Annotated in this window: 58 protein-coding genes and 1 other annotated feature (1 of these 59 running past the window's edge); of the genes, 4 read left to right on the top strand and 54 right to left on the bottom strand. The window is 41.3% G+C overall.

Annotated features, from left to right (window positions below; genetic code table 11):
* Positions 1–1,452 carry the 5' portion of a DNA polymerase III subunit alpha gene (locus HMPREF9184_RS05390; protein WP_000561565.1) on the bottom strand. 1,650 nt of this gene lie to the left of the window's left edge, so only the first 1,452 of its 3,102 coding nucleotides appear in the window; the start codon lies at positions 1,450–1,452; its stop codon lies beyond the left edge, outside the window.
* A 266-nt stretch (positions 1,453–1,718) separates the two neighbouring features.
* Between HMPREF9184_RS05390 and HMPREF9184_RS05385 the strand changes: the two genes are divergently transcribed.
* Positions 1,719–3,992, top strand: a complete 2,274-nt coding sequence (locus HMPREF9184_RS05385) for a Xaa-Pro dipeptidyl-peptidase (protein ID WP_001212005.1) — start codon at positions 1,719–1,721, stop codon at positions 3,990–3,992.
* A 16-nt stretch (positions 3,993–4,008) separates the two neighbouring features.
* Positions 4,009–4,479, top strand: coding sequence for an arginine repressor (locus tag HMPREF9184_RS05380; RefSeq protein WP_001043008.1), 471 nt, complete (start codon positions 4,009–4,011; stop codon positions 4,477–4,479).
* A gap of 55 nt (positions 4,480–4,534) precedes the next feature.
* Here HMPREF9184_RS05380 and HMPREF9184_RS09665 read toward each other — a convergent pair whose 3' ends face one another.
* The 30 genes from HMPREF9184_RS09665 to ybeY all read right to left on the bottom strand — a co-directional run bounded on the left by HMPREF9184_RS09665 (position 4,535) and on the right by ybeY (position 34,257).
* Positions 4,535–4,708, bottom strand: coding sequence for a hypothetical protein (locus HMPREF9184_RS09665; RefSeq protein ID WP_000502572.1), 174 nt, complete (start codon positions 4,706–4,708; stop codon positions 4,535–4,537).
* Between the two features lie 9 nt (positions 4,709–4,717).
* A complete protein-coding gene (gene obgE, locus HMPREF9184_RS05370; RefSeq protein ID WP_000061651.1) occupies positions 4,718–6,028 on the bottom strand; it encodes a GTPase ObgE in 1,311 nt (436 codons plus the stop codon).
* 71 nt (positions 6,029–6,099) lie between these two features.
* Positions 6,100–6,234 carry a DUF4044 domain-containing protein gene (locus tag HMPREF9184_RS05365; protein ID WP_000863854.1) on the bottom strand — a complete coding sequence of 45 codons (135 nt, stop codon included), beginning with the start codon at positions 6,232–6,234 and terminating at the stop codon, positions 6,100–6,102.
* A gap of 43 nt (positions 6,235–6,277) precedes the next feature.
* A complete protein-coding gene (locus HMPREF9184_RS05360; protein WP_001074502.1) occupies positions 6,278–6,469 on the bottom strand; it encodes a PspC domain-containing protein in 192 nt (63 codons plus the stop codon).
* 22 nt (positions 6,470–6,491) lie between these two features.
* Positions 6,492–7,808: a glycosyltransferase family 4 protein gene (locus tag HMPREF9184_RS05355; protein WP_001219453.1), complete on the bottom strand. Its 1,317-nt coding sequence runs from the start codon at positions 7,806–7,808 to the stop codon at positions 6,492–6,494.
* 8 nt (positions 7,809–7,816) lie between these two features.
* A complete protein-coding gene (locus HMPREF9184_RS05350) occupies positions 7,817–8,869 on the bottom strand; it encodes a glycosyltransferase family 4 protein (RefSeq protein ID WP_001013966.1) in 1,053 nt (350 codons plus the stop codon).
* A gap of 101 nt (positions 8,870–8,970) precedes the next feature.
* Positions 8,971–9,300: a metal-sulfur cluster assembly factor gene (locus HMPREF9184_RS05345; RefSeq protein ID WP_033585983.1), complete on the bottom strand. Its 330-nt coding sequence runs from the start codon at positions 9,298–9,300 to the stop codon at positions 8,971–8,973.
* Positions 9,301–9,313: 13 nt separating this feature from the next.
* Positions 9,314–10,423 (bottom strand): RNA polymerase sigma factor RpoD, encoded by a 1,110-nt coding sequence (gene rpoD / locus HMPREF9184_RS05340; protein ID WP_000201890.1) that lies wholly within the window; start codon positions 10,421–10,423, stop codon positions 9,314–9,316.
* A 2-nt stretch (positions 10,424–10,425) separates the two neighbouring features.
* The gene (gene dnaG / locus HMPREF9184_RS05335; RefSeq protein ID WP_000227912.1) at positions 10,426–12,186 is read right to left on the bottom strand and encodes a DNA primase; all 1,761 of its coding nucleotides are present in this window, start codon (positions 12,184–12,186) and stop codon (positions 10,426–10,428) included.
* Positions 12,187–12,381: 195 nt separating this feature from the next.
* A complete protein-coding gene (locus HMPREF9184_RS05330) occupies positions 12,382–13,140 on the bottom strand; it encodes an ABC transporter ATP-binding protein (RefSeq protein WP_000125422.1) in 759 nt (252 codons plus the stop codon).
* On the bottom strand, positions 13,137–14,003 hold the full coding sequence (locus HMPREF9184_RS05325; RefSeq protein ID WP_000637247.1) for an ABC transporter permease: 867 nt from the start codon (positions 14,001–14,003) through the stop codon (positions 13,137–13,139). Before HMPREF9184_RS05325 ends, HMPREF9184_RS05330 begins: the two co-directional genes overlap by 4 nt.
* Positions 14,004–14,068: 65 nt before the next feature.
* Positions 14,069–15,064, bottom strand: coding sequence for a tryptophan ABC transporter substrate-binding protein (gene trpX, locus HMPREF9184_RS05320; protein ID WP_000792175.1), 996 nt, complete (start codon positions 15,062–15,064; stop codon positions 14,069–14,071).
* Positions 15,065–15,178: 114 nt separating this feature from the next.
* Positions 15,179–15,395 (bottom strand) — a binding site (T-box leader).
* A gap of 96 nt (positions 15,396–15,491) precedes the next feature.
* Positions 15,492–18,188, bottom strand: a complete 2,697-nt coding sequence (gene ppc, locus HMPREF9184_RS05315) for a phosphoenolpyruvate carboxylase (RefSeq protein ID WP_000058158.1) — start codon at positions 18,186–18,188, stop codon at positions 15,492–15,494.
* Positions 18,189–18,211: 23 nt separating this feature from the next.
* Positions 18,212–19,435, bottom strand: a complete 1,224-nt coding sequence (ftsW, locus tag HMPREF9184_RS05310) for a cell division peptidoglycan polymerase FtsW (RefSeq protein WP_000703364.1) — start codon at positions 19,433–19,435, stop codon at positions 18,212–18,214.
* A gap of 188 nt (positions 19,436–19,623) precedes the next feature.
* Complete coding sequence (gene prsA, locus HMPREF9184_RS05305; protein WP_000727958.1) at positions 19,624–20,565, bottom strand: peptidylprolyl isomerase PrsA; 942 nt, start codon at positions 20,563–20,565, stop codon at positions 19,624–19,626.
* 65 nt (positions 20,566–20,630) lie between these two features.
* Positions 20,631–21,344, bottom strand: a complete 714-nt coding sequence (locus HMPREF9184_RS05300) for an O-methyltransferase (protein ID WP_083822910.1) — start codon at positions 21,342–21,344, stop codon at positions 20,631–20,633.
* Between the two features lies 1 nt (position 21,345).
* Positions 21,346–23,148 carry an oligoendopeptidase F gene (pepF, locus tag HMPREF9184_RS05295; protein WP_000244105.1) on the bottom strand — a complete coding sequence of 601 codons (1,803 nt, stop codon included), beginning with the start codon at positions 23,146–23,148 and terminating at the stop codon, positions 21,346–21,348.
* A gap of 18 nt (positions 23,149–23,166) precedes the next feature.
* Entirely contained in the window at positions 23,167–24,123 is a 957-nt protein-coding gene (locus HMPREF9184_RS05290; protein ID WP_000495870.1) for a competence protein CoiA, read from the bottom strand.
* A gap of 74 nt (positions 24,124–24,197) precedes the next feature.
* On the bottom strand, positions 24,198–25,346 hold the full coding sequence (locus HMPREF9184_RS05285) for a DUF1887 family protein (protein WP_000157675.1): 1,149 nt from the start codon (positions 25,344–25,346) through the stop codon (positions 24,198–24,200).
* 171 nt (positions 25,347–25,517) lie between these two features.
* Positions 25,518–26,378, bottom strand: a complete 861-nt coding sequence (gene tehB / locus HMPREF9184_RS05280; protein WP_000413072.1) for an SAM-dependent methyltransferase TehB — start codon at positions 26,376–26,378, stop codon at positions 25,518–25,520.
* A gap of 15 nt (positions 26,379–26,393) precedes the next feature.
* Positions 26,394–26,861 carry an SsrA-binding protein SmpB gene (gene smpB / locus HMPREF9184_RS05275; RefSeq protein WP_001051739.1) on the bottom strand — a complete coding sequence of 156 codons (468 nt, stop codon included), beginning with the start codon at positions 26,859–26,861 and terminating at the stop codon, positions 26,394–26,396.
* On the bottom strand, positions 26,824–29,178 hold the full coding sequence (gene rnr / locus HMPREF9184_RS05270) for a ribonuclease R (RefSeq protein WP_000654929.1): 2,355 nt from the start codon (positions 29,176–29,178) through the stop codon (positions 26,824–26,826). Before rnr ends, smpB begins: the two co-directional genes overlap by 38 nt.
* A 203-nt stretch (positions 29,179–29,381) precedes the next feature.
* Positions 29,382–29,615: a preprotein translocase subunit SecG gene (gene secG, locus HMPREF9184_RS05265; RefSeq protein WP_000282517.1), complete on the bottom strand. Its 234-nt coding sequence runs from the start codon at positions 29,613–29,615 to the stop codon at positions 29,382–29,384.
* 39 nt (positions 29,616–29,654) lie between these two features.
* Entirely contained in the window at positions 29,655–29,804 is a 150-nt protein-coding gene (gene rpmG / locus HMPREF9184_RS05260; RefSeq protein WP_007519517.1) for a 50S ribosomal protein L33, read from the bottom strand.
* Positions 29,804–31,003, bottom strand: coding sequence for a multidrug efflux MFS transporter (locus HMPREF9184_RS05255; protein ID WP_033585981.1), 1,200 nt, complete (start codon positions 31,001–31,003; stop codon positions 29,804–29,806). The genes rpmG and HMPREF9184_RS05255 overlap by 1 nt, the downstream gene beginning before the upstream one ends.
* Positions 30,990–31,595, bottom strand: a complete 606-nt coding sequence (coaE, locus tag HMPREF9184_RS05250; RefSeq protein ID WP_000516213.1) for a dephospho-CoA kinase — start codon at positions 31,593–31,595, stop codon at positions 30,990–30,992. The genes HMPREF9184_RS05255 and coaE overlap by 14 nt, the downstream gene beginning before the upstream one ends.
* Positions 31,595–32,419, bottom strand: a complete 825-nt coding sequence (mutM, locus tag HMPREF9184_RS05245) for a DNA-formamidopyrimidine glycosylase (RefSeq protein ID WP_001114623.1) — start codon at positions 32,417–32,419, stop codon at positions 31,595–31,597. The genes coaE and mutM overlap by 1 nt, the downstream gene beginning before the upstream one ends.
* Before the next feature lie 48 nt (positions 32,420–32,467).
* Positions 32,468–33,367: a GTPase Era gene (gene era, locus HMPREF9184_RS05240; RefSeq protein WP_000143276.1), complete on the bottom strand. Its 900-nt coding sequence runs from the start codon at positions 33,365–33,367 to the stop codon at positions 32,468–32,470.
* A gap of 16 nt (positions 33,368–33,383) precedes the next feature.
* Complete coding sequence (locus HMPREF9184_RS05235) at positions 33,384–33,779, bottom strand: diacylglycerol kinase family protein (protein WP_000378185.1); 396 nt, start codon at positions 33,777–33,779, stop codon at positions 33,384–33,386.
* On the bottom strand, positions 33,760–34,257 hold the full coding sequence (gene ybeY / locus HMPREF9184_RS05230) for an rRNA maturation RNase YbeY (protein WP_000275165.1): 498 nt from the start codon (positions 34,255–34,257) through the stop codon (positions 33,760–33,762). Before ybeY ends, HMPREF9184_RS05235 begins: the two co-directional genes overlap by 20 nt.
* A gap of 104 nt (positions 34,258–34,361) precedes the next feature.
* Between ybeY and pavA the strand changes: the two genes are divergently transcribed.
* The gene (gene pavA / locus HMPREF9184_RS05225; RefSeq protein WP_000006756.1) at positions 34,362–36,017 is read left to right on the top strand and encodes an Rqc2 family fibronectin-binding protein PavA; all 1,656 of its coding nucleotides are present in this window, start codon (positions 34,362–34,364) and stop codon (positions 36,015–36,017) included.
* 33 nt (positions 36,018–36,050) lie between these two features.
* On the opposite strand, the gene deoD is transcribed toward pavA, so the two are convergent.
* The 9 genes from deoD to HMPREF9184_RS05180 form a co-directional block, all read right to left on the bottom strand.
* On the bottom strand, positions 36,051–36,761 hold the full coding sequence (gene deoD / locus HMPREF9184_RS05220; RefSeq protein ID WP_000022079.1) for a purine-nucleoside phosphorylase: 711 nt from the start codon (positions 36,759–36,761) through the stop codon (positions 36,051–36,053).
* A gap of 288 nt (positions 36,762–37,049) precedes the next feature.
* Positions 37,050–38,333: a chloride channel protein gene (locus tag HMPREF9184_RS05215; protein WP_000910271.1), complete on the bottom strand. Its 1,284-nt coding sequence runs from the start codon at positions 38,331–38,333 to the stop codon at positions 37,050–37,052.
* A 2-nt stretch (positions 38,334–38,335) separates the two neighbouring features.
* Entirely contained in the window at positions 38,336–39,145 is an 810-nt protein-coding gene (locus HMPREF9184_RS05210; RefSeq protein ID WP_000143371.1) for a purine-nucleoside phosphorylase, read from the bottom strand.
* On the bottom strand, positions 39,142–39,702 hold the full coding sequence (locus HMPREF9184_RS05205; RefSeq protein WP_000199123.1) for a DUF1697 domain-containing protein: 561 nt from the start codon (positions 39,700–39,702) through the stop codon (positions 39,142–39,144). Before HMPREF9184_RS05205 ends, HMPREF9184_RS05210 begins: the two co-directional genes overlap by 4 nt.
* A 1-nt stretch (position 39,703) precedes the next feature.
* Positions 39,704–40,915 carry a phosphopentomutase gene (locus tag HMPREF9184_RS05200; RefSeq protein ID WP_000033128.1) on the bottom strand — a complete coding sequence of 404 codons (1,212 nt, stop codon included), beginning with the start codon at positions 40,913–40,915 and terminating at the stop codon, positions 39,704–39,706.
* A 14-nt stretch (positions 40,916–40,929) separates the two neighbouring features.
* Complete coding sequence (gene rpiA, locus HMPREF9184_RS05195) at positions 40,930–41,613, bottom strand: ribose-5-phosphate isomerase RpiA (protein WP_000429266.1); 684 nt, start codon at positions 41,611–41,613, stop codon at positions 40,930–40,932.
* A 104-nt stretch (positions 41,614–41,717) separates the two neighbouring features.
* A complete protein-coding gene (locus tag HMPREF9184_RS05190) occupies positions 41,718–42,647 on the bottom strand; it encodes a peptidase U32 family protein (protein WP_000411179.1) in 930 nt (309 codons plus the stop codon).
* 124 nt (positions 42,648–42,771) lie between these two features.
* Positions 42,772–43,452 carry an ABC transporter ATP-binding protein gene (locus tag HMPREF9184_RS05185; protein ID WP_000125737.1) on the bottom strand — a complete coding sequence of 227 codons (681 nt, stop codon included), beginning with the start codon at positions 43,450–43,452 and terminating at the stop codon, positions 42,772–42,774.
* Positions 43,453–43,465: 13 nt separating this feature from the next.
* A complete protein-coding gene (locus HMPREF9184_RS05180) occupies positions 43,466–44,521 on the bottom strand; it encodes an ABC transporter permease (RefSeq protein WP_000280282.1) in 1,056 nt (351 codons plus the stop codon).
* A 383-nt stretch (positions 44,522–44,904) separates the two neighbouring features.
* Between HMPREF9184_RS05180 and HMPREF9184_RS05175 the strand changes: the two genes are divergently transcribed.
* Positions 44,905–45,189 (top strand): DUF3270 domain-containing protein, encoded by a 285-nt coding sequence (locus HMPREF9184_RS05175; protein WP_001111508.1) that lies wholly within the window; start codon positions 44,905–44,907, stop codon positions 45,187–45,189.
* A 64-nt stretch (positions 45,190–45,253) separates the two neighbouring features.
* Here the strand turns inward: HMPREF9184_RS05175 and HMPREF9184_RS05170 are convergent, their stop codons facing one another.
* The 14 genes from HMPREF9184_RS05170 to HMPREF9184_RS09940 all read right to left on the bottom strand — a co-directional run.
* A complete protein-coding gene (locus HMPREF9184_RS05170; RefSeq protein WP_009444234.1) occupies positions 45,254–46,591 on the bottom strand; it encodes a sensor histidine kinase in 1,338 nt (445 codons plus the stop codon).
* On the bottom strand, positions 46,581–47,255 hold the full coding sequence (gene ciaR, locus HMPREF9184_RS05165; protein WP_000590630.1) for a two-component system response regulator CiaR: 675 nt from the start codon (positions 47,253–47,255) through the stop codon (positions 46,581–46,583). Before ciaR ends, HMPREF9184_RS05170 begins: the two co-directional genes overlap by 11 nt.
* Positions 47,256–47,365: 110 nt before the next feature.
* Positions 47,366–49,912: a M1 family metallopeptidase gene (locus HMPREF9184_RS05160; protein WP_001149136.1), complete on the bottom strand. Its 2,547-nt coding sequence runs from the start codon at positions 49,910–49,912 to the stop codon at positions 47,366–47,368.
* 122 nt (positions 49,913–50,034) lie between these two features.
* On the bottom strand, positions 50,035–50,475 hold the full coding sequence (locus HMPREF9184_RS05155) for an ASCH domain-containing protein (protein ID WP_000188839.1): 441 nt from the start codon (positions 50,473–50,475) through the stop codon (positions 50,035–50,037).
* Complete coding sequence (locus tag HMPREF9184_RS05150) at positions 50,472–51,320, bottom strand: putative PEP-binding protein (RefSeq protein ID WP_033585979.1); 849 nt, start codon at positions 51,318–51,320, stop codon at positions 50,472–50,474. The genes HMPREF9184_RS05155 and HMPREF9184_RS05150 overlap by 4 nt, the downstream gene beginning before the upstream one ends.
* 41 nt (positions 51,321–51,361) lie before the next feature.
* Positions 51,362–51,967, bottom strand: a complete 606-nt coding sequence (locus HMPREF9184_RS05145) for a DUF6707 family protein (RefSeq protein ID WP_000766553.1) — start codon at positions 51,965–51,967, stop codon at positions 51,362–51,364.
* A gap of 59 nt (positions 51,968–52,026) precedes the next feature.
* Entirely contained in the window at positions 52,027–52,362 is a 336-nt protein-coding gene (locus HMPREF9184_RS05140) for a DUF7716 domain-containing protein (RefSeq protein ID WP_001225544.1), read from the bottom strand.
* 17 nt (positions 52,363–52,379) lie between these two features.
* Complete coding sequence (locus HMPREF9184_RS05135) at positions 52,380–52,802, bottom strand: SMI1/KNR4 family protein (RefSeq protein WP_000942654.1); 423 nt, start codon at positions 52,800–52,802, stop codon at positions 52,380–52,382.
* 17 nt (positions 52,803–52,819) lie between these two features.
* On the bottom strand, positions 52,820–53,155 hold the full coding sequence (locus HMPREF9184_RS05130) for a hypothetical protein (protein WP_000434270.1): 336 nt from the start codon (positions 53,153–53,155) through the stop codon (positions 52,820–52,822).
* A 42-nt stretch (positions 53,156–53,197) separates the two neighbouring features.
* Positions 53,198–53,896, bottom strand: a complete 699-nt coding sequence (locus HMPREF9184_RS05125; protein WP_000198462.1) for a 3-oxoacyl-ACP reductase — start codon at positions 53,894–53,896, stop codon at positions 53,198–53,200.
* A complete protein-coding gene (locus HMPREF9184_RS05120) occupies positions 53,889–54,125 on the bottom strand; it encodes a DUF2829 domain-containing protein (protein ID WP_000141914.1) in 237 nt (78 codons plus the stop codon). The genes HMPREF9184_RS05125 and HMPREF9184_RS05120 overlap by 8 nt, the downstream gene beginning before the upstream one ends.
* 113 nt (positions 54,126–54,238) lie before the next feature.
* Positions 54,239–55,054: a hypothetical protein gene (locus HMPREF9184_RS05115; protein WP_009444232.1), complete on the bottom strand. Its 816-nt coding sequence runs from the start codon at positions 55,052–55,054 to the stop codon at positions 54,239–54,241.
* A 171-nt stretch (positions 55,055–55,225) separates the two neighbouring features.
* Positions 55,226–56,269 (bottom strand): DNA/RNA non-specific endonuclease, encoded by a 1,044-nt coding sequence (locus tag HMPREF9184_RS05110; protein WP_000735577.1) that lies wholly within the window; start codon positions 56,267–56,269, stop codon positions 55,226–55,228.
* Positions 56,270–56,436: 167 nt separating this feature from the next.
* The coding region (locus HMPREF9184_RS09940) for an N-acetylglucosaminidase (protein WP_009444231.1) at positions 56,437–57,671 on the bottom strand (1,235 nt) is incomplete at its 5' end.

Here is a 57,671-nt window from a genome sequence, read left to right as displayed (position 1 = left end):
ATTGGCTTCAACACCATGAGCATCATACTGGGTGATGAGCATATCCTCACCATATTTTAGCGGAATATAGTCCGTCAAATCTTGGTCACTCATAACTACTCCTGCCGCATGGATAGAGGTCTGACGAGGATAACCTTCAATCTTTCGAGCAATCTCAAAAGCTTTTTGGTATTCAATCTTGCTATTGATGTCCTGCCTAAATTGCAAATTCTTTTCATAGGCCGTCGTTAGCGTATCTCGGAAGCTGATTTTTTTCGTAATATTTGTTAATTCGTACTCTGGAACACCATAGCGTTTGAAAACATCACGAATTGCTTGTTTTGCTCCAAAGGTCGAATAAGTGACAATCTGTGCCACGTGTTGACTTCCATACCGATCACGAACATAACGAATGAACTTTGGTCTATAAAGGTCTGGAATGTCAATATCGATATCAGGCATGGTGTAACGCTCACGATTTAAAAAGCGCTCGAAAATCAAGTTCTTCTCAACTGGATCAATCCCTGTGATGTCAAGTGAGTAGGCGACCAAACTACCCACAGCAGACCCGCGCCCCATTCCCATGTAGTAGCCTTGAGAACGTCCAAAACGCAACAAATCCCAAACCACAAGGAAATAGTCGTCAAATCCCATATCATGAATCACAGCTAATTCTTCATTCAGTCGTTCACGATAGATAGCTGAGGTTAGCCCTTTGGTTATCAACCCTTGCTCAGCTCTCTCTCTAAGTTCTTCTACCGCTGGTCTTTCTGGGTTAAAGCGAGGGAGTTTTAAACTTGGATCAAGTTGGTAGCTAACATTCTCTATCAGTCCTTGAAGATTGGTAAGCGCCTGAGGGAAGCGATTTTCAAATCTTGCTTCTAAGTCTGAGGCAGGTAAAAAAATCCCTTGCTGTGAATGCACATCCACTTCTCTCAGACTGACATTATCCTTGACTGCTGATAAGATTTGCAGAACTTGTATATCTTCTTTTTCAAAAGAGTTGACTTGATACAGTGGAAGAATGGGTTTGGTAAAGACTTCTTGGTGAGTATCGGGACTAACACCGATAAAATATTCAAGTCCCAAATCCAGCTTTTCAATTCCATCAAAATAAGGAACAATAACAGCAATATCCTCAAGGTGACTGGTAAAGTCAGACCAATTTTTTCGACCAGTCATTTTTAGAGTGGATAACTTCATCAACTCTTGGTAACCTTTAGTAGATAGGGCTAGAAAACGGAAAGAAATCGCCTTCTCGTCTATAATCAAGGTCATTTCAAGACCAATTAAAGGTTGGATTCCATATTTTCGAGTCACTTCTAAAAAGTGATAAGCTCCATAGAGATTATCCACATCCATGATAGCAAGGTGAGAATAGCCATACTCTTTAGCTGTTTGTACATATTTTTCAATCGAGACCACACTTTCCATAAAACTGTAAACAGTCTTGGTGTCGAGCTGCGCAATCATTCCATCTCCTCCTTGCTTTAGATATAGTACTATTATACCATTTTAAAAACTAGAATGAAAAGGTAGAAGACCATTCCTTTCACTCTCACCTATAAAACTAAGTTATTCTCAAAATCTGAATGCTATTGTGCTGAAATCCCCACGTTTTAAGATAGTTTGATCTCTGTTTCGGCTTCCTTTTAAATTGACTTCATCATAGGTCAACAATATCTTTTTTACCTTATTTTTGATATACTAAATTTAGAATATTTCTAAAGGAGAGCGCCATGCGTTTTAATCAATTCAGCTACTTGCCGGTTTCTCATTCGCAAGTTTTGCGCGAGTTATCCCAACTTGGTTTGAAGCTGGTACCAGAACAATCATCAAAAAAACAACTTGAACAATTTGTCCGCTGGAGTTTTTTCACTTATACCAATACCGATTATGCTCTATCCACCCTAGCTGCAGATAGAGAAACGGATCTACTGGGCTTCTTTCAGTCTGATAAAGAGTTGACTGCTGATATTTTCTATACTGTAGTTTTTCAAATTCTAGGCTTCAACTTTCTTATTGACTTTGAAGATGCTGAACAATTCCGTAAAGAAACTGGATTTCCTATTATTTATGGAGATTTGATTGAAAATCTCTACCATTTGCTCAACACTCGAACCAAAAAGGGAAATACGCTCATCGACCAGCTTGTTAGTGATGGACTAATTGCAGAAGATAATCACTACCACTACTTTAACGGCAAGAGCTTGGCAACCTTCTCTAGTCACGATGTCATTCGTGAAGTTGTTTATGTAGAGAGTCGTGTGGATACTGATGAAGACGGTCTACCTGACTTAGTCAAGGTTAGTATTATTCGTCCTCGCTATGAGGGACAGATCCCTACGGTTATGACTGCAAGTCCGTATCACCAAGGCACCAACGACAAAGCCAGCGACAAGGCTCTCTACAAGATGGAAGGAGAGCTTGAGGTCAAACCGCCCCACACCATTGAACTTGAGGAACCTAAGCTGAATTTAGTCGAACCTCTTGGTCAAGCAAAAGTCGTTTCTGAGGCTGAAGAAAAGCTAACTCACATCAATAGCTCTTACACTCTCAACGATTACTTCCTCCCACGAGGATTTGCCAATCTCTATGTATCAGGTGTTGGAACCAAGGATTCCCAAGGTCTCATGACCAATGGGGACTACCTGCAGATTGAGGCATATAAAAATGTCATTGATTGGCTCAATGGTCGTTGCCGTGCCTTTACTGACCATACGCGCAAACGCGAGATCAAGGCTGACTGGTCTAATGGAAAGGTTGCCACAACAGGTATTTCTTATCTGGGCACCATGTCCAATGGTCTTGCGACAACCGGTGTTGATGGCTTGGAAGTGATCATCGCTGAAGCAGGAATTTCTTCTTGGTACAACTACTATCGTGAAAATGGTCTGGTAACCAGCCCTGGTGGTTATCCAGGTGAGGATTTTGACTCACTTGCTGAATTGACCTACTCCCGTAATCTCCTAGCTGGTGATTATATTCGTGGTAATGGAGCTCATCAGGCAGACTTAGAGAAGGTAAAAGAACAATTAGATCGCAAGACTGGTGACTACAATCAATTTTGGCATGACCGCAACTATCTACTCAATGCTCACAAGGTTAAAGCTGAGGTCGTCTTTACGCATGGTTCTCAGGATTGGAACGTCAAACCACTTCATGTTTATCAAATGTTTCATGCTCTTCCTGACAATATTCGCAAGCACCTTTTTTTCCATCATGGTGCCCATGTTTATATGAATAACTGGCAGTCCATAGACTTCCGCGAGTCCATGAATGCCTTGTTAAGTAAAAAATTGTTAGGACTTGACTCAGGCTATCAACTTCCTACTGTTATCTGGCAGGACAATACAGCACCGCAAACATGGCAGAGTCTTGATACCTTTGGCGAGCAAGATGAATCGCATACTTTCTCACTTGGAACTGAAGAAAAAGTGATTCAGAACCGGTATGATCAAAAAGATTTTGAGCGTTATGGCAAGACTTACCAAACCTTCAACACAGAACTTTACCAAGGAAAAACCAATCAGATCACCATTGACCTTCCAGTAAGTCAAGACATTCATTTAAATGGTCGAGTGGAGCTGAAACTTCGTGTCAAATCAAGTACAAACAAGGGCTTATTATCAGCCCAACTGCTAGAACTTGGACAAAAGAAATATCTACAGCCTTATCCAGCTGTTTTAAGTGCTAGAACCATGGACAACGGTCGCTATCACATGCTTGAAAATCTCTGCGAATTGCCATTTAATCCAAGTCCCCAACGTGTCATCTCCAAAGGCTACCTCAATCTTCAAAATCGAACTAATCTCTTGACGATTGAAGAAATCCAACCAAATGAATGGATGAACTTCAAGCTAGAGCTTCAACCAACTATCTACAAACTTAAAGAAGGAGATACTCTTCGTTTAGTCCTCTATACAACTGACTTTGAGATCACAATCCGAGATAATACAGACTATCACTTGACTGTTGATTTAGCACAGTCTACGATCACCATCCCCTCATAAAAGGAGTTCGTCTCATATGAATAAATCTGAACATAGACACCAACTCATCCGTGCACTTGTAGCTAAAAATAAGATTCATACACAAGCAGAGTTGCAAGCCTTACTAGCTGAAAATGATATTCAAGTCACACAGGCCACTCTCTCACGCGATATCAAAACCATGAACCTCTCAAAAGTGCGAGAAGAAGATAATTCTTACTATGTTTTAAATACCGGTTCCATCTCCAAATGGGAAAAACGCTTGGAAAACTATATGGAGGATGGCTTGGTCATGCTACGCCCTGTCCAGCATCAGGTTGTCCTCAAAACCTTGCCAGGTCTTGCCCAATCGTTTGGAGCTGTTCTTGATGCTCTCGATTTTAAACAAATCATTGCTACCGTATGTGGTGATGATGTCTGCCTTCTTATCTGTGAAAATGCTGAAGAAGCACAGACTTGCTTTGAAATTCTTAAAAAATTTGCGCCACCTTTTTTCTTCAATGACTAAAAAATCCCCCGTGATGAATCCAATCACGGGGTTCTGTTTTATCAATGTCGATAGGCTATTTTTCTTCTTTATCAGCCTTCTCATTGTCTTTTTTTTCTCGTGCCAATCTAAGGGCACGTTTGGGATTGAGACGATTAAACAATTCTTCTAGTTTCTTTTCATTCCATACGTCTGCTGCAGAGACAAAGTTTCCATCTGCATCTCGGAATGATATCGGTTTATCTCCCATATCAGTCTCCTAGTCTACAAATTCAAACTCAAATTTACCAATTCGGACCAAATCTCCATCTTTGGCACCACGCGCACGAAGGGCTTCGTCAACTCCCATACCACGTAACTGACGAGCAAACTTCATGACCGATTCGTCACGGTCAAAGTTGGTCATGTTAAAGAGTTTCATGAGTTTCTCACCAGAAAGAACCCATGTAGCATCATCGTCACGACTAATTTCAAAGGCTTTTTCTTCCTCATCAAAGCCATAGTAAGCTTCTTCTTCCATATCAGACTCGTCATAGAGCAAGAACTCAGGAGTTTTATCTAACAATTCAGCTGTCGCATCCAAAAGGGGAGCCAAGCCTTGCTTGGTCAATCCAGAAATTGGGAAGATTGCTGGAAGTTCCTCAAACTCGTCGTAATTTGCTGCCAACTTTTCCTTGAAAGTTTTAAGATTTTCCTGACTTTCAGGCATGTCCATCTTGTTAGCCACGATGATCTGCGGACGCTCCATCAGACGAAGGTTGTAGGATTCTAATTCCTTATTGATAGCAAGGTAATCTTCGTAAGGATCACGCCCTTCGCTAGCCGACATATCGATGATATGGAGGATAACTCGAGTGCGTTCGATATGACGGAGAAACTGGGTTCCAAGACCAACACCTTGACTAGCCCCTTCAATCAAACCTGGAAGGTCTGCTACTGCAAACGATTCACCTGACTGAGTACGAACCATACCCAAATTAGGGACAATAGTCGTAAAGTGGTAAGCACCGATTTTAGGTTTAGCTGAAGTGATGACACTAAGCAAAGTTGACTTTCCGACAGATGGGAAACCAACCAAGCCGACATCCGCCAAGATCTTTAATTCCAGTTGCAACTCACGTTCCTGACCTGGTTCTCCATTCTCAGAAATCTCAGGTGCAGGATTTTTGGGTGTCGCAAAACGGATGTTTCCTCGACCACCACGACCGCCATGAGCCACGATAAATTCTTGACCATGTTCAATCAAGTCTGTAATGACTTTACCTGTTTCTGCATCACGTACAGTCGTTCCTTGTGGTACGCGAACACGAAGATCTTCTGCACCACGTCCATGCATTCCTTTGGTCATCCCTTTTTCACCAGATTCGGCCTTGAAATGACGGTTATAGCGGAAATCCATCAAGGTACGCAAGCCTTCGTCCACAACGAAAACAACGTTACCACCACGTCCGCCATCACCACCCCAAGGCCCGCCATTAGGGACATACTTTTCACGGCGAAAGGCGACCATGCCATCGCCACCATTACCAGCCTTGACCTTGATCTTAGCTGTATCTAAAAACATACTCATATTTTCTTCTCACTTTAAAAAGGCTGGGGAGAACCCAGTCATTAGTTATTGTTTCTATCTTAGCAACTTGCTTAGAATCTGCTAAAAGCTCCAAGTGCTGTCGCAAAGATACCAGCAAGGGTTACAAACAACATAATTAGCACGACAAAAAGCGTTACTTTTTCAAACATTGTTTTTTTACGTTTTCCATTATCTCCAAAAGCCATTTGAACTCCTTTTTATTTCTCTTTGTTCTATTCCGATTCTCTTTTAATATTCGCTAGAAACAGGTGCAATTACCCATAAAATCAAGTAAGCAAGTATCCCTGCCCCATAACAAAAAGCAAGAACACCCCAAATCACACGAACAATGGTGGGATCAATATCAAAATAGTGGGCTACTCCTGCACAAACACCACCAATTTTTTGGTCTCTTCCACTTCTCATAAATTTTTTCGCCATCTTTTGTTCTCCTATATTTTTACTAATCTCTCCAGTAATCCCGGATGCTAGACAACTGCTTTTTAGAAGCCTTTAATATTCGTTTGGACTCTTTAACTGGGGTTGAAACAGCCTGCTGAGGTAGGTACAAAATAGTTTTTAAGAATCGCTGTGTCATGGGTTCGTCGCCACGTAGTTCCTGCTCAAATTTATTTGAAATAATGGCATCGAGATAAAACTCATGGACTCGTTTCCCAAAATTCTCAGCAGAAATCTCATACAACTTGTCAGCCAACTTCTGCTCATCCATATCTGGAGTGGCGATCAAGGCCTCCAATATTGCACCAGCAAGGTCCTGTTCTCCATAGTAGAGGGTTCCAAACATTTTGTCACTGATCAGATTATCCAGATAAGGATTACCATGAGCGATGACAGGCGTTCCACTGGCTAGACTCTCTAGATAAGTCAGGCCTTGGGTTTCACTAGTGGATGCAGAGATAAAGAAATCTGCCGCCTTATAGTACAAGGCTGTTTCACTTGGGGCGATCATACCAGTAAAAATCACCTGATCTTGAATTTGCAACTGGACGGCTTGTTCTTTCAGACTGTCCAAATAAGGACCGTCACCAGCAACAACCAGTTTCACTTTGTCTTCTTCTTTCAAAACCTGCGCGAAGGCGGCTAGGACCGCTTGGATATTTTTCTCAAAGGAGATACGAGAAAGACTCAGTAACATTTTCTCGTTTTCTTTAATCCCAAGTTTAAGTCGAAGGGCTGCTAAATTCTCTTCTTTAATCTCAGGGCGTTCAAACTTAGCTAGCTCAATACCAGTTGGTATCACACGCTTTTCAACCTTAACCTTGTACTTAGATAGAAGATCCCGAACAATCTCACTTGGACAAATCACTCCATCAACATCGTGAAGGAAGCCCCTTACCAGATATTTTACCATACTTGGACGAATCAGCATACCCTTAGCAATATAATGCACATAATCTTCGTACTGAGTGTGGTAGGTATGAATAACAGGAATTTTCAATTCTCTTGCAATCCAAATCCCTAGTAAACCTAGTGAAAACTCTGTTTGCGTATGAATGATATCTAGCTGATACTGTTTAGCAATCTCAAGTGCCTTTGTAAATCCACGATAAGCAAAACGTCGATCCTTAAATGCAAAGAAGGGAACACTCGGAATTCGAATGATTTGCCAATCCTCGTAGCGGTTCACATCTTTATCAGTTGTTGTAAAGATAAAAACTGCATGTCCTTGCTTCTCAAGCTCTGTCTTCAAGGTTCGAATGCTAGTCGCAACCCCAGAAACCTGAGGGAAATAGGTGTCAGTAAATAAACCAATTCGCATAGATTACCTCACTTCTTGCCTAGAGTCGCCTGCTCCCGATAGAACTTCAACCAGATTTCCAGTAAATGCTCCTCCGAGTACTCTTTAGAAATCTCACGAGCTTTTTCTTTCAAGTCTTTTAAAGCTTCAGGATCATTCTTGTATTCTAGGATCGCTTCTCTCATCTCGGAAACATCACCTGTAGCACGATAATTCCCTTCGAGAATGACCTTGTATAGATCTAAATCCCTCAACATAATCGGTGCTTCACAACTAGCTGCCTCTAAGATGGTCATAGGGAATAATTCGTTGTAACTTGGTAGCAAGAAGAGATCCGCTAAAGCGTAGAACTCTCGCATTCGCTCTGGAGGAACAATACCTGGAAAAATTAGATTTTTAGGTGGATTGTCCATAATTTTTTTATAGCGTTCATAACCATCTGTCATCCCGCCAAATGAAAAACCGCCAGCCCAGATAAAAGTAATTTCTGGCAATTCCTCCGCAAGACGTATAAAGTCATCAATTCCTTTACGTTTCTGAACCTGACCTGCACCTACAACAACAAACTGATCCTCAGCTAAATCAATTTCTTGACGAAGTTTTGCTACTTGGTCAGCTGGCAGTGGATGCCATTTTTCCTTATTTACAAAGTTTGGAATATAAGTTACTTTTTCACGCGGAATACCAGCTGCCACCAAATCCTCGATAAACATGGGATTGACCACCACCAGGTGTTCCATTCGGTTGTAAAAAGAAAAAACATAGCGTTTGATAATTCCCTTTAAGAAAAATGGAATTTTCAAACTCCCCTCAAGCGTATCAGGCAAAAAATGTACATAGCCAATTTTTCTCCCAGAGCGTTTCTTTTGGAAAGTAGATAAATAATAAGGGAAGTCAATGGTATGAAAGTGAGTCACATCCGCCTCTACAGGAAGGTTCTCCGTAACAATCAACTGGTCTTTGGCATCACGATGTAGGAGACGTACCAACTCACGGTAGGCTCCTGATACTCCTTGACCAGCTATCTTTTCACTTGAACTTAGCATATTGACACGCAATTTTTCGTTTTCCATACCATTCATTATACCATTTTATTTCCAGAAAATCAGCAAAAGAAAGAAGAGACCAGAGGAAAAAGAGGAATTTACCCTATTTTCCAATCGTCTCTCCTATTTTTTACTGTTTATTTAATTCCTAGGGCGATACGTGCATAGCGACTCATTTTTTCAACAGTCCAAGCTGGATACCAGACCAATTTAACTTCGGTATTGGTTACCTCAGGCACATCTGTCATCGCATCGTGTATCTGGTCTGTTAAGAGGTCAGCCAGTGGGCAGCCCATAGTTGTCAAGGTCATATCAATTTCAGTGTGACCAGTTTCACCATCAAAACGAATTTCATAAATCAAACCTAGGTTGACAATATCAATTCCCAACTCAGGGTCAATTACTTCTTCCAAAGCGTTTAAAATACGTGTTTTGATAGCTTCAATTTGCTCTTCTGTATAAGCCATGTTCATCCTCACTCTAATCTTCAATAAAATCACGAAGCGGTTTGCTGCGACTTGGTTGGCGCAATTTTCTCAAAGCCTTGGCCTCAATCTGACGGATACGTTCACGAGTTACGTTAAAGACTTTACCAACATCTTCAAGGGTGCGCATTTTCCCATCGTCCAAACCGAAACGAAGGCGCAGAACGTTTTCTTCACGGTCAGTCAAAGTATCTAATACTTCATCCAACTGCTCACGCAAAACGATACGAGTTGTGTAGTCCACTGGATTTTCAATCACTTCGTCTTCGATAAAGTCCCCAAGGTGGCTATCGTCCTCTTCACCAATCGGTGTTTCAAGAGATACTGGTTCTTGGGCGATTTTCAAGATTTCACGCACCTTGTCAGGTGTCATATCCATACGCTCAGCGATTTGTTCAGGAGTTGGATCTTGGCCCAATTCTTGAAGGAGATTACGCTGTTCACGGACAAGCTTATTAATGGTTTCAACCATGTGAACTGGGATACGAATGGTACGAGCTTGGTCAGCGATGGCACGAGTGATTGCCTGACGAATCCACCAAGTTGCATACGTAGAAAACTTAAATCCTTTTGAATAGTCAAACTTGTCAACAGCCTTCATCAAACCCATGTTTCCTTCTTGGATCAAGTCAAGAAACTGCATGCCACGCCCTACGTAGCGCTTAGCAATAGAAACCACCAAACGAAGGTTGGCTTCTGCAAGACGTTGTTTGGCTTCAATATCACCAGCCTCAACTGCTAGGGCCAATTCTTTTTCCTCTTCGTTGGTCAAGAGAGGAACAACCCCGATTTCCTTCAAATACATACGGACTGGGTCATTAACCTTGGCAGAAGTTGAGCCAATCAAATCCTCATCGCTGAGTTCTGGTTCTTCTTCTGCACTAAGAACACGCGCACTTGGATTTCCTTCGTTATCTGTGATAGAAATACCAGCATCCTGAATCCGTTGCAAAAGGTCTTCAATGCCGTCTGCATCGAGGGCAAAAGGAATAACCAGACTTGAATTGATTTCGTCATCTGTTGCTGTTCCTGTTTTTTTGTGGTTACGGATAAAGTCTGCTACTTGCACATCAAATGTGGTTACTTCTTTTTGTTTTGTTGCCATTATTACTCCATTCTTCTCTTTTGGGAAATCAATCGTTGGAATTCTTCCCAGGCTGTGTCTGTATCTCCTAGATGACTAGCTTCCTGTACTTTCTTTTTAATCTTTAAATTGTCCTTGCTGAGGAGGGCACGGTTACGAGTCGCTTCGACTTCAGAAAGTTCTTGAGGCGACATCTCAGTTGGCAAATCTAGACCAAGAACATGGTACCAGGCATTTTCAACCTCAGGACTCTGATGAGACAGTTCCTCTGATCCGATTTCTCCCTCTACACTTAATAATTCGTAAAGAATCTGAAATTCTGGGGTATCAAAGAAAAAATCTTCTCTTAATCGGTAGTCATTTAAAACAAGTGGATTCTCAGCCATCCTATAAAGGAGATGAGCCTCCGCTCTCATAACTGCTGTCAGTTGCCGGGTCACAGGTAAACTAATCCCTACTGGTGTAGGATGATCCTTTACCCTCTCCTGCCTTTGAACAATTCGACTTTCATTTACAATCTGTTCCACCTGCTGGTAATCAAAGGAAGGTAGGTTATCCGCCAGAATGTGAATGTATGAATTCTGGGCAGTGATAGACTTTTCTTTGGCGATTAAGGGCGCAATCTTTTCAATGAACTCGATTTGCGCTTGCAAGTTATCACTATTCTCAGGTTTGAGTTGGTGAATATAGAACTCTATAGGACTGATACGTGTCTTGGTTAAGAGGTAGGCCAGATCTTCAGCAGAATTCTTTTGTAAATACTCATCTGGGTCCATGGCATCAGGTACTCGGACAACTTCCACTGAGAAATCTTTTAATTCTTCCAGAGCTTTGGCTGTCGCTGCCTGTCCTGCCTTGTCACCATCGTAGCTGAGAACTATCTTTTTGGTGAAGCGTTTGAGGTGATCAACATGTTCTCTGCTCAGAGCTGTCCCCATGGAGGCTACAGCATTTTCTATACCAGCGCGGTAGGCCGCGATAACATCCATGAAGCCTTCCATCAGGTAAAGCTCTGTGATCTTACCTGTTCCCTTTTTTGCCTTGTCCAAATGATACAATTCGTAACTCTTATTAAAAATTGCAGTTGAACGACTATTTTTGTACTTGGCAGTCTGATTATCGGCTTCTTGCCAAATACGACCTGAAAAGGCAATGACCTGCCCCTTGTCATTGGTCAAAGGGAAGACAATACGTCCGAAAAAGGTATCAAAGAACTGATTGTCATCAGACAAATAAAACAAGCCCGAAGCCAATAAATCCTTTTCCTCAAACTTGTCAGCCAAACGTTGGTAGAGATAGTTTCTCTCGGCTGGAGCTAGTCCAATCTGAAAGTGCTTCAGAACATCGTCTGTCAATCCACGTTTGTAGAGATAAGCCCTTGCTGCTTCTCCCATCTTGGTCGTCATGAGGATTGCATGGTAAAAGCGTGCAGCTTCTTCATGCATATCATATAGAACTTGATGAGGAGAAAGCTGTTGAGGACGAGACTGGATAGGCATAGCTAGTTGAATACCGACGCGCTCACCTAAGAGTTGAACGGCTTCCATGAAGGACACGCCTTGGTATTCTTCGATGAACTTAAAAACATCTCCTGAGCGCCCACAACCGAAACAATGATAAAACTGCCTGTCTTCCACAACGTTGAAAGAGGGAGTCTTTTCACCATGAAAAGGACAGAGCCCTAAATAGTTCCGTCCAGCCTTCTGTAAAGAAATCACATCACCTATGACTTCCACAATGTTGGCATTGTTTTTGATTTCTTCAATGACTTGCTTGTCAACCATACACAATACCTCCATCTTATCATAGTTTCACGTAAACTAGTATAGCTTATTTCTGAAAAAAAGTAAACCATTTCATACGCTTTCCGTAATTCTCTTTGCCTTATTTTTCTTGATAGAAAGGGAAGATAAAAAACTCAGAAACACTTCCGTGCTTCTAAGCTAATCTTCACTATTTTTGATGAACAATTCTCTATTTTACTCAAATAATTGATAGTAGTCTGAAATTTTCATTTTTGATTTTTCTTCTTTGTTCAAATCTTGAATGATACGCCCTTCCTTCATGACAATCAGACGATTTCCATACTTGAGGGCATCTTCCATATGGTGGGTAATCATGAGGGCTGTCAGATAGTCTTTGCTGACAAATTCATCTGTTAACTCCATAAGTGCAACACTGGTCTTTGGGTCGAGAGCTGCTGTGTGTTCATCCAACAAGAGCAACTCTGGGCGCTTCAAGGTTGCCATCAAAAGACTTAGAGCTTGTCGTTGACCACCTGATAGAAACTCTATAGGGGTGTCCAGATGTTTTTCAAGGCCATTTCCCACTTTTTCAATGGTAGCCTGAAACTCTTCTCTATGGCTTGATAGCCTTCTAGGAAGGAGCCCTCTCTTCTCACCACGAAACTTGGCAATCAAGAGATTTTCCGCTACCGTCATACGGGGAGCCGTACCCATCTTGGGATCCTGAAAGACACGGGACAAGTACTTAGCCCTCTTTTCAGGTGAAAAATGCGTCACGTCCTCGCCCATGATGCGGATACTTCCGCTTGTTAAAGGTAAGGTACCTGCAATAGTGTTAAAAAGAGTTGACTTCCCAGCTCCATTTCCACCTAGGATGGTAATGAAATCATGTTCAAAAATTTCAAGAGAAACATCATTAAGGATGATTTTTTCCTCGTCAAAGCCATTCGTGATGACTTTGGTAGCATTTTTTAATTCTACAATTGCTGTCATTTGCTAAACTTGACTCCTTTCAGGTATTTGCTTTTGAAGGTTGGAATCATAAGGCAAACTGCTAAAATTAAGGCGCTGTACAAACGAAGATAACTTGTATTAAATCCAAGAGCAATCACTCCCCAAACGAGGAACTGATAAGCGATAGAGCCTACAACGATGGTCATGAGTCGCTCTGCCAAGGTCAAACTCTGGAACAAAACCTCACCAATAATCAAGCTAGCAAGCCCTACGACAATCACTCCGATTCCTCGGGAAACATCCGCGTATCCTTCTTGTTGAGCAATTAAGGCTCCTGCAAGCGCGATAATCCCATTTGAGAGAACCAAACCCATGAGTTCCATACGACCAACATGAATTCCAAAACTACGAGCCATGTCAGGATTATCACCTGTAGCGATGTAGGCCTGACCTAATTTGGTATCTAGGAAAAAGAGCATGAGTCCAATAACAAGGGCAACAAAGATAAATCCAGTCAAGAGTTGATTGAGGTCCGAATCAAAAGGCAAGACATCCTGAATTTGCTTAGTGCCAAGAAGCCCCAGATTGGCACGTTCCATAATCATGAGCATGATGGAATGGCAGGAAGTCATGACCAAAATCCCTGATAAGAGAGTTGGAATTTTACCTTTGGTGTATAAGAGACCCGTTGCCATACCAGCTAGGCAGCCTGCCCCTACTGCAGCCAAGGTCGCTAAAAATGGATTAACCCCTTGTGTTATCAAGGTAACAGCTACTGCTCCTCCTAGAGGAAAAGAGCCCTCAGTAGTCATATCTGGGAAATTCAAAATTCGGAAGGTCATAAAGATTCCCAAACCTAAAATCGCCCACACCATTCCCTGAGAAATAATGGATACTATCATAATCTTTCACTCACTTCTTTCTTTAGTAAAAATGGGAGGAGATGTCCCCAACTCCTCCTTTATCTTTATTCAATCACTTGTCCTGCTTCTTTTAGAACAGACTCAGGGATTGTGATGCCAAGTTCTTGCGCTAGTTTTCTGTTAATCACTGACTTACCAGTTGAGAAGACATTAACTGGAGTATCAGCTGGTTTTTCACCTTTCAAAACTTTAGCAATCATCTTACCAGTAGCCACTCCAAGATCGTGTTGGTCAACTACTACAGATGCTAATCCACCTGCTTCTACCATGGCAGTGGCACTTGGGTAGATTGGTTTTTTAGCTGTTTGGTTGCTTGATACAACTGTTGGGAAGGCTGATGCGATGGTGTTGTCAATTGGAACCCAGATTGCGTCAACCTTGCTAGTCATAACATTGACTGTTGAGGCAATTTCATTTGTTGATGGAACGGAAAAGGTTTCGACTGTCAAACCTGCTTTTTCAGCATAAGCCTTGAATTCTTCAACTTGTGATTTTGAGTTATCTTCACTGCTTGAGTAGAGAGCGCCGATTGTTTTGACATTTGGTGTCAAAGTTTTAATCAATTCCACTTGTTGTTCAGCTGGGTTGTGGTCTGACACCCCTGTGATGTTGCCACCTGGTTTTTTCAAATCTTTGACCAAGTTAGCACCGATTGGGTCTGTAATAGCAGCCATGATAACTGGTAGGTCTTTTGTAGCACTTGCTAGTCCTTGAGCTGCTGGTGTTGCAATCCCAACAACAACATCGTTTCCATTTGCTACCAATTGTTTACTCATGGTTGCAACCTTGCTCTGATCACCTTCAGAGTTCATAAAGTCGATTTTTACTTGGTCGTCCTTATAGCCTTCTTCAGCTAGTCCATCTTGAATTCCTTGGTAAATCAAGTCTAAAGAGGGGTGGCTAACAAACTGAAGGACACCAACCTTAGCAACTTTTTGCTCCACCTTAGCTGCTGGCTTGTTCATAGATGAATAGATCAAACTAGCTACTACCAATACTGCTAATCCAGCGATAATTCCAATTAAACGTTTATTTTTCATATTTTTTCTCCTTTTAAATCACTTGTATAATGCTCTTTTAAACAAAACAAGCGACGCCATCGTTTAAATTCCATAAGTTTCCTCCAACAAAAAAGTCCTCACACAAAAAACTTGTGTGAGGACGTCGATGCGCGGTGCCACCTCAATTATAGGGAATATCCCTATCGCTCTTTCTCGCAATCACGAGTTGCACTGTAAGGTGTGCTCACCGAATTTTTATGATTTCAAATTCTTAAGTACATTCAGCCCAATTTTCATCACTTTCATTTATCTGTTTCCACCAACCACAGACTCTCTAAAAAATGAGTATGATTACTTTCTGAATGTTTAAATTATATCATTTTTCAATTACTTGTCAAGACTATTTTTAGAATTTTTTAAACTATTCAAAAACTTCCCCTTGAAAAAAGAGGAAGCTTGTAGAATATCAGCCTGAATTACGCAAACCTGTTGCAATTCCGTTGATAGTTGTATGGATTAGTCTTTCTTCGTCTGCTGACAATTCGCCGCGACGTTGACGTTTGATCAACTCCAACTGGATATAGTTAAGGATATTAAAGTAAGGCATACGATAGTTTAGACTGTCTTTTAGGTAAGAGTTTTCAGCCAAGAGTTCGTCATAGCCTTCGATAGCTAGAATAACGTTCTTGGTCAATTGCCATTCATCTAAAATAGTGTAGTAGATAGCCTGCACTTCTTCATCTTCACAGAGCTTGGCATATTCAAAGGCAATGTTCATGTTAGACTTAGATAAGACCATGTCTACATTGGAAAGCAAAGATTGGAAGAAAGGCCAGTTTTGGTACATGTCACGGAGGATCTCAATATTATCAGGATTCTGATCAATAAACTCTTTGAAGCTGGATCCCACTCCGTACCAACCAGGGAACATGACACGGCTTTGTGACCATGAGAAGACCCAAGGGATGGCACGCAAACCGCCAATTTCAGTGATGGTCTTACGAGCTGCTGGACGCGAACCGATGTTGAAGCTTGAAATAGCTTTGATTGGGCTTGACTCGAAGAAATAGTCATAGAAATGTTCATTTCCAAAGACCAAATCACGGTAGATATCGTAGCTACGGTCTACTACTTGATCCATGATAGCTTCGTAACGATTTGACGTATTGGTATCACTCTTCTTCTTGGTAATCATACGGTTAATGGCTGCAGAAACCAACATTTCAAGGTTATAATAAGCAGCGTCTTTGTTACCGTATTTGTTTCCAATCACTTCTCCCTGCTCAGTCAGACGGATGCGGTCTTTGATAGACTTGAGTGGTTGAGATGTGATAGCTTCATAAGTTGGTCCACCACCACGACCCACAGTACCACCACGACCATGGAAGAAAGTGACCTTAACGCCAAATTCATCACCAATAGCAGTCAGTTGCTGTTGAGCTTTATATAGAGTCCAACATGATGACAGGTAACCACCGTCCTTGTTACTATCAGAGTAGCCAAGCATGATTTCCTGATAGTTATCTTTTGAAGCAATCCATTTTTTAGCCAAAGGAAGAGAGAAATATCTTCTCATGGTTTCTTCTGAGTGATCCAAGTCCTCGATCGTTTCAAAGAGAGGAACAATCTGAACGCGGGCTTTTTGGTCATCCACCAAGCCGACTTCCTTAAGCATAATGGCTAGTTCTAGCATATCAGACACGCTGGTTGCATGAGAGATGATGGTTTGACGGATGACGTTTTCACCTAATTTATCCTTCAACTTGCGAGCGGCTTTAAAGATAGATAGTTCTTTCTCAAGTAGTTCTGACTTTTCAGCATGAGTTGCTGAGAGGATACGAGGATCTTCTTCTAACTCTTTTAATAGGAGGGCGCATTTTTCGTCTTCAGAAAGGTCACTATAATGGTCGTTGATACCTGCGGATGCTAACAATTCTGCGACACAAGCTTCGTGGACACTAGAATCTTGGCGCATGTCGATAGAGGCAAGATAGAAGCCAAAGATTTCAACCGCCTGCATCAACTCGACAAATTCTCCTGAAATCAGGTACTCACCTTTGTTCTCTAATAGAGAATCTCGGATGGCTAACAAGTCTTGGTAGAATTCATCTGCAGTGGCATATCTTGGATGAACATCCTTGTCTTCGATAAGATAGGTCTTGGTTGCCTGCATCTTAGCTTGGATGTCAAAGAGGGCACGACGATAGAGTTCTTTTTCACGATAAATGGAATTATCTTGAGACTTGAGCGCCATCTCACGAACCTTGTCACTAACATTCACAATACTGGTTGAAAGTGAGAATTCACGATAGAGGTTATAAATCTTCTCATCATAGTAGTTCATGATGACTTCACACTGAGTCAAGGCTGATTTGTTGAGGGTTTCCGCAGTTACGAAAGGATTTCCATCACGGTCTCCTCCGATCCACATCCCCATAGTAATCGGTTTTGGATGTTGGAGCTCGATACCTTGTTCTTTAGCTAATTTTTTATACTCAGCCGTCAAACGTGGAACAGCATTCAAGAAAGAACTCTGATAGTACTCCATCACGTTGGTGATTTCGTTGGTTACCTTCAATTTCTTCTCGCGAATCATATCCGTTTGCATGATAATTTCAATGTAACGACGGAGATCTGTGTGCCATTTTTCTTTGTTGATCAAGCCTAGTTTGACATCACGGTACTTCCGTAAGAGTGTATGGATATGATTGGTTAAATCCAGCATACTCTTGCGTTGTACTTGTGTTGGATGGGCCGTCAAAACTGGAACTACATTCAGCTGCTCCAAAATTGCAGCCGCGTTTTCTTTTTCAGCCACCATCTTAATGGTTGTTGACAGTTTTCCTAGGTAGTCTTGGTCCACATTATTTTGGTGATTGATCTCATAAGCCAAATCCACATCTTCAGAGATATTGATCAAGAGTGGAAGGATTGAGAAATAGCGAGAAATATAGATCATTTCCTCGTTTGAAAGGCTGGTCACCAATTTATTGAGTCCTTGATAGTTTTCGCTTGTAGACAAATCCTTCAACTGCATGATTTTATCAAAAGTCTCAGGCGCCAGCATATTTTTAGTGATATCTTCTAATAGCTCAGTCAGAATCAAGACTTCTTCTTGGACGACTGCTTTATTACTATAGTTTTCTAATTTTTGAAGTGACATAAACTTTCCTTTCCATACAATCCTTACAGAGTAGCAGAAGGTTGACTTTCATATTCTCTGATAAGTTTGGCACGTTTTTCGCTGGCATCGATATTTAGTACAAAGGCAATGGCTACAGATAAGACCAGAAGACTATTCCCTCCTTGTGAAAGGAAGGGGAAGGTTACCCCTGTAGAAGGAATCAACCCTGAAATTCCACCGATATTGACAAAGACCTGAACCAGAATCATCCCCCCGACACCGATGGCAACCATAGAGTTAAAGGGGTCCTTAGCTCGAATACCAACCAGGATGATTCGCAAAATCAAAAAGAAGAGTAAAGCCAAAATCATACCCGCTCCTACAAATCCAAACTCCTCGATGACGATTGAAAAGACGAAATCCGTATGTGCTTCTGGCAAATAACCACGTTTCTCAATGGAATTTCCTAATCCAAGTCCAAACCAGCCACCATTTACCATTGCATAGTAGGAATTTGCGAGCTGGTGTCCTGCACCCGCCAAGTCAGTAAAGGGATTAAAGAAGGCGCTGAAACGTTTAGCAACGTAACCAAATACCGGAATTTGAGAAAACTTTTCAACCCCGACAAAGCGAATGACAGACAAGACTAAAATAGAACTTCCTGCTAAGAGAGCTAGAATAGTCGAGAACCAACGATAGGCAATTCCGCTGACTGTGTACATAAGCAGCGACACCAAGACCAGAATGGTCGCATTTCCCAAGTCAGGGAAAATTCCCAAACTACCAATCAAAACCAGTAAAACGAAACGCCAGTCGTTAAAAGCTCGAGGTAACCACTGATTCTGAGTCAAGACTTGGAAGTCGTAAACAGCTATCTCATCTTGCTGTTTTGAGAATCGATGGGCTAGGTACCAAATAATGATAATCTTAAGGTACTCCGCAGGCTGAATCGTTACAGGTCCTACAGAAATCCAACCGTAGGCACCATTGACTGGTGTTCCAATTAGCCGAGCCAAAGCTAGGAGAATCATCTCTACAAACATAACGATAAAAATCAAGCGTTCATTTCTTAAAAAACCAAGTTTCAGTTTATAAATTAAGGCAATCAAAACCAAACTAACTACCCAAAACATTCCTTGGTTCCGAGCTAACTGAAGAGCGCTTTTCCCTTCTTGGATCAAGGTAGCACTCGTCGTTGAGTAAACAACAATTAGACCCAAAATCGATAAAAGGAGGTAAGGAATCAAAATGGAATAGTTCAATAGGTGCCTTTTACTAATTTTCATATGTCACCACTCTAATAGAAACAGAGAAAACTGTTCCTAATTCCGTTTTATTTTCTAGTTTTGATTGCTATTATACCATTTTTTCAGAAAGAAAAAAACTCTTATCCTCCAATCCTTCGAATTTTGCTCTTTGGCCGAAACTGATCACAAAAAATACAAACTTCAAGACAAAGTTTGTATTTTCTTTTTTATTCTGCTGATGAGCTACTGCTTGAGTTTGAGTCTGCACCACCAACGTATTGGGCAAAGATATTTTGGAAAACAGGATCTTTCACTTTAATATTTGCAGCTTGGAATTCTTTCCCGATAACGCTCTGAACGAAAGATGAATCGTTTTGTTTCTGCGTCAAAATGACTGTTTTTAATTTTTCTTTGTAATCATCTAGGTTTGATGATTTTTCTGTTTTCTTGGTTAGCTTAATAATGTAGTATTGGGTACTGTAGGCTTGTGTTCCAGTCGCTGTGATGACATCAGAGACACCATTCACATCCAAGGCAAAGGCCGCCTTCTTGACTTGTTCTGGAAGTTCTGTTGAAGCAGAGTCAAAAGTAATTTCTCCACCATTTTCTTTTGTCTTGTCATCGTTTGAGTTGTCTTTTGCCAACTGGGCAAAATCAGCTCCTGCTGCTTTTGCTTTTTCAAGCACTTCTTTTGCCTTGTCTTCATTATCCATACGGATGATCTGAGCTGTTACATCTGGTGTATAAGACTCAAAAGCTTTTTGGTAAGCTTCGTCAGTCAATTCGTTTTCTGCGGCTTTTTTAACTGCCAATTCGACCAACTTACTTGTGCGAATTTGAGCTTTACGAGTCTCAGGAGTCATACCCGCACGTTGAAGTACGCTGTTGTAGCTATCGCCGTATTTCTTTTGTTCCTCAGCAACGGCATCATCCACCTCTTTGTTAGTCACTTCTGAACCATATTGTTTTTCAAATACTTTTTGGATGGTCATATTAAGCAAGACTTGTTGCGCAGTTGGATTGTTTTTGACTTGTTCATAAAATTGGTGTTCAGTGACGACATCACCCTTCATGCTGATGAGGTCAGCCCCTTCAGAACTTTTTGAACAAGCAGCCAAAGTCGCTACAGATAATAAGGTAATGGCTCCTGCCAATAGTTTTTTCTTCATGTTTACTCCTTTTATGGTAAGTTACCTTCTCTATTTTACTAAATTGTCTTAAATTTTTCTAAAAATCATTCACTCTCAGAAAGTTGGACATCTGCTACATTCTTTCGTAGCATGAGAATGCCGTCCCCAAGCGGAACTAAAGTCGCCGTTAAATCTGGATTATCCAAAGTTGCTTTGAAAAGTCTTTGTAATCCCTTATAGATTGTGCGTTGACCCCGACGGACTTCCATGATATCCTTGGCAACATCGCCTCCTTGGAAAATATCATCCAAAACTACTACTCCACCGACATCCAAGTGTTTAAGGATTTCTGGTAGAAAGACGATGTACTTGGACTTGGCCGAATCCATAAAGACAAAGTCATAAGTTTCAGTCAAGGTTGACAAGACATCTACAGCATCTCCTTCCAAAAGAGTGATTTGTTTGCGCCTGTCAAACTGGGCAAAATTTTCCTTAGCAAAACCAATCATCTCAGGATTACGGTCGATCGTTGTAATCTTGGCATTTGGCGCATGTTCCGCCATCAGGAGGGCAGAAAAGCCAATTGCCGTTCCAATCTCCAAAATGTTCTTGGGCTGCATGGTTTCCATGAGAAAACGGAAATAAGCAACCGTTTCATGAGGAATGATGGGAATATTTTCCTTGCGAGCGAAGGTCTCCAATTCTTTCAAGGAACCTGTCACCTGCTTTTGACGCTGGCGCATGAACTCTACGATTTCTTCCTTGACGACAGGACGACGCATATTGTGATTGGCATTTTTACTATAAGACTCTACCATCTTAAGCCAATCCCAATTTTTCAACAAGGGCTTCAAACTCATTCAAACGGCGTTCAAAGACTGCAAAGGCGTCGTTGAGATAGTCTTCCTTCTCCATATCCACTCCTGCTTTTCTCATGACATTAAGCGGATAGTCAGACTTACCAGCCTTGAGGTAGTTGATATAACGATCACGGTCTTCCTGACTACCATGGACAATCTTTTCAGCCAAGGCTGAAGCAGCTGCAAAACCAGTCGAATATTGGTATACATAGTAGTTATAGTAGAAGTGTGGAATGCGAGCCCACTCATATTGGATTTGAGGATTGTCTTCCTTGCTGAGTCCATAGTACTCTTGGTTCAAGTCAGCGTAGAGTTTATTAAGGAAATCACTTATCAAGACTTCTCCATTTTGGTCTGCTTGGTGAATGGCATGTTCGAACTCAGCAAATTGAGTTTGACGGAAGACCGTTCCACGGAAACCGTCCAAGAAGTTATTAAGGATAGCAAAGCGAGTTGCATCGTCTTCTACTTCTTCCAATAATTTCTCCGTCAAGATATTTTCATTGGTCGTTGAGGCAATCTCAGCCAAGAAGATAGAGTAATCTCCGTAAACATAAGGTTGAGTTTCACGTGTATAGCTAGAGTGCATACTGTGACCAGTCTCGTGTACTAGGGTAAAGAGATTGTCTAGATTGTCCTGCCAATTAAGAAGCATAAAGGCATTTGTATCGTAAGAACCACCAGAGTAGGCACCAGAACGCTTGCCTTGGTTTTCATAGACATCAATCCAACGCTCGCTAAAGGCACGTTTGACACGGCTCAAGTAGTCATCACCCAAGACTGCCAAGGCCTCTTCTGCTTTTTTCAAGGCTGCTTCGTAGGTAAAGCTATAATCTACTGACGAGAGCGGTGTGTAGACATCGTACATCTTGAGATCTGAAATCCCCAAGATTTTAGAGCGAAGTTCAAGGTAACGATGCAAGAGTGGCAAATGCTTGCGAACTGCTGCTACTAGATTGTCATAGACACTCTCTGGAACAAAGTTGGCTGCAAGGGCTGCATGGCGAGCACTCTTATAGTTGCGAACTTTTGCTCGGTAGTTTTGCACCTTAACATTTGTCTGCAAAGTCTTCGCATAAGTATGTTGGAATTGCTCATAAGTCGCATAGAGGGCTTCATAGGCGCCACGACGGACTTCTCGGTTTTTAGACTCCATCAAGCGAATATAAGTACCGTGTGAGAGCTGCACTTCCTTGCCTTCATCATCCAAGACGTATGGGAAGCTAATATCCGCATTATCCAAAATAGCAAAGGTTTCACTAGCAGCGCCAAAGATTTCTCCTGCTCCAGCAAGCAATTCTTCCTCACGTTGTGAAAGAACATGATCTTTCTTTTGCAAGAGCTTGTCAAAAAAGTGTTTGTAAACTTGGAGTTTTGGTTGAGCTTCTAGGAAGTCCGCATACTGCTCTTCACTAATCTCCATAAACTCAGGTTCATAGAATGAAAAGGCTTGTTCTAACTGACTGTACAGGGTCATTGCCTTAGCATAGTACTCTTGATACTTGGCTTCACGCGTGTCCTGATCATTTTTCATATGCGCATAGACATAAAGCTTTTCAACTTGGCGTTCCAAGTCAAGTGAGAATTCTGTAATCTCAAGCAAACTGTCTGCACTATCCAAGAGATGCCCCTCATACCGAGATGCTGTTTGTACTTTTTCAGTTAAATCTTTCAAGGCTTCTTCCCAAGCCTGGTCTGTTGGGTAGATTGTCGAAAGATCCCATGTATCTTTTTCATTTATTTCATGTCGTTGTAATACCATAAGATTCCTCCATCCTTTCTATTTTACCACATTTTTTGAGAAATATAAGCGATAAAAGGCTGGCGGATAGAGCTTTTGGCGATTATTTTTCGGTTTTTTTTGATAGTAAGCCTGAAAATTTCTATAATAGCTAGTCAAATCCATTTCAATCTGCAAAAAATCACCTGATTCTATCGGTCTGACCTGAGGATACCAGTCGTCCAGTTGACGGTTTAATAGATTGTCTCCTTGTTGATAAGCCTCCTCCTGTTTTTTCATCCAGTAAGGCGTTTGGTAGTACAACTGTTGGCGAATGTAGTGACAGATAGTGGAATCTTGGGCAACTGTAAAACTAGCTAGTTTTTGTTTTTGATAAGGAAATCGTAGAATTTTCAAAAGGTTTCCTTGACCAAAGGGAAATTCCTTTACCCGAAAGTGAAGCTTGCCTCGTAGGTCCTGATGCAAAAGATATTTCAGTCTCAAAACTTGCTTTTTGAGATCTAGTTCCCAAGCATAGAATCCCATATTCTGACTAAAATAGAGGAATCCCCTTTGCAGTTGTGTCAGTCTCTCTTTTAACCAGAGTTTTTCTCCCAATAGCCAGATAACTTGGTATCCCTGACTACGGTAGCCTTGACTTCTATCGTATAAAAGCTTTTGAGACAAGGGACTGCACTGAACCTCCAGAGCTAATTTCTCATTGACGAGAACATCCGCAATCTGCTGAATCTCGGGCAGACTATATTCTAAGGCGACTTGATTGTCCTTCTTGGCCCAGTGATAGAGGGCCTCTTTGTTGCCCAAGTGTTCTGGACTTTCATTTTCAAAAATGGCAATACAATCTCTTAACCTTTCATGGGCAAAGTGCGTTCGAATCCTCTGTCCTTGGCGTAATCGTAGTCCACCACCACAGGCTGGACAAGTATAAGCTTGCTTGGTAACATCTTTTTCGAGGGCATTCACCAAAATCCCCTTGGCATCTCTGGCTACAAACATGGTCTACCTCCTTTTCTCATTTATTCGAAAAAGAAGAAAAAAAGACCGGAATTCCAGTCTTTCATATTGCTTTTCTACCTTTTAAACCTCTTAGAGTATTTTTTTAGCATGGGAATGAGATTGGGTATCTGCTCGCTTTTAATGACGAGGACACCGTATTCCTGACAACGATTGGCATAAACGGGATTGATTTTTCCCGTGCAAACAATCAACTTGAGACAGCTCTCCCCAGCAAAATGATTGGCATAGACTTCTAGCTCATTGATAGCTTCAACTGATAAATCTGTCATCTTGCAGGAGATAAAGGTAATCGAGCGCCCCTTTCTCAGAATAACATCAATCTCATTTTGAACATTATCCGCCTCTGGAAAGATGCCATTCCAATCAATTTCACCACCTATCATACATTCATCAAACAGGTGAGATTCGAGCGCCAAGAGGTAGAGATATACCTCTAAAATGTGCCCCTTGTTGCGACAAAAAACTTGGGCTTCTTGATTTGGAAAGCTGTAGCTTATTCGCTCCTTGTCCTCGCTTTCAATACGAAGCATCCCCGCTTCCACTAGTAAGGGGGTGATGGATTCTGGATAGAGGTAATACTTGCCGTTGTTTTCCAGTATCTTTTCGGTTTCAGCATGAAGATCATTGGTCTTAGCTAGAGAGAAAAATTGGGTTACTTGGTACCAGTGGGCGGGATTGGAAATAGCCGAGCTGGCTAGTTTTTTAACGGCCGCAATTTGCTCAACTGAGTGGATGGGGCGTTTTGATTTGAGCATTTTTCCACCACGCAAGGCTATCAACTGTTGGATGCTTAGGGTTGGAATGTCCAAATCTTCTTTTTCCAACTGGCCAGCTGCCCACTTGTATTGTTTGCCCCGCTCGACATCCATGGCAACGATGGGAAGGTGGCGATCCAAGCCGTATTGATAGAGGGATAAGGCCAGTAGTGAATCTCCACCAAAAACATCGAGAAGGACTTGATCATAGCCCGCTAGGCAATAATCTAACTGGTTCGCTAGTTGTTCTAAAGACAGCTGACGAAAGGTCACTCGTTGGATATGGGGAACTTCATCCGTGATAAAGTGGCGCAGTGAAAGTTTATCGTTATTGCTTATTTTCGTCAAAGAAAGGAAGAGAATCTCGTCACAATCACTGATAAAGGCTTGGTAGACATTCTTTTCCAATACATGCCGATCATACAATTCCACCAAAAGACTCGCCATTGGACCACCTCCATCATCTACACTTTCTTGCGCCGAGAGCAATACAGCTCTACTGCTCACATTTCCTACTTCTAGTATAGCATAAAATTAAGCTTGTCCCAATCCGCCGCCACAAATAAAAACGAATAGAAACCTTGCAAAGTGGTTTCTATTCGCTTGTAAAGATTTGATTTACTTGACTTTTTTGGCTAGCATGGTTGCAAATCGGAGTTGAATGCGATTGCCATTTTCATCACGGCGGTGCAGATGTCCTGGATTTTCATTGTACTTGACCAACTCCCAATCCTTGTAATAGTCAGCTAATTCCCCTTCTTTAAAGGTGAATGGGAAATTAACCGAGCAAGGATAATCCTCCGTGTCCATAGCACAGACGATGAGGTTGTAGCCCCCAACACTAGTTTGCTCCTGCATATTTTGGATGATAGCTGGAATACGGTCCGCTTGAAGAAACATGAGAACAACTGTCGATACGATAAAATCATAGACTTGACTAATGCTGGCTGAATTGATATTATAAAGCCCAACAGGCATGTCTAGATCCTCTTGCTCTACGATGCTTTGCAAGATTTCCAGAGATAGTTCATTTTGATCCACAGCTGTAACATCAAAACCTTGTTGTGCTAAGAAGAGAGCGTTACGGCCTTGACCACAACCCAAGTCCAAGGCTCTTCCAGGTTTTACCGTCTGCAGGGCCTCTAGGACCTCTGAATGGACTGGATTGGTCTGGTACTTCTTAGAAAAGTAATCCTCAGGCCTACAATAAAACTCCAAATACCATTCTACATCATCTGTGGCTGCCTCTACTCGATGCCAGGCTTGCGGCTGCGCCATGGGATTGTCGGTCCCTGCTTGGAAAAGGTGTTCAGCTAGAACTTGACCTTCTTCCGTCAACTCAATAAACTTGAGTGCTCCTTTTACAACTGTAATCTTGCCCCAAGTACCCACTTTGGTATTGTGCTTCTGCTGGACAATTTCTGGCATGGTCTGTTTATTCCACAAGGGCATGCGTTTATAGGCGATTAATTTTTCCATTTTCTTTTCCTCTTTTTATCGCTGGTTAACAGCTTTCACAACACGCGCGATGTCGCGATTTTGTTCACGTCGTTTGATGGATTCGCGTTTATCATAGTCATGTTTCCCTTTGGCAAGTCCTAAAAGAAGCTTAGCATAGCCATCTTTGAGATAGACTTTGAGGGGAACTAGAGTCATTCCTGTTCCTTTAGTCTCTTGTTCTAATTTTTGAATTTGCTTCTTATGGAGCAGGAGTTTGCGACGGCGTTCTGGTTCCTGATTCCAGATATTGCCCTCTTCGTAAGGAGCGATATGAACATTGCTTAGCCAAACTTCCCCATTTTTTACTTGGGCAAAGCCGTCCTTGAGATTGATTCTAGCCGCTCGTACACTCTTGATTTCCGTTCCTGTCAGGACTATTCCTGCCTCTAGTGTATCTACGATTGTATAGTCGTGGTGCGCTTTTTTATTTTGTGCGACGACCTTTCCCTCGCCCTTTGCCATGCTTAGCTCCTTTCTTAGCTACTTCTTTGTAAAATGGTTTCTTACCCTTTTTCTTTTTGTCTTTAGAAGACGATTTGCGTTTATCATTAAAACGACCTTGTTTCTTCTTGTCTTCCTTCTTACCCGAACGACGACTTGAACTACGCCCTCTTTCTTTGCGGCCAGCCTGTTTCAAGCCCTTTTCAATGACATCAAACTCACTTGGGATATAAGAGAAATCAATCTCACCTGTCATCTTATCCGCTCTTTCAACGCGAATGCGAATCTGTTGCCCTACACGGAAGGTTGTTCCTGATTTCTCTCCACGAAGAGTCAAATCACGCTCGTTGAAATGATAAAATTCAGGTAGATTGGTGATGTGAATCAAGCCTTCAACTGTGTTCGGCAATTCGACAAAAAGACCAAATTTGACGATGCTGGATACAACCGCATCGTACTCTTCGCCCACGAATTCTTCCATGTACTCAGCCTTTTTCATGGCTTCGACTTCACGCTCAGCCTCGATGGCACGACGCTCACGATTGGAAGACTGGGTCGCAATCTCTGGAATCACTTGCTCAAAATGCTCTGCTATTTCCTTGGAACGCCCATAGTCGCGAATCATCCGGTGAACCAAGAGGTCTGGATAACGGCGAATCGGACTGGTGAAGTGAGTATAATAGTCCGCAGCAAGTCCATAGTGGCCGTGATTGTGCTCCGAATAGCGAGCCTGTTGCATCGAACGGAGAAGCATCATGGATAATACATCCGCATAAGGCTCTCCCTCAACAGCACGCATGATGTCTTGGAGGGCTTCCTGACTCATCTCACTGGCCGTCCCATAAATGCGAATGCCAAAACTGGAAGCATAATCAATAAACTTCTGAACTTTTTCAGCCTTGGGCTCCTCGTGAATCCGATAGATAAAAGGTAGATCCAGCTTGCTGAAGTGCTCGGCAACTGTTTCGTTGGCAATCAACATGAAGGACTCAATCATCCGCTCAGCAACACCGCGTTGACGAAGGACAATGTCCACAGGCTTGCCTTTTTTATCCACCAAAATCTTAGCTTCGCTGGTATCAAAATTAAGGGCACCACGTTTCTCACGCATGCTTTCTAGAGTTTCATGGAGCTTGGCCATTAACTCGATACTAGGAACAATTTTCTTAAACTCTTGTCTCTTCTCCTCGTCACCAGCTAGGATATCATTAACAGCGCTATAGGTCATACGAAAACTAGTCTTGATAACCGTCTGTGTGATGGTGTAATTGACTACACGACCATGTTTATCAATTTCCATAATGGCAGACTGGGTCAGGCGGTCAACTTGAGGATTGAGAGAGCAGATGCCATTTGACAAACGCTCTGGAAGCATTGGAACCACTCGATCTGTTACATAGACTGAAGTCGCGCGGTTAAGGGCTTCCTTGTCAAGGGCAGAACCCTCGGTCACATAGTAGGAAACATCCGCGATGTGAACTCCGAGCTCGATATTGCCATTTTTCAAAGGCTTGATGTGAACTGCGTCGTCCAAGTCCTTGGCATCCGCGCCGTCAATGGTAAAGGTAAGCTCACCTCTCAAATCAAGACGCCCTTCCATATCCTTTTCTGAGGGAGCATCAGGCACACTTTCCGCCTCCTTGAGAACAGCCTCTGGAAATTCTGAAACAATATCCATGGACTCCAAGACTTCAAGAACATCAATCCCAGCATCTGTCGAGTGCCCCACCACGTCCAGCACACTAGCGACAAAGAAATCGTGTTTCTTACTTGGGTATTTGTCGATAAAGACCTTGAGAACCTCTGTCCCTTCCAACTTGATAGCTGGTTTCTTCACATAAATAGATTGACTGATTTTTTGATTTTTTGAACGGATGTAGCCAGCATACTTGGGCTTTTCCTGATCCAGAACGATTTGACCGACAACTGTTGTCAGGCTGTGTTCTAGGATATCGATAATTTTGGCTTCGGCTGCTGTTCCTTTATTACGGTCTGCAACTTTCTTGATGACCACCTCAACAGTATCACCATCAATGGCATAGTTGACATCGTTTTTTCCAACAAAAAGATCGTCCTCTTCACCTTCCAGACTGACAAAGCCGAAGCCATTTTTATGGGCATGAAAAATCCCTTTGAGGGTAATTTCATGTTTCTTCTTCTGGTCCAAGGTGAGACTTCCATCTTCTCCAAATCGAATCTGGTGCTTTCTTTCCATCAGAGACAGGGTTTTAATCAACTCACGGAAATCCTTGGATCCATCCTTTCCGAGAGCCTGAGCTAAGTCATTTACCGTCACTCGCCCCTTCTCTTGCAAATATTCTTTTATTCTATCTTTCATATTTTCTTTCTAGATTTTTTAATTTTCTTTTACTGTAAGACCTTCTCAAACATCATTTAATACTCAATAAAAATCAAAGAGCAAACTAGAAAGCTAGGCGCAGGCAGTACTTGAGTACGACAAGCCGACGCTGACGTGGTTTGAATTTGATTTTTGAAGAGTATAAAAATAAAAAGAGGCAAAGACCTAGTCCTGCCCATTTCTTATCTACTTGATAATACCGTCAATGCTAAGGCAATGGCTAGCCAGAAAAAGACTAAAATACCTGTCAAACGTTGCATCACGGCTTCAAAACCACGCGCTTTACTACGTTCAAACAAATCACCTGAGCTGGCATCAAATACATTGCTGGATTGGTTCTTGGTTGGTTGCATGAAAATAGCAATCACAATCACAACAGATAATACTAATAAAATGGTTAATAATAGGTTGTACATATCAAACTCCTTAAAATCCCTATTATTTTACCATAAATTCTACTTAGATTCAAGATGTAGGGTTACTTTTCTTTCCTTGGGACAATACTTTAAAACTTCTATCTTATCTGGGTGGGTTTTGGAGTTCTTACTGGTTAAATAATTCATGCTGCCACAAGAGGAGCATTTGAGATTGATTTTTACTCGCACTAGATTTCCTTTACTTTTAATAACGATCTAAATTGAACTAAATTGAATAAACAACTGAGAGCTACACAGGCTGCTGTAGCATAAAAAACAGAGTGGTAGCCGAATTGCCCTGCTACTGCTGAACCAGTCATGGGACCAACAACACCTCCAAGGTAGAAAAAGACTTGGTTAAATGCAAAAATCCTTGAAATGCCTACTTTGGGAGTCATCTTACTAAGTAATGCATTAACACCTGGTATCAGAGCACCCGTTCCCAAACCAAATAGAAAACGATAAAATCCTAACTCCAGAGGGCTAGTCGCATTGGCACAGAGAAGATAAATAAGAGCCGAATAAAACTGGGCAACAAGTAGTAGGCGATGATTTCCTACCTTATCTCCTAGTTTTCCCATCACTCCAGCACTCATCATACTAGAAAATCCCATACTAGATACGATCAATCCTGATACAAATAGGAGATTTTCGGATTGCCCTAAGTCCCGCACATAGAGAGCCAAGATAGGACCAATGGATTGAGCTGAAAATTGAATGACAAAGCTAGTCAAAAATAGGTTTACTAAAAGCCTAGGATACTTGAAAGAAGAAAATAATTCTTTTGTTGGAATAGCCTTCTCCTTAGCTACTGGTTGAAAATCTTCCTTGATAAAGAAAATGGTTAAGATTGCGGCTAAAAACAAGAAGCCACCTACCAATAAAAAAACATTGCGAATACCAAAGATTTCGGCAATCAAGCCCCCCACAAAGGGACCCGTTAGGGTTCCAGCTACTACTCCAGTTGATAAAGTTCCCAAAGCATAGCCCGACTTATCCTTAGGAACTTGACTGGCTATCAAAGCCGTCGCATTTGGTACGAAACCTGTAAATACACCATTTAATAATCTAAGAAAGATTAACCAATAGATATTTGGAACAAATGCCAAGCCTCCCATGGTGATGGTCATAGCAAGTCCAGCTCGAATCATCATAGGTTTACGACCATACTTGTCAGCAAGAATACCCCAGATAGGGGAAATCAAAGCTGCTGAAACAGCCGAAACTGAGATGGCTAGTCCAGCATAGAAAGCAACTTGATCCTGCTCGATTCCCAACTGCTCCACAAAGATAGGCATGAAAGGGACGACCAAGGATATACTAGCCCCAGTTAGAAAACTACCAAACCAGGCGACACGAAGGTTGTCTCTCCAACTAATCTCTGTCATCATGTTCACCTCCATCAAGTAGAAAAGCTACCTGATCTAAAAGTTGATCCTGATTTCCATTATTATCAAGAACATGACTGGCCAAGCTTTTCTTTTCTTCTAAAGACCACTGGGCGGAAAGACGAGACTCGGCGACTTCCTTAGAAAGATGATCCCGTTTCATGAAACGTTCTAATTGGACATCTCGATCCACATAGACCAGCCACGTTTCATCAAACCAGTTGGCATAGTCCTGTTCAAAAAGCAGGGGAATATCCATGAAAAAAATCGCTTCTGTCTGGGATAATCGATCTCGCAATGCTGCCAGTTCTTCACGAATAATCTCTCCTTGGGTTGACTTAGACCATTCCCGCTCCTCAGTTTTTGAAAAGATGAGGCTAGCTAGGAGAGGGCGATTGAGTTCTCCATTTTTTAAGAGAATTTCCTGTCCAAAATGCTGAACTAAGACCTGATAAAGACGACCGCCAGGTTTTTGTAGCTGGTGGACAACTGCGTCGGCATCTACTACTTGAAAGCCTTGCTGTCGAAGATAAGTTGTCACAGTTGATTTACCCGAAGCAATTCCTCCTGTGATTCCGATGATTTTTCCCATCAGTCCCTCCTTTGACACTGAGGACAAAAATGAGTTCCCCTTCCGCCAAGCTGGAATTTCTCAATGATGGTGCCACAGCATGAACATGCTTGACCAGTCTTATCATAGACCTGATGAAAATCCTGCATGGTTCCATCTTCGCCAAAGGCATTGGTATAGGTTCGAATGGTTGATCCGCCTTTTTCAACAGCCTGTCTCAAAACAGCAATGGTCTGGTCATGAATGGCTGTCGCTTCTGCTACTGTCAAAGTTTGGGAAGCTCTAGCTGGATGGACCTGTGCTCGCCAGAGGACCTCATCCACATAGATATTACCGAGGCCAGCTACCAAGGTCTGGTCTAGGAGATGGGATTTGATAGGCTTTTTAGACTTGGATAGAGCAACTTGAAAGACCTGCAAATCAAAGTACTGCTCGACTGGTTCAGGGCCTAGTTTTTTAGAAACAAAGTATGCTTCCAAAAGATCGGGCGCCAGCAGTTCCATGGTGCCAAACTTACGCACATCCTCATAAACAAGCGTACCTCCATCTTCAAATCGAATGAAAACATGGGCATGCTTGCGTTCAGGAACCTGGTCTGGATAGTAAAAGTACTTGCCCTCCATCCGCAAATGGGAAATCAAGACCTTTTTTGTCAGGTAAAAAAGTAGATATTTTCCACGGCGTCCCATCGACTCAATTACTTGACCAGGCAGTTCCTTTTGAAACTCTTCCAAATCCGTCTTAATCATCTTGGGATAGCGAATCTCTAAGCTAGAAATCTTCTTTCCCAAAATCAATTTTTCTAAGCCACGACGAACCGTTTCAACCTCTGGTAATTCAGGCATAAATCCTCCTTCTGTAAAAACAAGAAGCAGGCATGAGCCCACCTCTACTTAGTATTCTTTTTCATTATAGCCAAAGTCAGCCAAATCTAGCTTTTTATCACGCCAGTTTTTCTTGACCTTGACCCAAGTTTCTAGGAAAACCTTGTCCCCTAGCATGAGTTCGATATCACGACGGGCCATGGTACCAATTTTCTTGAGCATAGCCCCTCCTTTTCCGATGACAATCCCTTTTTGGCTATCTCGCTCCACCATGATGGTTGCACGGATGTGAACCTTGTCTGTCTCTTCGTCTCGTTTCATAGAGTCAACCACTACGGCAACTGAGTGAGGAATCTCTTCACGCGTTAAATGAAGAACCTTCTCACGAATCATTTCTGAAACCAAGAAACGCTCAGGATGGTCTGTGATTTGATCAGATGGGAAATACTGGAAACCTTCCTCTAGATTTTCACTCAAAATATCGATTAGTCGAGAAACGTTATTTCCCTGAAGGGCTGAGATAGGAACAATTTCCTTGAAGTCCATCTGATTACGGAAGTCATCAATCTGAGCCAAGAGCTGATCAGGATGAACCTTGTCAATCTTATTTACCACCAGAATCACAGGAACCTTGGCTGCTTTCAGACGCTCGATAATCATGTCGTCACCCTTACCACGTGGCTCATCAGCTGGCACCATGAATAGAACAGTATCCACTTCACGAAGGGTACTGTAGGCTGATTCCACCATGAAATCTCCAAGAGCCGTCTTAGGCTTGTGAATCCCCGGTGTATCGATAAAGACGATTTGCTCCTTATCCGTTGTGTAAATCCCCATGATTTTATTGCGCGTTGTCTGCGCCTTGTCACTCATGATGGCAATCTTTTGCCCCATGACGTGATTTAAAAATGTTGACTTCCCAACATTGGGACGCCCCAAAATAGCTACAAAGCCTGATTTAAATGTCATAATTTCCTCTTAGTGTTTAAAATAGTATATCCCAAATGCGTGGGAGAAAGATAAGTGCACCTGTCACTGCAGCAAAAAGAGAGACCACTAGAACGGCACCTGCTGCCATGTCCTTGGCTTTCTTTGCCAACATAGAAAAGTGATAGTGACTGGCTAAATCCACCACATTTTCAATAGCAGAGTTAATAATTTCAAACGCTACTACCAAGAAAATGCTCATTAGGAGAAAGAGCCATTCGATTCGTGACACCTGAAAAACAAAACCTGCAAGGATAACTACTAGAGCCGTCACTGCATGTTTTCGCATATTGCGTTCTTCCTTGATAGCAGTCAGAATTCCTGTAAGAGCAAATTCTAAACTAGATACCAGGTCACGATTTTTCCATTTTCGTTTATTGTCTTGTGAGTCCATAGGCTGTCAAAATTTCTTCTTGTAAACCGAACATCTCCGCTTCTTCTTCCGGAGTGTAGTGATCGTAGCCGTTAATGTGTAAAAAGCCGTGTACTGCCAAGAATCCCATCTCTCGCTCAAAGCTGTGACCATATTCCTCAGCCTGCTCATGCGCTTTATCGATAGAGATGAAAAGCTCCCCAATGTAGGCATCAAACTCAGACATCATCTCTGCCAATTCAGGATTTTCAAGCAAATCCTCTTCGTCAAAGGCAATGTCCAACTCTGGCTTATACTCAAGGCTGATGACATCTGTCGGACGATCGGTATCACGGTACTCCAGATTGAGTTCGTGGCTACGCTCGTTGGTCACAAAAGTAACTGCCATCTCCTTGTCTTCTTTTCCTATTTTTTGGGCTGCAAATTCCAAAATTTCTTGGGTTTGGTGCAAGATTTCTTGTGAAACTTGACCAGTTTCATCTACCATTTCAATATACATGTACTTCTCGATTCTCTTTACTTGGCTTTATTATACCACATTTCCATGATTTTATTCTACCTTTTTGATATAATACTATGGAATACAATCACAAGGAGAGAACGATGTCATTTGACGGATTTTTTTTACACCACATGGTTGAGGAATTGCGAAGCGAGTTAGTCAATGGTCGCATCCAAAAAATCAATCAGCCTTTTGAACAAGAGTTGGTCTTGCAAATCCGCAGCAATCGCCAAAGCCATCGCCTGCTCCTCTCTGCCCATCCCGTTTTTGGGCGCATCCAGCTAACCCAAACGACTTTTGAAAATCCAGCCCAACCTTCTACTTTTATCATGGTTTTGAGAAAGTATTTGCAGGGTGCCCTGATTGAGTCGATTGAGCAAGTCGAAAATGACCGTATCGTGGAAATCACAGTTTCCAATAAAAATGAGATTGGGGATCATATTCAGGCTGCCTTGATTATCGAGATTATGGGCAAACACAGCAATATTCTCCTCGTGGATAAAAGTAGCCATAAAATCCTCGAAGTCATCAAACACGTTGGCTTTTCACAAAATAGCTACCGCACCTTACTTCCAGGTTCGACCTATATCGCTCCACCAAGTACCGAGTCTCTCAATCCTTTTACTGTCAAGGATGAAAAGCTCTTTGAAATCCTGCAAACACAGGAACTAACAGCAAAAAATATTCAAAGCCTCTTTCAAGGTTTAGGTCGTGATACGGCAAACGAACTGGAAAGTCTATTGGTTAGTGACAAACTATCCACTTTCCGTAACTTTTTCAGTCAAGAAACCAAGCCATGCTTAACAGAGACTTCCTTCAATCCAGTTCCTTTTGCGAATCGTGTAGGAGAGCCTTTTGCCAGCCTTTCTGACTTGCTGGACACCTACTATAAGGACAAGGCTGAACGGGACCGCGTCAAACAGCAAGCCAGTGAACTCATTCGACGTGTTGAAAATGAACTTCAGAAAAATCGACATAAGCTGAAAAAACAAGAAAAAGAGTTACTAGCGACAGACAATGCTGAGGAATTTCGCCAAAAAGGGGAATTGTTGACAACTTTCCTTCATCAAGTGCCTAACGACCAAGATCAGGTTATCCTAGACAACTACTACACCAACCAACCTATCACCATTGCGCTTGATAAGGCCTTGACTCCCAGCCAGAATGCCCAACGCTATTTCAAACGTTATCAGAAACTCAAAGAAGCTGTCAAATACTTGACTGAGCTGATTGAAGAAACCAAGGCAACAATTCTCTATCTGGAAAGTGTGGAGACTGTGCTCAACCAAGCTGGACTGGAAGAAATCGCTGAAATCCGTGAAGAATTGATCCAAACAGGCTTCATTAGAAGACGCCAACGCGAGAAAATCCAGAAACGCAAAAAACCAGAACAGTATCTGGCTAGTGACGGGAAAACCATCATCTATGTCGGTCGAAACAATCTGCAAAATGAAGAGCTAACCTTTAAAATGGCCCGCAAGGATGAACTTTGGTTCCATGCCAAGGACATCCCTGGAAGCCACGTCGTCATCTCAGGCAATCTCAATCCTTCTGACGAAGTGAAGACAGATGCGGCCGAACTGGCTGCCTACTTCTCCAAAGGACGCTTGTCAAATCTCGTGCAAGTGGATATGATTGAAGTCAAGAAACTCAACAAACCAACCGGTGGCAAACCCGGCTTTGTGACCTATACAGGACAAAAGACCCTCCGTGTCACACCAGACCCAGAAAAAATCGCATCCATGAAAAAATCCTGATTTCACTTGAGATCAGGATTTTCTATTACAAATTTACTCTGCAATCAAGGTTTCCAATCCAACCTTCATCATATCGGTGAAGGTATTTTGGCGTTCTTCTGCAGTGGTGTCTTCGTCTGGATTGACCAAGCTATCAGAAATGGTTATGATAGCTAGCGCATCCACATGGTGTTGAGCTGCCAGATAGTAAAGGGCTGCTGCTTCCATTTCCACAGCCTTGACTCCCCATTTACCAAGCTCGATATTCTTTTCAAAGTAGTTTGAGTAAAAGACATCAGATGACAAAACGTTCCCAACGTGAGTTGTCATACCAAGTTCTTTGGCGATATGGTAGGCCTTATCTAGCAAATCAAAGCTAGCGATTTGTGGGAAATCATACTGTGGCCAGTCATTGCGGATGATGTTTGAGTTAGTCGCAGCTGCTTGCGCCAAAACCAATTCACGAACGTGAACATCTTCATTCAAAGAACCTGCAGTTCCTACACGGATCAATTTTTTCACACCGTAGTCAACAATCAACTCACGCGCATAGATGGAAATAGACGGCATTCCCATCCCAGTTCCCATGACTGATACACGGTGACCTTTGTAAGTACCAGTGTAGCCAAACATGTTACGCACTTCATTAAAACAAACAGCATCTTCAAGGAAGTTCTCCGCAATAAACTTAGCACGAAGAGGATCTCCAGGAAGAAGAATTTTATCAGCAATTTCACCCTGCTTAGCAGCAATATGGATAGACATAATTTATGATACAAAGAGCGAGAAGAAAACGACTGAAAATTAGGAATCTGACGAGAAATCCTGATTTCTCAGTCAGATTATCTATTTTCCAAGTTTTCCGCTCGTGTTCAAATTAGAACACATACTCTACCTTTCTTTTTTATTTTTATATTTTATAGCTAGAAAAAATCGGATTCAATCAAGACTCCTATGAGCCTACCTCATTCTTATTTAAGACAATTATTAATAAATTGAGAGTACTTTTTAATCTTTTAAGTTAAATCCTTGACTAGAAGAAACGGGTCTTCCTTACCTTATTACTCTATTCTTTGACATCTTATACAGTATGCTAGCCCAAGGAAAGCGGTCTAACAATTTTGCAAAGCCATAAGCTAGGAAAGATGTTACTAAGAGATACGGAAGAGAGTCTAAACCAATCCCAGTGAAGCCTATTACTAATCCAGTTGCAGACCAAGGTGCCCTCAAGGTCACTGACAAAAAGCAAACAGATCCTAAAAGCAAAATGGTTGGCTGGTTATCCCCACCTAGAATTATGTCAAAGAGGGCGGCTCCAGCTATCCCCAAGGCAAAAGATGGCGTAAGTGTGCCACCATAGGCCCCTGCACAAAGAGTAATAAGAACGACCAATGCTTTTAGGATAAACAAGATGAGTACTGTTTTTCCATTGCTACCATTCAATACTTCCTGAGCCATCATACGTCCATTTCCAAGTAGATGCGGAAAATAACTTGCCAGTCCAACAAGAAAAAGAAAAGCTGAGGGTAATGTGAGAAGTATTCGTTTATCTTTTATCCTGTTTGAAGACACTTCTTTACTTAAGCGACCAAAGAGCCAAGCTAGTGGGGTTAAGAAAAGAAGTAATAAGGGAATAATCCACATTTCCTTTAATGACCATGTGATGGCTGGAATCTGGTAAAGAGCATGATCTGAAATAACAAAGCCTGCTGTATAGGTTGAGACATAGGTAGTCAAACCGACTAAGAGAAATCGCTTAAGAGATAGAGCAATTCCTAGGGTTTCAAAAACAAAGAAGACACTTGTTAATGGAACCTGATAAACAGCCGCTAAACCAGCACCAGCACCACAAGCAAGGAGAAAGATTTGATCCTTCTTAGATAGAAAACATATTTTTCCAATTGGTCTTGCAAATAGAGTCCCAATCTCTCGTGGCGCAGCTTCTTTACCGATAGGTGCTCCCCCTCCAACTACAATGATCTGCCAAATTGAATGAAATAGCTGTTTAAAAAAATGAAGCTTGCATTGTGAAATATCATCCTTCATCTGTGCTTTTATGGAAAAAATCTGCGATTTCTTTTGTAAGAAATACCAGACAAAGGACGAGCTAAGACCCACGATTATTAAACTTAATCCTATCCGCGACGAGGAAACTCCATCTGTCAAAAATCCAGTATGATGCTCTGACTGACCAAAAGCTAAACTCTCTACCATCTCTAAAAGATAATGGAGAAATATACCAGATAAACCCGAAACTATACCTTGTAGAATTACTGCTAGGAATAATCTAAAATTATAAGGAATCTTTCGAAAAAATCTACTCAAGTCTTTTAACATGATTACAATTCAGCAAGAATCGCTTTCAGCAAGCCCTTAAAGTCGCCTTTGACACGTTCAGTCACTTCTACAACTTCTTCGTGGTTGAGTTCTTCTTGGAAACCAGCAGCATGGTTAGTGATACATGAAATTCCTAGAACTTTCAAACCTGAGTGGGCTGCCACAATAACTTCAGGAACCGTAGACATACCAACAGCATCTGCTCCCAGTGTCTTATAGGCACGAATTTCTGCAGGTGTTTCATAAGTTGGACCAGTTACACCGATATAGACACCTTCATCAAGCTTAATTCCAAGTTTCTTAGCCACTTCATGGGCAGTAGCACGGTATTCTGGTGTGTAGGCCTTAGACATATCTGGGAAACGAGGACCAAAATCATCCAAGTTTTCACCCATCAATGGGTTTTGACCTGTCATATTGATATGGTCTGAGATAGCCATCAAGGTACCAGGACCGTAGCCGATACCTCCTGCAGCATTGGTAACAATGACACCTTCACAGCCGAGAACTTTCATGACACGTACAGGGAAGGTCACAACTTCCAGAGGGTTTCCTTCGTAGAAATGGAAACGACCTTGAAGAGCCAAGACCTTGCGACCAGAAAGTTCTCCATATACCAATTTACCAGCGTGACCAACTACTGTTGAACGGCCCCAGTTTGGAATCTCAGCATAGTCTACTACAACTGGATTTTTGATTTCTTCTGCCAATTCTCCAAGTCCTGATCCAAGGATTAGACCGAACTCAGGTGCTTGGATTCCCTTGTCTTTCAGGAAGGCAGCTGTTTCATTGATCTTATCTAAAAATGTCATTGTGTGTCTCCTTTATTATTTTTTAGCATTTGACCGATTTTGTCAAAGGTTTTTGCATTGCGAATGGTGATGTTGCGATAAAAAGGCATCTTGAGCAAGTACTTGTGATAGGCAGTTGCATAGTAGGATTCTTCAGAGAATTTCCCCCAGAAAATCCCAAGTCTTCCAAAATGAACCACTTCATCTTCCAGTTCCAAACTGTTCACTTTCTCGATGACTTGATCCACATCCAAGCCCTCCGTGTAGAAGAGCACATCTTTTCGAGCCAAATCTTTGGTCCACCAATCTGGCAGATTTTCAAGCTCCGCCTCAAAGTCCTCTAGACTCAGCAAAGAAAAGCTCTGAATAAATGGATAATGGACTTCAAAGAAAGCTTCTAACTTTTCAACCAATCGGGCTTTGGGAGTTGTCGAAGTAAAGAAAATGTTGCCACTGTTGATGTAGGTTTCAACCTTTTCCAGTCCCAACTCTGTCAATTCTTGACGAAGTTGCGCCATGACAACCTTATTTTTCCCACCGACATTAATACCCCGAACAAGTAAAGCATATCGCGTCATCTTATACCAATTTATCTAAGAAACTTTCCCCAATCATGGCTGTTTCAACACCAAAGTTATCCGCAACTGTTGCTGAGATATCTGCAAAATGTCCAACTGGAATCAAACCATTTCCTTTAAAGGCAGGACTGTAAGCCAAAAGTGGAATGTATTCACGAGTGTGGTCTGTTCCTGCATAAGTTGGGTCATTTCCATGGTCCGCAGTGATCAAGAGAAGGTCATTCTCTCTCATGGCTGCGATAATTTCAGGCAAGCGTTCATCGAACTCATGCAAGCAATCACGGTAACCATGAGCATTGCGGCGGTGACCGTAAAGGGCATCAAAGTCTACCAAGTTTGTAAATGAGAATCCTTTTTCAAACTCAGCAAGACCCATAGTCGTCAATAGTGTATCAATTCCATGGCTGTTTGACTTGTTGTGTCCCATGTCATGATTGATTCCTGCACCGTTAAAGATATCGTTGATTTTACCAACAGCGTACGTATCGATACCAGCTTCATTGAGTTTATCGAGAACAGTCGGTGCAAATGGAGATACAGCCAAGTCACGACGGTTAGCTGTACGAGTGAAATTACCTGGCTCACCTACATAAGGACGAGCAATGATACGTCCTAGAAGGGCTGGACGTTCAAGGGTAATCGAACGAGCGTATTCACAGATACGGTAAAGTTCATCCAAAGAAATGATGTCTTCGTGGGCAGCGATTTGCAAGACAGGGTCAGCTGAAGTATAGATAATCAACTCGCCAGTTTCCATCTGACGTGGGCCAAAGTCATCGATAACAGCTGTTCCTGAGTACGGTTTATTGGCTTCACGAATGACCTTGCGTCCTGAGAATTCTTCGATTTTCGTCAAGATTTCTTCCGGGAATCCATTCCAGAAAGTATCGAAAGGTTCCGTAATGTTAAGTCCCATGATTTCCCAGTGTCCAGTCATGGTGTCTTTACCACGCGATACTTCTTCCAATTTTGTTGCATATCCAGTTGGATTGCTTTCTGATGGTACAGTCTTCAAAGGCGTTTCACGAGGAATATTTCCTAGACCGATTTTAGCCATGTTTGGAACATTCAAACCAACTGTTTTGGAAATGTGTCCCAGTGTATCAGAAGCTCCATCTGGAACCCCTGCATTGACAAAGTTATTAGCATCTGGTGCAGCACCAATCCCTACAGAATCCAGTACCACCAAGTGAATACGATTAAATTTTGACATAGTCTGTCTCCTTATTATTTTGCTTTTGTTGAAGTTAAAATTTGAACGCCATCCCGTCCCGCTACGATGACCTTATCCACCATTTGGTTGAATAAACCATGCTCGACGACACCAACGACATGATCTAACTCTTGCCCAAATGCAATTGGATCTTCGATGACATCCAAGGCAAGGTCAATGATAAAATTCTGCATATCTGTCACAAAACGTTGACCGTCTTTTTCACGGAAATGTGGCTTATAGCCAGCTCGCTCAAAACGACGAAAGACCTGTTCTGCGCCATACTGAACCACTTCCACAGGCAATTTAAAAGCACCTAGTTTTTCTACCAGTTTGCTTTCATCAACAACCCAGATATATTCTTTAGATGGAGTTGCGACAACCTTTTCCATGAGAAGGGCGCCCCCACCACCTTTGATTCCATTAAACTGGCTATCCACTTCATCTGCTCCATCGACTGTCAGATCGACAAAGTCTACTTGGTCAATAGACTTGAGCGGAATATTGAGTCCTTCTGCCTGTTTACTGGTCACACTAGAAGTCGTTACAGCTGTAATCTGCAATCCTTCTTCCTTAATCCGACGACCTATTTCTTCTACGAAATAGTAGGCAGTAGAACCCGTTCCCAGTCCGACAACCATGCCATCCTTGACAAACTCAGCAGCCTTGATACCTGCCATTTTCTTCAGATTTTCCACTCAAACACCTCCATTAAAGAGCTACTTTTATTATAACATGTATCCGTTTTTATTTCATGAATACACTTGAAAACCCGAACATTTTTATTTCGGGTTTTTGTGTCCTATTTAACCATATCAGGATCGTAGTCATAGAATCCTGTGTCGAGGAAGCGGTTTTTAGGGTGTAACTTGCGAACTTCTTCATCTAGCAAGAATGCTTGGTCATGACTAAAGTTGCCCTCTTGGATCAAGCTACGCGCTTGGATAAAGAGTTTAGCAATCTCAACAAAGTTTTGACCTGGTGTGTAGAGTCCTTCTAGCTTCCAATGGGTAAAACCATGCTCCACCAATTCAGTTAATTTGGTCATCAAATCAAGGTCATTGTTGGCAAAGATATGGGTACCATGATTATCTTCAAAGATAGAATAATGGCTCTCTGGATCACTTGGTTCTGCCAAGAAGAGGTCACGCTTACGTGTCTTTTCATCATCAATATGCGTAAAGTTATAGTAGTTTTGTAAGAGCGGACGCTTAGAATGGTGAATGACACTAGCCCCATAAACCAACACTTCAGCAGGAATTTCCAAAATCTCAGGCATCTTAAAGAGTTCAGCAGATGGAATTTCACGCGCCAAGACCGCCTCAGAAGCTCCTGCCTTTTGGCCCCAGAAGTTAATCTGACGACTGCTTGTCACCATAGTTGAAGCATCGTAGATAGTCTTAAAGAAATAGCCATCACGGTTGACCACATAAAAAACACCTGCATCTCCTACTGTAATATAGTCTGTCTTGATTTCTTCCAAGAAGTCTAGGAAGGGCTTGATACGGTCCATCATATCTTGGTGCATAAGGGCGTTGACTGCAACGATCAATTCCTTACCCGCATCATGAACCAGTTTAGCGATGGTGCGCAACTCTTCATAACTAAAGGTCGTTGGCAGACGAAGGCCAAAATCTTTCTCACCGACATAGATACGGTCTACGCCAGCTTCGAGTAGTTGTTCAACTTGTTCAATACTTTCAGCAGTTGCTGTAATGATAATCTTTTCCATAAGAAAAATTATACCACATTTCTCAAAAATCAGCTATGGGTACTGAGAGTTTCACAAAAAGTTAAACTTATTTCTATCTTTCACAATTAAAAAGTGAACAGTAACTTGTACCATTCACTCTATTTTATGCATGTGTTTCTTCAACTAGGTGGCCATCGTTCATAACATAAATACGATCAACTTTATCAAGAAGACGTGTATCATGTGTAATCATGACAACTCCTCTACCTTGTTCATGAGCAATGGCAGCCAGCATTTCCGTTACTTGGTAAGCACGCTCGGTGTCAAGACTTGCTGTCGGCTCATCTGCAAGAACGATGCTCGGATTGTTATAGAGCGCTCTAGCAATCGCAGCACGTTGACGTTCGCCTCCTGATAAAGCCTTGGGATAATGATCTTGTACTTTTGCCAAATCCAACAAGTCAAAGAGTTCTTTTCGATCACTTTTACTATTTTTTCCCTTATCCAGTCTGTCAATCAAATCCAGTTGTTCCTTGACCGTGAGAAAAGGAATTAAGTTCGAAGCCTGAAGAATAAAGCCAAACTCTCTAAAACGGAGATCTGTTTTTTCCTTCTCCGTCAAACTGCCTGTTTCCTTCCCCTTTACTAGAATCTTTCCACTCGATGCTTCCTGAAGTTGTCCTAGAGTCGTTAGAAAGGTCGTCTTTCCAGATCCAGAAGGCCCGACGATAGCCACGAACTCTCCCGCATTTAGCTGAAAATTCGTCTCATGCAGAGCTACGACTTTCATCTTTCCTTCCCCGTACGTTTTTGTCACTTGAGTCATTTCAATCAACGCTGTCATACTATTCTCCTTATCATTCTGCAATCGCAGTAATCGGGTCCACCTTTAGCAAGCGTGGAAGTGAAATGACACCACCTAGAAGGGCCATCAAGCAAATTACCAAACTTAGGACAGAGTAGGCTATCCAACTTGGGTAGAAAAAGAAGGTAGCTGGTAAAACTAAAATCACTCCACCAATAGCCAGCAAGGCTAAAGCAATCCCCATACCAGATAGAAGGAAGATTTGACAGAAAAGAGACCATACAATGGTTTTGATCTGTATACCCTGAGCTCGCATTATTCCATAAAGACCTAGTTTTTGGATGGTAATGATATAAACAAAAATCCCCACAATCAAGCCTGTGATAACAATCATAGCGAGAATCATCCCTGAAAATACATTAACCTGAGGTGTGTAACCAGGAATTTTTGATATCATTTTTGGAATGGAAATCTGTTTCAGACCGTCTCCAGCCACTTCTATATCATTTTTCAATACCAAGGCAGAGATGGAACGATTGGCTTTCAAGGTTCCTTGTAAGGTCCAATAAGTCGTCAGACTCGTAAAGACAACAGGCTCGGTGAAAAATTTATTATCTTGAGTCAGGCCTACAATCTTGTAACTTGCCTCGCTTCCATTTAGCTGAATAGTATCACCTAGCTTAATCCCATAATTCTCAAAGGACTGATCCACGACAACCTCATCATCTCCTTCGGGATAACGGCCCTCCGTCAAACTCGGAGAGATAAAAGAGTCCCACTCTTGAGCAAAGATGGAAACATTGACCTTTTCACTATCATCGACTAGATTGGTCACAGCGAACATATAGCCCAGAGGAGCAGCATCTTTAGAACTCTTCTCCTTGTAGTCCTTTTCAGGAATAAAAGATGCTGTCAAATTATCATTTGCGTAGTCAGATAAAACCACACCCGTCGCTTGCCAGTTATCAATAGCGGCTCGGTTGTTACGTACAAGACCAAGAGCTAAACTGGTCATAAAAAAGACCATAAAAGCGATAAGAAAAATGGTAGTTAGAATCAAACTATATCGAAGTTTATTTCGTAATATTTCTTTGATAGCAAGATACATGCTTATCTCCTTTAACGTTTCCCAGAGGTAGCAAAAAGCCACCCAGTCCAATAGACAGAATCTCTGTCTTATCATTCATTCAAAACAACTCCTACCAATACTCTTCAACAGCATCAAGGTAGCAACTCAACAAATTATATTAGGAAAAGCACTTGCTTGCTATCAATTTATATAAGTTATCCCTTCCTTACTCAGTATATTTAAAATAGAGAAGGTCTGGTCATCTGTTTCAAGTGTAACATCCATGCTATCACTTTCCCTAGTAGGTGTCAAGAAGAGCAACTTAGAAGATGAAAACAGACTTTAGTGTTTTTGTAACCATTCTGTAATAATTCTCTGCATAAAAAATGATAAAATAGTTAGGTACTGTTAAGGAGAGAATCATGCCCGCAAGAAAACTAGAAGCTTATGAGTTTGAACAAGCTCCCGAATCGAATCAAACTCCGCTTTATCAAGATTATACACCAGAAGCCCCAGTCGGCCCTAACCTAAAAGAGATTTTATTTTTTGTAAATATCGCTTGTTTCTGTATTTTTATGGTGCTTTTTAGCTTTATCTTTTTAGCCTTAAAATTAAATACAGCTTTATCTTTTATCGCTGCAATGGGTCTTAGTTTCGCCCTTTTACAACTTCAACGAAAGATGATTAAACGAAAACTTTCAAAATAAAGGTTGGTACTACTATCAACCTCTTTTCTAGTTATCAAAAAAGACAGTTCTATAACTGTCTTTTTTATTTATTCTTACGTTTTGAAGGAGATTGAATAGCGATCTTAACTTCAAAAATTGTTCCTCTAGGTTTGTTATCTTTTACGCTAATCGTTCCTCGTAAGGCATCTACGATTTGCTTGGCCAAAGATAGTCCCAGGCCGAAACCACCTTTCTGACGGGTTCTTGCCTTGTCTACACGATAAAATCGGTCAAAGATTTTCTTCTTGTCAGCTGCTGAGATTCCAATTCCATTATCCGTTACTGTAAGATAGAGGTGGCGATCTGTAGCATAGACTACAAACTCAATTTTCCCATCTTCTTCAGTATACTTGATGGCATTATCAAACAAGATGGTCATGAGCTGTTTTAGGAGTAACTGATCGGTCATGAATGGACGGTAAATTCGATTTTCATAGTTGAAAACACGATCATTTTCAGAAGCAATTAACTCATAGTTGGCAAAGGTTGTTTTAAAGAATTGTGGAGAAACTTCTGCTATTTCTGGTTTGATTCCATCATCTCGACGTGCAAGGTTGAGAAGATTGGTCGTGAGGAAACGCATGTTGCGAACCTCTTCAAGACTGGAAGCGATACTTTCGCTGGATTCCATGATTGTTGCCTCTGGTTTTCGAAAGAGATTCTCTAAACGATTTTGTAAAACGGCCAAAGGCGTTCTCAGTTCGTGACTGGCATTTTCAACAAAGGATTTCTGCTTTTGCATACTTTCCAGCAAGGGTTTGACACTGACACGTGCCAGGTAAACACTGGCAATTAAAGACAGGAGCCAGAAACTAGCCATCACTACAACAATTAAATGCTCGTGATTTTGGCTGATTTGCTCAAGCTGGCTGGTATTGATTAGAACCGCCGCATATTTGACATTACTTGATACGGTGGAAGAGTTGGTTTCCATCAAGACCATTCGATAGGTTTCTTCCTGACCATAACTATTGACGACTTGGATTTGGCGAATATGATTTAACTCTTTCTTGTCCAGCTTGATCTTGTCCAAGCCTAAAAAGCGATTGCCCAGTAAGAGTTGGTTAAAATCCTTGTCAAAAAGCAAAACTTCCGTATTAGAGCTAACATTGGGCTTGATTTCAGCCTTGTTGGCATCCGCTGTTGCGGGTTGGATATCCTTGACCTCTTCAGTTGCCCGATTAAGGGCTAACTGGATAACCGCTTGGGGACTACTACTAAGAGCTTGGAGTTTTTCATCTACAGAAGTGTAGAGACTCGAGTGCATGACCTGGAGGATAATCAAGGTCATCGCAGAGAAGATCAGGGTGAACACTCCAAAGTTTCGAATGAAATAGCTGAAATCATCCGCATACCATGTTTTTTTTAGTTTATTGAACATCTTTTAAAATATACCCGACACTACGCAAAGTTTGAAGATTTTCAGCAAAGGCTGTTCCCTTCAATTTCTTACGAACTTTTGAGACATAGACTTCTACAACGGAAATCGTCGTATCGCTATCAAATCCCCATAGACGGTCAAAAATTTGCGTCTTAGGAAGAATAACATTTTGATTTTGAAGGAAGTAAACCAATAACTCAAACTCTTTTCCGAGTAGTTCCACAGGCGTGTCTTCCACCTTAACCTCATTCGTTGAAAGGTTGACGACAATATCCCCATAGGTCAAGGTGTTTTCGTTAAACTTACCTGAACGTTTAAGAAGGGCTTGGATCCGCATTTTGAGTTCTTCTAGATAGAAAGGTTTGGTGAGGTAGTCATCCGCACCCAACTCAAAACCATGTCCCTTGTCATCCAAACTTTCCTTAGCGGTCATGATAAGGACTGGTGTCGTAATTCCTTTTTCACGCAATTCTTTCAAGACTTGGAAACCATTTTTTTCAGGCAACATCAGGTCAAGCAAAATCAAGTCATAGACGCCACTTTCAGCTTCGTAGAGACCTTCTTCTCCATCAAAAACCTGCATGACATCTGCAAAATCATCTAAAAAGTCAAATACTGAGTTTGACAGACCCAGGTCATCTTCTACTAATAAGATTTTTATCATCAGAAACTCCTCCTTGTTATGATTATTATACCAAAATTGCCTTAAAAAAAACTCAACTCTCTCTTCTTTTCAGATAGAAAGTTGAGTTTTTTATTTACATTTCGAATGAATTAAGCTTTAGCATATTGGGCTACAACAGTTTCTACTGCTGCTTTTTCACGCTTAATCAAGTCAACACGCGCTGCGATATCCTTGATCCCCATACGGATGTTGCGGCTAAGAGCAAGGTCAGAGAGTTGTGGTTCAAAGAAGGCCTTGTACTCTGCCAAGCGTTGCTCTGTTTTAAAGATGTGTGATGGGAAGATAACAAAACTATCAAAGCTCATATCACCACCAAGGGCTGCCTTGATCCAATCCCAGTTTTCTCGCGCCCAAACCCAAACAGTTTCTTGGGTAGCTTGGTGTCCGAGGAATTGGAGATACCAAGAAGAAAGGTCTTGTGGTTTCACTACAAATTTATCCTTCCATGATCCAATCAAGGTTTGGATATTGTCCGCATCTGTACTGTATGCAAGAGCTCCTGCCAACTGGCGTTTAAAGACCGCATCCGTCGCATGAGTGTAGAGATCCAGATAAGTTGCGACCAAATCCTTGGTCTCATGGTGTTTCATTTCATTGATAAGAACTTGAGCACGGATTGCTGCTGGAAGTCCTGCAAGATTTTCCTTGTGAGCTGCAAAGATTTGGCTAGCGACTTGACTAGCTTCTGCATCATTTGAGCGAATCATCATAGAAACGGTCAACTGACGAACCAATTCATCCTCATCAGATTCCCCATCTTTGGCTTCAAAACCAAGACGGTCATAGTTGTGACGAGCCAATTTAGCAACCAGACGATTAAAGGCTTTCTCAGTTTCTGTTCCTTCATCGATAAAGCGCTCAAGGGCAGAAATCACTTGAGAAACAGCTGAAACCACAAGGTAAGACTCTTCCTTAGCAAGTTTATCAAGGACTGGGAGCAAGTCAGCATAAGAAATGTGCCCTGCTTCAGCAAGCAAACGTCGTTCTTGGACGATTTGCAGTTTGCTTGTGTTATCAAGTGTCTCTAGCTCAGCAAGAACAGCTTCTAACAAGTCTCCTTGATAGTCTGTAATGTAGTGGGCTGTATTTTCAGTATTGAGACGAAGAGCTCCTTCATTTTCAGCAAGAAGAGCGGCGTAGCCAGGAATCTCGATACTTTCAGTTTCGAGTGTATCTGGCAAGCCTTTCCAGTTGCTGTTCAGTGGCACAACCCAGAGACGGTTCTTGTCTTCGTGCTCACCGATAAAGAATTGTTTTTGTGAAATCTTCAAGACATCATTTTCAACTTTGACAGTGAGAACTGGATAACCAGGCTGTTCCAACCAAGAATCCATGAAGGCTGCGACATCGCGGCCGGATGCTTGCCCAAGAGCATTCCAAAGGTCACGACCAATGGTATTTCCATATTGGTGTTTTTCAAAGTAGGCATGCAAACCTTTAGCAAAATCAGCATCGCCGAGCCAACGACGAAGCATGTGCATGAGACGGCTTCCTTTGGCATAGACGATAGCTCCGTCAAAGAGGGTATTGATTTCATCTGGGTGTTTGACTTCGACGTGAACAGACTGAACGCCATCTGTCGCATCACGTTTAAGTGCCGCTGGAACACCACCTGTTTGGAAGTCTTCAAAGATATTCCAAGTTGGTTCAATGGCATCCACACAGACATATTCCATCATGTTAGCAAAGCTTTCATTGAGCCAGAGGTCATCCCACCACTTCATAGTCACAAGGTTACCAAACCATTGGTGAGCAAGCTCATGGGCGATGACAAGGGCTACTTGTTGACGGCTAGCAAAGGTTGAGTTCTCATCCACAACCAAGTAAACTTCACGGTAAGTGACAAGACCCCAGTTTTCCATAGCACCCGCTGAGAAGTCAGGAAGGGCGATATGGAGCGATTGAGGGATTGGATATTTAACTCCATAATAATCTTCGTAGAACTCAATCGAGCGAACAGCGATGTCCAATGAGAAATCAAGATTAGATAGTGGGTGGGCCTTGGTAGAGTAAACACCTACGAGGGTACCGTTTTTAGTTTTAGCGGTCACACCTTGCAAATCACCAGCAACAAAGGCTAACAAGTAAGAAGACATACGAGGCGTTGTTTCAAACTTCCAGATACCTGTTTCCTTGCGGTTTTCAACATCAATCTCAGGCATGTTAGACAAGGCCACTTCACCTTCTGCTTGGTCAAAACGAAGAGCTAAATCAAAAGTTGCTTTGGCTTCTGGCTCATCCACACATGGGAAGGCTTCACGAGCAAAATGACTCTCGAACTGAGTAGACAAGACTTCCTTCTTCACTCCATCAACAGTGTAGTAAGATGGGTAAATCCCTGTCATGTTGTCTGTGATTTTTCCTGAAAATGCGATAACTACTTCAACTTGACCTGCCTTAGCAAGTTCGATATGAAGGGCTTCGTTTTCATGGTCTACTGTAAATGGACGAGCTTGACCTGCAACTTCTACAGAAGCGATTTCCAAGTCTTTTTGGTGAAGGGAAATACGGTCAGTCTTGGCTTGACCAGTGATGGTCACCTTCCCAGAAAAGGTCTTGGTCTCACGACTCAAGTCTAAAAACAAATCATAATGTTCAGGAACAAATTGCGTAATAAAATGTTCAACTGCTTGCATAGTTTTCTCCTATTCTAAGTTTAAGAGCTACTGCTCTTCTTCAAACAAACTTATTATATCATGTTTTGCTTAAGAAAAAAGGATTGGACGGCAATTTCCAAAACTTTCTTCCGTCTAACAGTCTACAGAGGGTAGACCTTACGAAATTCTTCTAAAACGACCTTACTATCAGGCGTAAAAGTCAGCCCAGCCTCTCTCATCCACTCGGCGAAACAGTCTTCATGAACCTGACGCCAATAGGCTAGGGATTTATCACCTTCCCCTTCCTTATAGGCATGTTGCGCAGAAACTTGATTAAAGGGTTCAACGGAAACCTTGGTAATTTCGATAATGCAGACAGCCTGATCGTGGCTATCTAAAATGACGTCAAAGTTCCCTTCTTGCGGTAGAGATTCGCCTTCTAATGCGTAGAGATCGTAGGCTGAGGCGGTTGCCGTCTTTTCGCCTTTTAAAACCAATTCTGCCAAGAGATCGGCTTCCACTCCAAAAGCCCAGGCATCGATTTCATCTCCTATCGAGGGATTGATTTTCTTGTAGGCATTCCACATTTTTTGCGGTGTCATAGGTTACTCCTTTGTAATTTTTTACTTTTTTCTTTTATGTGTTTGAGATGGTCTGGATGTTCAATTTCTAAATCAAAAATCTCTGGAATAGAACTATAGTGGATAATGCACTTAATCCCCATCTGATTCATTTTTTGTATGAAAGAAGGATTCAGATAGCCTGCTACAGCAAAGTCAATCTTTTTCATCCTTGCCTTATCCTGCATCTGTCTCAGCATATCTAACATAATTGGATTTTTCATATCATGCCATTGACTGTTTCTCACAGTCGCAAAAACAAATGAAGTCAAATCATTCATTCCAACAACAATTTTTGAAATACCAGTTTCCAGTATTCTGTCCAAATCAAAATACGCAGACGGTAATTCAATCATCGTACCGACTTTTCCAGTAAAACCATGCTGACGCAATACTCTAATAGCTTGCTTTAACTGGTCGGCATCATTAACAAAAGGAAAAATAACAGATAAATTGGGATTGTTTTGATAAACATCTGTAACGACATTTGCCTCAGCCTGAAATTCATCCGGACACGCCAGTAAACGCCTAGTTCCTCTATAACCAAACAAAGGATGACCTTCGTCAAAAAACTCTTTAGTACCCCCTAAGCAATTGGCCTCTGTATTCGTTAATTCTGAAAAACGATACCAAACCTCTTCATCTGAGTATAAGGAGCAAATAGTGCCTAGATAATCTTTTACAAATTGCTGACAACTTGGTAACAGGATGTTTTGGTTGAGCTCTCTCAACAAATATTCCCCACGAATCATTCCAATGTGGTGAAATAGTTTAGGATGAACCTTTTCAACAATTTTTTCACTACTAAGAGCCAGTTGGTTTTTCATTTCTTCCCCTCTTTCCATCCTTCAAATTTAGCTACACTTCCTCATACCCTAAAAGGAAAAAGTACATACATCCCCTGTTCCTTGATAAAGCTTTGTAATCTTTCGATTTGTTCTTCTATTTTAGACTGGATATCCGCCTCGTCCAGAGTTGATTCCGCACTAAACAACTGAAGTTTTAACAAGTCTGCCAAGTAAAGTAAGCGCCATTCAATTTCAGATGTAAGGGTCGAAGCTTGCTCGATTTTTGCAAGCTTTTGTTCCAAAGTATCACCATTCAAAAATCTCTGATGTACTCTCCTTCTTATTTTTCTAGTTGATTCCTCCCCAGAATCTAGTGGACTTAAAAGGAGATTTTGATAGATGGATACCTGATTTTCCGTCTGCTTTTCCATATAGGCCAACAAGACTATCGAACTCTCAACAAAGGTCCAACTATTATAATCTCCTTCAAAGGGAATTTGTAGCAAAATATCTAACAACTTTTTAGCTAGTTCTTTTTGACCATATAGATAGAGTAAATAAGCAAGGTGATTAAGAGACTCAAGATAGGAACAGTTGGTCTTCTTGTGCTTTTTTAAAATCTTTTCTACATAGGGTTTTAAATCTGGATGATTTTCCACTAGCTCAAATACTTCTATCAGCTTCATCTTAACTCCTTACTGTATTCGCCTATACTTAATGGAACTATGTAAATCCAGCTTAGTTACTAGGCAAAGGGCATAAACGTATCATTCCAATTATAGTAATTCAATGCATCGACCAAGTCATGGGGGCTTGCGCCTGGCTTTTCATCCAAGGCTACAATCAAAACATCAATCAACTGTTCACCATAATATACCAGATTAAGATTTCTCTCTACTACTTCCACAGGGTAGACATCTTTATCATCAACTACATCTGGATAATCCGACACCAGATAAAGGCTATCGAGAGCCAAATCCCCTTCATCATTGCCATAGAGGCAAAAGTCATCCTGAGTACATTGTTCTAACTTAACTTGCTCTAAAATATCTGTTAGTGAAAAGAATTGGTGTTTACGCATGATTGCTCCTTTTATTTCTACTCATCTTTTACAAAAGAGTTTAAAAATTCCTCAAATGAAAACCATTGACCAAAAATTTCGGCTCTTTCTTCTAAAACATAGTAGTAAACCTTGCCATAATCTTCTTCCCTTAGAGACAGAGCATAGTTGCCAGACCCAGGATCATAAGCAAAATGAAGGAGGTCTTTAGCCTTAAATCCTGCTGGAACAACCTCATCATCAAACCAGTTGAGGGCCTTCTCCATCTCCTCTAGTGAATAAAAAGCATTGAAAGGAAAGAGATGTTTGTCATCATGAACACCAGACACACAAGGTTGACCACCATTGTACTGAAGATAAAAGTTTAACATAGATTCGGACAATTTCTTTCCAAGATTCTTCTCAAATTGTAAAAGATCTTCTCTTGTAGTTGGCTCATTCGCATCTGTTGCTCTTAGCATAATTATCCCTCCGGTTTTTACAATCTTTTTTCTAAGACCTTGTCAATAAAGTCATAGACAGTTGCAGCAACTTTTTGCATTTCTAAAGAGCCCAAAGCACCCAAATCATTTTCATAAATGCAATCATCAGCATTTTTCTTGATAAAGTAGGCCAAATCTCCCTCTTGACCAATCATAAAGAAGTCTGGTTCATCTACTTCTATCTGATAGGTCTCATTACGCTCTAAGAGATCCTCCTTAGCATATAAACAGATACCTGAGTCACCAATCTCATAAGGATCTACTTCGTCCCATTCCAATAAAAACTGATGGTAGAAACTTGGAAACTCAAATCCAAATATATCTTGTTCCATCTTTAACCTCCAATAGTGAACAATGCAAACTGTACCAAAGCATCACTTCAAACTCCAACCACCATCAATCGTAATGATTTGTCCTTGCATGGCGCTCACTTTTCCACTTGCTAAAAAAAGGCTAATCTCTGCTATTTCCTCTGGCTCAATCCAGCGTTTGATAGGCGTTTCACTAGCCACCCAGTCCGCCAATCCACCTGGCTCAAAGTCCGCAGCAGTCATGCCAGTCTTGACAGCACCTGGAGCAATACCAAAGATCTGAATCCCAGCTTCAGCATAGTCTAGAGCCAACTGCTTAGTAAATCCAGCTAAGGCATGCTTAGAGGAAGTATAGGCGTGACCACCACCTCCGGCTAAATTTGAGGCAATGGAACACATATTGATAATGATTCCTTTTTTATTTTCCAGCATTTGCGTCAAATAATAGCGAGTCAACTCTACTGGGGTTACGTAGTTGATTTCAAAAATCTCTTGAATTTCCTGCGCTGTCTGCTCCAAAAGTGGTTTGTAATCATCCAAAACTCCAGCAGTATTGCACAAAATATCCACCTGAAAACACCAGTCAAAAATTGGCTCCAAGTCAAGAGTTAAATCTCTCTGTAAAAAGTGGAAATCACCATCTAAAACTGGATTTTCTCCTTGATCCACACCATAAACTTGATAGCCATTCTCTAAAAAGAGGCGAGCTTGAGCTAGACCGATCCCTGAACTCACTCCCGTAATCAATACGCGTCTAGTCATTCACTTCTACCCAATCCGTCGCCAAAACATCGCACGGTGTCGGGCTCCACATAGAAAAACCTTCCCCCTCACCAGACACGTTGATGAGGAAATAAGGCGTCACTTCAAGTGCAACCCCGTTTTGCTCGATGGTGTCAAAAAGCTGCACATAGTTTTCAGCCCCTCCCCAACCAGTTCGTACATATTTTTTCTTAGCCTTTAATCCAGGCAGGATTTCTTCAAAAGTCATGATTTTCTCCTTTAATACTAAATTCTTAATTTAATTATAACAAAAAACCGCTTTCCAACGGCTTTTTTGACTGTATCTTAGTTCAATAAAACTAATAGCTATCCAATTTTTTATTATTTCAGTTCAATCAATTTATTGTATATTTTCTCAGTCAGTTCTTTCTGTTGCGTTCCTGTTAATTGGTGAGAAGTGCGAATTAATACAGTTCCATAAACATAGTGTGATCCCGGATTTAAAGCAGTTCCATCAAAAGCACTAATATAAGTATTGCGTTTTTCTGCATCTTCTTTTGTCTTATAAACCTCTATATTTCCTCCAACATCATTGCCTTTTTGAACAATATCTGAGCCATCTACAGACTCAGTCACTTGCTTGTCAACAAAATATACAGACGCTGTATACCCACCTTGTTTATTCAGTTTTTTATTAGGATCATTATCCTCCGTAACAGATTGTACTCCAGTAATTGATTCAATTTCTTTAAGTCTTTCTTCAATAAAAGAACTTGAAGGATTTGTAATTTGTTTTAATTGAAGAATGCTATTTTGATAGTGAGTCAATTTTTCAGATAAATTCTTTTTTGTTTCACTATAATCTAATGGTTGACTTAATTCTTCAATTTGCTTCTCAATTTGCTCAGTTTGTTTTTCAATATCTGGTATTTTACGAAGCGAATCTTTGCTATCCTTTATAGCCGATTTCAATTCTTCCAATGTCTTAGAATCAAGAGGTTCTTCATCATTATCAATAACCTTTTCAGCCTCAGCTATTTGATCTTCAACTTCTTTGTTTTTTTGATTTAAATCCTTTACTACATCTTCAAACCTAGTTACAGCAGCTTGATGTAGTGCATAAGATAAAAAGTAGTATCCCAGACCAGAAATTCCTATGATTAGACACATTGACAATATCATTATTTTTTTCTTCATTTCAATCTCCAAAAAGTATTTAATATCTTCACGATTTTACTATAATACATCAAAACAAGCAACAAAAAACACATATCATTACATATTTTTTATATAACGATAAATTGTAAAACACAGTGCAACAAAAAACCGTTTTCCAACGGCTTTTTTACTGTATCTACTAAATTCTTCCTACCACTGCAATCCAGCTTCTCTTATTTCTTTCTTGGAAGCAAATTTACCATTTGGTCTGTGCCATCTTCCGTTTCTATCCCTAAAGTAGCCACCTGAATTTGTTGATTGCGAGTTTGATTCCTGACTTTCTTCCTTTTCTTGTGCAGCCTGACGTGCTTTTTCTTGTTCTTCCTCTTTCGCTTTCTTTTCAGCTGCTTCTTTTTCCTTAGCCTCTTTCTTGGCTTTTTCCTCAGCTTCCTTCTTAGCCTTTTCTTCAGCATCTTTCTTAGCTTTTTCTTCTTCGTTTTCGACTGTATTTTTAGCCGTACCATCCAAGTAATTAATTTCCGCATTAGCTGAAACATTGTCTAAAATGACATGCGTCACAGAATACTTATCAACCTTTTCCTTACTACCACCCAACTTGATTTCCAAGAGTTTGCCATTTTCATCAATTCCCACATACTGCAACTCAATCTGTCTTGGAATCAATTCGTCCTTTTGATAAATCGGAGTCACCTTGTAATCAAGATAGTAGTTTGGGTGATTGGCCAACCAAGAGTCCAAACGATTCTCATAGTAAAGCATGCTTTCTTGATTTGTATCATCTGTTCCATAATATGTTCCAGCATTAAGCCAGTTGGTCATAGGGACCAAGTTTCTCTTTTCATCGTTCAATCCACTAAACTGGTACCCGATCAGATGACCTCGATTCATTAACCATGCCTTTTTAGAGCCATCTCCGTAATAAAAAATATAGTTATGCCAACCAACTGGATTATAACTTATCTTAGGCTCTCTCTTCTCAGTTGGCTCATCGCTATCCTTAAGTTGAATATGAGCACCCTTCGCGCGTGATTTAGAATCCAATTCCCCAAGTTCTAGCTGCTTCTCATTTTTAAAAGGCAAGAGTCCAGCTTCTTTAAACAACTTTTCATCGAACTTGGCTTGCTTCTGTTCGACTTTTTCTTCTGGAACTGTTTGTTCTACCTTATGACCAGAACAAGCAACAAGTGTTGTTACTGAAAGTAAGGCAAGTGAAAGAGTGAGCAACTTTTTCATAAAAACTCCTTTATTTTATGTAGTAACTATATTAACACTTCCTTTTACATTTTACTATCATTTTGCTAATTATTCAAGAATAAAGAGGCTGTTATTATACCACTTTTCTTCCATTGTCCAAAACAAAAACGACAACCACTTTTTCAGCAGTTATCGTTGCTTATTTTTTAGTCTCTTCCACCAAGTTTGCTATTGATAGTCATCATGATGCTTGCAATTTTCTCTCCCCAGTATGGGTCAGAAGCATAGAGAACATTCATTCCTGTCGCCTTGTTCCCCAAGTGGTCTCTTCCACGGTTAATGTAGTTCTCACGAATCCACTTAGCCGCGCCGAGGATTCCCTTATCCACATCATCAAATTTCTTGGCTGAGGTATACGGGCTCGAATCATAAGCTGCAATTCCAAAGAAATTATTCTTATCCTTAGCTATCTGGCTCCGTCCCCAAGCACTCTCAAGTGCACTATGGGCCATTAAATAAAGAGCATTCACACCATAGCGTTCCTCAGCTTCCTTAAAAACAGCTCCCTTACCAGCGAGGCGACTATCCCGAATATTCATCAAAGAATAAACTTTATCCAATTCAGCTGCACTGTAATTACTTGGTTTAGTCAGATTTCTAAAAAGGAAAGGATTTTCAATGGTGAAGCCATCAAAATGAAGCCCATCAGTCGAATAATATTTCTTACCAATGGTCATAGCTGAGCTATGTGGAGCAACACGGAGACTCACATAAGGTGATAACTCATGGTAAAAATACTTACCATCGCTTGTATAATGAGGGACAAATTCACTATCTTTATCAATAGCTACTAAATCACTTTTATTCATGAAGCCGGATAAACCAGAAATATTGACAGGTATTTGACTATCTTTTTTAGATTGGGTATCCCCAAGTGAAACTATGGTTCCTTGCGATACATAACTCAATCTTTCACCAGAAGCGCTATAGACATAAGCAGTAATTGGTTTCACTTTGTAATATTTTGCCTCTGAGATCCATTTCCCATTATTCTGAAAAGAATACTCTTTACCTTTGATCGTGAAAGTACCTGTTACATATCGACCATCATCTTTTAGATAGTACCAAGCATCGTAATCTTTGTCAAAAATCCATTCATTTTTGGCCATATAGCCACCTGATTTAAGGTAGTATGAACCAATCCATTCACGGGAAGCGTAGGCCCCACCTGACTTCAAGTAGAACCAGCTATTGTAGGATTTATCAAAAATCCACTCTTTTTCAGCCATAGCGCCACTATCTTTCAGATAGTAGTCACTTTTCCATTGGCTACTTGCCATCACGCCATCGCTATTAAAATAGTACCATGTTCCTTTGATTTTTTCCCATTTATTGCGGGAAATTTTTCCTGAAGCTGTAGCATAGTACCACTTGTCAGATA

It is taken from the genome of Streptococcus sp. oral taxon 058 str. F0407 (assembly GCF_000235485.1).
GTDB lineage: Bacteria > Bacillota > Bacilli > Lactobacillales > Streptococcaceae > Streptococcus.
Note: the sequence above shows the minus strand (reverse complement) of the source record. Positions and strands in the feature narration are given on the sequence as shown.

Coding starts and splice junctions, on each gene's coding strand:
- HMPREF9184_RS05385 (WP_001212005.1), top strand. CDS start 1,719: ATGCGTTTTAATCAATTCAGCTACTTGCCGGTTTCTCATTCGCAAGTT.
- HMPREF9184_RS05380 (WP_001043008.1), top strand. CDS start 4,009: ATGAATAAATCTGAACATAGACACCAACTCATCCGTGCACTTGTAGCT.
- HMPREF9184_RS09665 (WP_000502572.1), bottom strand. CDS start 4,708: ATGGGAGATAAACCGATATCATTCCGAGATGCAGATGGAAACTTTGTC.
- obgE (WP_000061651.1), bottom strand. CDS start 6,028: ATGAGTATGTTTTTAGATACAGCTAAGATCAAGGTCAAGGCTGGTAAT.
- HMPREF9184_RS05365 (WP_000863854.1), bottom strand. CDS start 6,234: ATGGCTTTTGGAGATAATGGAAAACGTAAAAAAACAATGTTTGAAAAA.
- HMPREF9184_RS05360 (WP_001074502.1), bottom strand. CDS start 6,469: ATGGCGAAAAAATTTATGAGAAGTGGAAGAGACCAAAAAATTGGTGGT.
- HMPREF9184_RS05355 (WP_001219453.1), bottom strand. CDS start 7,808: ATGCGAATTGGTTTATTTACTGACACCTATTTCCCTCAGGTTTCTGGG.
- HMPREF9184_RS05350 (WP_001013966.1), bottom strand. CDS start 8,869: ATGAATGGTATGGAAAACGAAAAATTGCGTGTCAATATGCTAAGTTCA.
- HMPREF9184_RS05345 (WP_033585983.1), bottom strand. CDS start 9,300: ATGGCTTATACAGAAGAGCAAATTGAAGCTATCAAAACACGTATTTTA.
- rpoD (WP_000201890.1), bottom strand. CDS start 10,423: ATGGCAACAAAACAAAAAGAAGTAACCACATTTGATGTGCAAGTAGCA.
- dnaG (WP_000227912.1), bottom strand. CDS start 12,186: ATGGTTGACAAGCAAGTCATTGAAGAAATCAAAAACAATGCCAACATT.
- HMPREF9184_RS05330 (WP_000125422.1), bottom strand. CDS start 13,140: ATGACAGCAATTGTAGAATTAAAAAATGCTACCAAAGTCATCACGAAT.
- HMPREF9184_RS05325 (WP_000637247.1), bottom strand. CDS start 14,003: ATGATAGTATCCATTATTTCTCAGGGAATGGTGTGGGCGATTTTAGGT.
- trpX (WP_000792175.1), bottom strand. CDS start 15,064: ATGAAAAATAAACGTTTAATTGGAATTATCGCTGGATTAGCAGTATTG.
- ppc (WP_000058158.1), bottom strand. CDS start 18,188: ATGTCACTTCAAAAATTAGAAAACTATAGTAATAAAGCAGTCGTCCAA.
- ftsW (WP_000703364.1), bottom strand. CDS start 19,435: ATGAAAATTAGTAAAAGGCACCTATTGAACTATTCCATTTTGATTCCT.
- prsA (WP_000727958.1), bottom strand. CDS start 20,565: ATGAAGAAAAAACTATTGGCAGGAGCCATTACCTTATTATCTGTAGCG.
- HMPREF9184_RS05300 (WP_083822910.1), bottom strand. CDS start 21,344: ATGGTAGAGTCTTATAGTAAAAATGCCAATCACAATATGCGTCGTCCT.
- pepF (WP_000244105.1), bottom strand. CDS start 23,148: ATGGTATTACAACGACATGAAATAAATGAAAAAGATACATGGGATCTT.
- HMPREF9184_RS05290 (WP_000495870.1), bottom strand. CDS start 24,123: ATGTTTGTAGCCAGAGATGCCAAGGGGATTTTGGTGAATGCCCTCGAA.
- HMPREF9184_RS05285 (WP_000157675.1), bottom strand. CDS start 25,346: ATGGCGAGTCTTTTGGTGGAATTGTATGATCGGCATGTATTGGAAAAG.
- tehB (WP_000413072.1), bottom strand. CDS start 26,378: ATGGAAAAATTAATCGCCTATAAACGCATGCCCTTGTGGAATAAACAG.
- smpB (WP_001051739.1), bottom strand. CDS start 26,861: ATGGCAAAGGGCGAGGGAAAGGTCGTCGCACAAAATAAAAAAGCGCAC.
- rnr (WP_000654929.1), bottom strand. CDS start 29,178: ATGAAAGATAGAATAAAAGAATATTTGCAAGAGAAGGGGCGAGTGACG.
- secG (WP_000282517.1), bottom strand. CDS start 29,615: ATGTACAACCTATTATTAACCATTTTATTAGTATTATCTGTTGTGATT.
- HMPREF9184_RS05255 (WP_033585981.1), bottom strand. CDS start 31,003: ATGACAGAGATTAGTTGGAGAGACAACCTTCGTGTCGCCTGGTTTGGT.
- coaE (WP_000516213.1), bottom strand. CDS start 31,595: ATGGGAAAAATCATCGGAATCACAGGAGGAATTGCTTCGGGTAAATCA.
- mutM (WP_001114623.1), bottom strand. CDS start 32,419: ATGCCTGAATTACCAGAGGTTGAAACGGTTCGTCGTGGCTTAGAAAAA.
- era (WP_000143276.1), bottom strand. CDS start 33,367: ATGACATTTAAATCAGGCTTTGTAGCTATTTTGGGGCGTCCCAATGTT.
- HMPREF9184_RS05235 (WP_000378185.1), bottom strand. CDS start 33,779: ATGGACTCACAAGACAATAAACGAAAATGGAAAAATCGTGACCTGGTA.
- ybeY (WP_000275165.1), bottom strand. CDS start 34,257: ATGTATATTGAAATGGTAGATGAAACTGGTCAAGTTTCACAAGAAATC.
- pavA (WP_000006756.1), top strand. CDS start 34,362: ATGTCATTTGACGGATTTTTTTTACACCACATGGTTGAGGAATTGCGA.
- deoD (WP_000022079.1), bottom strand. CDS start 36,761: ATGTCTATCCATATTGCTGCTAAGCAGGGTGAAATTGCTGATAAAATT.
- HMPREF9184_RS05215 (WP_000910271.1), bottom strand. CDS start 38,333: ATGTTAAAAGACTTGAGTAGATTTTTTCGAAAGATTCCTTATAATTTT.
- HMPREF9184_RS05210 (WP_000143371.1), bottom strand. CDS start 39,145: ATGACATTTTTAGATAAGATCAATGAAACAGCTGCCTTCCTGAAAGAC.
- HMPREF9184_RS05205 (WP_000199123.1), bottom strand. CDS start 39,702: ATGACGCGATATGCTTTACTTGTTCGGGGTATTAATGTCGGTGGGAAA.
- HMPREF9184_RS05200 (WP_000033128.1), bottom strand. CDS start 40,915: ATGTCAAAATTTAATCGTATTCACTTGGTGGTACTGGATTCTGTAGGG.
- HMPREF9184_RS05190 (WP_000411179.1), bottom strand. CDS start 42,647: ATGGAAAAGATTATCATTACAGCAACTGCTGAAAGTATTGAACAAGTT.
- HMPREF9184_RS05185 (WP_000125737.1), bottom strand. CDS start 43,452: ATGACAGCGTTGATTGAAATGACTCAAGTGACAAAAACGTACGGGGAA.
- HMPREF9184_RS05180 (WP_000280282.1), bottom strand. CDS start 44,521: ATGTATCTTGCTATCAAAGAAATATTACGAAATAAACTTCGATATAGT.
- HMPREF9184_RS05175 (WP_001111508.1), top strand. CDS start 44,905: ATGCCCGCAAGAAAACTAGAAGCTTATGAGTTTGAACAAGCTCCCGAA.
- HMPREF9184_RS05170 (WP_009444234.1), bottom strand. CDS start 46,591: ATGTTCAATAAACTAAAAAAAACATGGTATGCGGATGATTTCAGCTAT.
- ciaR (WP_000590630.1), bottom strand. CDS start 47,255: ATGATAAAAATCTTATTAGTAGAAGATGACCTGGGTCTGTCAAACTCA.
- HMPREF9184_RS05160 (WP_001149136.1), bottom strand. CDS start 49,912: ATGCAAGCAGTTGAACATTTTATTACGCAATTTGTTCCTGAACATTAT.
- HMPREF9184_RS05155 (WP_000188839.1), bottom strand. CDS start 50,475: ATGACACCGCAAAAAATGTGGAATGCCTACAAGAAAATCAATCCCTCG.
- HMPREF9184_RS05150 (WP_033585979.1), bottom strand. CDS start 51,320: ATGAAAAACCAACTGGCTCTTAGTAGTGAAAAAATTGTTGAAAAGGTT.
- HMPREF9184_RS05145 (WP_000766553.1), bottom strand. CDS start 51,967: ATGAAGCTGATAGAAGTATTTGAGCTAGTGGAAAATCATCCAGATTTA.
- HMPREF9184_RS05140 (WP_001225544.1), bottom strand. CDS start 52,362: ATGCGTAAACACCAATTCTTTTCACTAACAGATATTTTAGAGCAAGTT.
- HMPREF9184_RS05135 (WP_000942654.1), bottom strand. CDS start 52,802: ATGCTAAGAGCAACAGATGCGAATGAGCCAACTACAAGAGAAGATCTT.
- HMPREF9184_RS05130 (WP_000434270.1), bottom strand. CDS start 53,155: ATGGAACAAGATATATTTGGATTTGAGTTTCCAAGTTTCTACCATCAG.
- HMPREF9184_RS05125 (WP_000198462.1), bottom strand. CDS start 53,896: ATGACTAGACGCGTATTGATTACGGGAGTGAGTTCAGGGATCGGTCTA.
- HMPREF9184_RS05120 (WP_000141914.1), bottom strand. CDS start 54,125: ATGACTTTTGAAGAAATCCTGCCTGGATTAAAGGCTAAGAAAAAATAT.
- HMPREF9184_RS05115 (WP_009444232.1), bottom strand. CDS start 55,054: ATGAAGAAAAAAATAATGATATTGTCAATGTGTCTAATCATAGGAATT.
- HMPREF9184_RS05110 (WP_000735577.1), bottom strand. CDS start 56,269: ATGAAAAAGTTGCTCACTCTTTCACTTGCCTTACTTTCAGTAACAACA.